Source organism: Phycisphaerae bacterium (assembly GCA_035275405.1).
Taxonomy (GTDB): Bacteria; Planctomycetota; Phycisphaerae; order UBA1845; family UTPLA1; genus DATEMU01.
On the sequence record DATEMU010000003.1, the window covers coordinates 691192 to 748862 of the forward strand.

51 protein-coding genes, 3 tRNA genes, 2 rRNA genes and 1 pseudogene (2 of these 57 only partly in view) are annotated in these 57671 nt (G+C 60.6%); 31 read left to right on the top strand and 26 right to left on the bottom strand.

Going from position 1 to position 57671, the window contains the following annotated elements:
• Positions 1-689, bottom strand: partial view of a pyrroline-5-carboxylate reductase gene (proC, locus tag VJZ71_04815; GenBank protein ID HKQ47373.1) — the 5' portion only. 136 nt of this gene lie to the left of the window's left edge; 689 of the gene's 825 nt are visible here — the first part of the coding sequence; its start codon is at positions 687-689; the stop codon falls past the left edge of the window.
• A 233-nt stretch (positions 690-922) separates the two neighbouring features.
• On the opposite strand from proC, the gene VJZ71_04820 reads away from it, so the two are divergent.
• The 3 genes from VJZ71_04820 (at position 923) to VJZ71_04830 (ending at position 6011) form a co-directional block, all read left to right on the top strand.
• Positions 923-2596: a right-handed parallel beta-helix repeat-containing protein gene (locus VJZ71_04820; GenBank protein HKQ47374.1), complete on the top strand. Its 1674-nt coding sequence runs from the start codon at positions 923-925 to the stop codon at positions 2594-2596.
• 148 nt (positions 2597-2744) lie between these two features.
• Entirely contained in the window at positions 2745-4697 is a 1953-nt protein-coding gene (asnB, locus tag VJZ71_04825; GenBank protein ID HKQ47375.1) for an asparagine synthase (glutamine-hydrolyzing), read from the top strand.
• A gap of 93 nt (positions 4698-4790) precedes the next feature.
• Positions 4791-6011, top strand: a complete 1221-nt coding sequence (locus tag VJZ71_04830; protein ID HKQ47376.1) for a homogentisate 1,2-dioxygenase — start codon at positions 4791-4793, stop codon at positions 6009-6011.
• A gap of 2 nt (positions 6012-6013) precedes the next feature.
• On the opposite strand, the gene VJZ71_04835 is transcribed toward VJZ71_04830, so the two are convergent.
• Positions 6014-6397 carry a clan AA aspartic protease gene (locus VJZ71_04835; GenBank protein ID HKQ47377.1) on the bottom strand — a complete coding sequence of 128 codons (384 nt, stop codon included), beginning with the start codon at positions 6395-6397 and terminating at the stop codon, positions 6014-6016.
• The gene (locus VJZ71_04840; GenBank protein HKQ47378.1) at positions 6394-6663 is read right to left on the bottom strand and encodes a hypothetical protein; all 270 of its coding nucleotides are present in this window, start codon (positions 6661-6663) and stop codon (positions 6394-6396) included. The genes VJZ71_04835 and VJZ71_04840 overlap by 4 nt, the downstream gene beginning before the upstream one ends.
• 83 nt (positions 6664-6746) lie before the next feature.
• Between VJZ71_04840 and VJZ71_04845 the strand changes: the two genes are divergently transcribed.
• Positions 6747-7229, top strand: coding sequence for a DinB family protein (locus VJZ71_04845; GenBank protein HKQ47379.1), 483 nt, complete (start codon positions 6747-6749; stop codon positions 7227-7229).
• A 3-nt stretch (positions 7230-7232) separates the two neighbouring features.
• On the opposite strand, the gene VJZ71_04850 is transcribed toward VJZ71_04845, so the two are convergent.
• The 5 genes and pseudogenes from VJZ71_04850 to VJZ71_04870 all read right to left on the bottom strand — a co-directional run bounded on the left by VJZ71_04850 (position 7233) and on the right by VJZ71_04870 (position 10925).
• Positions 7233-8486, bottom strand: coding sequence for a putative sugar nucleotidyl transferase (locus VJZ71_04850; protein ID HKQ47380.1), 1254 nt, complete (start codon positions 8484-8486; stop codon positions 7233-7235).
• A 28-nt stretch (positions 8487-8514) separates the two neighbouring features.
• A complete protein-coding gene (locus tag VJZ71_04855) occupies positions 8515-8943 on the bottom strand; it encodes an FKBP-type peptidyl-prolyl cis-trans isomerase (protein ID HKQ47381.1) in 429 nt (142 codons plus the stop codon).
• A 120-nt stretch (positions 8944-9063) separates the two neighbouring features.
• Positions 9064-9483: pseudogene (locus VJZ71_04860) on the bottom strand (peptidylprolyl isomerase).
• Positions 9484-9747: 264 nt separating this feature from the next.
• Positions 9748-10668, bottom strand: coding sequence for an orotidine-5'-phosphate decarboxylase (gene pyrF, locus VJZ71_04865; GenBank protein ID HKQ47382.1), 921 nt, complete (start codon positions 10666-10668; stop codon positions 9748-9750).
• A gap of 71 nt (positions 10669-10739) precedes the next feature.
• Positions 10740-10925 carry a hypothetical protein gene (locus VJZ71_04870; protein HKQ47383.1) on the bottom strand — a complete coding sequence of 62 codons (186 nt, stop codon included), beginning with the start codon at positions 10923-10925 and terminating at the stop codon, positions 10740-10742.
• 553 nt (positions 10926-11478) lie between these two features.
• On the opposite strand from VJZ71_04870, the gene VJZ71_04875 reads away from it, so the two are divergent.
• The 5 genes from VJZ71_04875 to VJZ71_04895 all read left to right on the top strand — a co-directional run bounded on the left by VJZ71_04875 (position 11479) and on the right by VJZ71_04895 (position 17744).
• Positions 11479-11552 (top strand) — tRNA-Ile (locus tag VJZ71_04875).
• 199 nt (positions 11553-11751) lie between these two features.
• Positions 11752-11824, top strand: a tRNA-Ala gene (locus tag VJZ71_04880).
• 338 nt (positions 11825-12162) lie between these two features.
• Positions 12163-15073: ribosomal RNA gene (locus tag VJZ71_04885) — 23S ribosomal RNA — on the top strand.
• 191 nt (positions 15074-15264) lie between these two features.
• Positions 15265-15372, top strand: a 5S ribosomal RNA gene (rrf, locus tag VJZ71_04890).
• 698 nt (positions 15373-16070) lie between these two features.
• The gene (locus VJZ71_04895) at positions 16071-17744 is read left to right on the top strand and encodes a PKD domain-containing protein (GenBank protein ID HKQ47384.1); all 1674 of its coding nucleotides are present in this window, start codon (positions 16071-16073) and stop codon (positions 17742-17744) included.
• A gap of 12 nt (positions 17745-17756) precedes the next feature.
• Here VJZ71_04895 and VJZ71_04900 read toward each other — a convergent pair whose 3' ends face one another.
• From VJZ71_04900 to VJZ71_04910, 3 genes are read right to left on the bottom strand one after another with little or no spacing between them, the layout of a single operon-like run.
• The gene (locus VJZ71_04900; GenBank protein HKQ47385.1) at positions 17757-18926 is read right to left on the bottom strand and encodes a DUF1573 domain-containing protein; all 1170 of its coding nucleotides are present in this window, start codon (positions 18924-18926) and stop codon (positions 17757-17759) included.
• A 16-nt stretch (positions 18927-18942) separates the two neighbouring features.
• Positions 18943-19176 carry a hypothetical protein gene (locus tag VJZ71_04905; protein ID HKQ47386.1) on the bottom strand — a complete coding sequence of 78 codons (234 nt, stop codon included), beginning with the start codon at positions 19174-19176 and terminating at the stop codon, positions 18943-18945.
• A gap of 2 nt (positions 19177-19178) precedes the next feature.
• Entirely contained in the window at positions 19179-19637 is a 459-nt protein-coding gene (locus tag VJZ71_04910; protein ID HKQ47387.1) for a DUF6677 family protein, read from the bottom strand.
• Positions 19638-20000: 363 nt separating this feature from the next.
• Here VJZ71_04910 and VJZ71_04915 point away from each other — a divergent pair, with 363 nt between their 5' ends.
• The 3 genes from VJZ71_04915 to VJZ71_04925 all read left to right on the top strand — a co-directional run bounded on the left by VJZ71_04915 (position 20001) and on the right by VJZ71_04925 (position 23879).
• Positions 20001-21302 (top strand): MgtC/SapB family protein, encoded by a 1302-nt coding sequence (locus tag VJZ71_04915; protein ID HKQ47388.1) that lies wholly within the window; start codon positions 20001-20003, stop codon positions 21300-21302.
• 108 nt (positions 21303-21410) lie between these two features.
• A tRNA-Glu gene (locus tag VJZ71_04920) sits at positions 21411-21483 on the top strand.
• 188 nt (positions 21484-21671) lie between these two features.
• Complete coding sequence (locus VJZ71_04925; protein HKQ47389.1) at positions 21672-23879, top strand: Ig-like domain-containing protein; 2208 nt, start codon at positions 21672-21674, stop codon at positions 23877-23879.
• On the opposite strand, the gene VJZ71_04930 is transcribed toward VJZ71_04925, so the two are convergent.
• Positions 23880-25535, bottom strand: coding sequence for an NAD+ synthase (locus tag VJZ71_04930; GenBank protein ID HKQ47390.1), 1656 nt, complete (start codon positions 25533-25535; stop codon positions 23880-23882).
• Between the two features lie 135 nt (positions 25536-25670).
• On the opposite strand from VJZ71_04930, the gene VJZ71_04935 reads away from it, so the two are divergent.
• The 3 genes from VJZ71_04935 to VJZ71_04945 are packed head-to-tail and all read left to right on the top strand — an operon-like array spanning position 25671 to position 27204.
• On the top strand, positions 25671-25979 hold the full coding sequence (locus tag VJZ71_04935; protein ID HKQ47391.1) for an EthD family reductase: 309 nt from the start codon (positions 25671-25673) through the stop codon (positions 25977-25979).
• Positions 25980-26022: 43 nt separating this feature from the next.
• Positions 26023-26343: an HPF/RaiA family ribosome-associated protein gene (locus tag VJZ71_04940; GenBank protein ID HKQ47392.1), complete on the top strand. Its 321-nt coding sequence runs from the start codon at positions 26023-26025 to the stop codon at positions 26341-26343.
• Positions 26344-26367: 24 nt separating this feature from the next.
• Complete coding sequence (locus VJZ71_04945; protein HKQ47393.1) at positions 26368-27204, top strand: enoyl-CoA hydratase/isomerase family protein; 837 nt, start codon at positions 26368-26370, stop codon at positions 27202-27204.
• Positions 27205-27250: 46 nt separating this feature from the next.
• Here VJZ71_04945 and VJZ71_04950 read toward each other — a convergent pair whose 3' ends face one another.
• A complete protein-coding gene (locus tag VJZ71_04950; GenBank protein ID HKQ47394.1) occupies positions 27251-28216 on the bottom strand; it encodes a sensor domain-containing diguanylate cyclase in 966 nt (321 codons plus the stop codon).
• A 256-nt stretch (positions 28217-28472) separates the two neighbouring features.
• Here VJZ71_04950 and VJZ71_04955 point away from each other — a divergent pair, with 256 nt between their 5' ends.
• A complete protein-coding gene (locus VJZ71_04955; protein ID HKQ47395.1) occupies positions 28473-29246 on the top strand; it encodes an enoyl-CoA hydratase-related protein in 774 nt (257 codons plus the stop codon).
• Positions 29247-29257: 11 nt separating this feature from the next.
• On the opposite strand, the gene VJZ71_04960 is transcribed toward VJZ71_04955, so the two are convergent.
• Positions 29258-29500 carry a hypothetical protein gene (locus tag VJZ71_04960; protein ID HKQ47396.1) on the bottom strand — a complete coding sequence of 81 codons (243 nt, stop codon included), beginning with the start codon at positions 29498-29500 and terminating at the stop codon, positions 29258-29260.
• A 163-nt stretch (positions 29501-29663) separates the two neighbouring features.
• Between VJZ71_04960 and VJZ71_04965 the strand changes: the two genes are divergently transcribed.
• From VJZ71_04965 to VJZ71_05015, 11 genes are all read left to right on the top strand, one after another.
• Positions 29664-30464 (top strand): enoyl-CoA hydratase-related protein, encoded by an 801-nt coding sequence (locus VJZ71_04965; GenBank protein ID HKQ47397.1) that lies wholly within the window; start codon positions 29664-29666, stop codon positions 30462-30464.
• Positions 30457-31725 (top strand): 3-hydroxyacyl-CoA dehydrogenase NAD-binding domain-containing protein, encoded by a 1269-nt coding sequence (locus tag VJZ71_04970; protein HKQ47398.1) that lies wholly within the window; start codon positions 30457-30459, stop codon positions 31723-31725. The genes VJZ71_04965 and VJZ71_04970 overlap by 8 nt, the downstream gene beginning before the upstream one ends.
• A 69-nt stretch (positions 31726-31794) precedes the next feature.
• Entirely contained in the window at positions 31795-32997 is a 1203-nt protein-coding gene (locus tag VJZ71_04975) for an acetyl-CoA C-acyltransferase (protein HKQ47399.1), read from the top strand.
• A gap of 53 nt (positions 32998-33050) precedes the next feature.
• A complete protein-coding gene (locus VJZ71_04980; protein HKQ47400.1) occupies positions 33051-33893 on the top strand; it encodes a DUF547 domain-containing protein in 843 nt (280 codons plus the stop codon).
• A gap of 68 nt (positions 33894-33961) precedes the next feature.
• Positions 33962-34882 carry a glycosyltransferase family A protein gene (locus VJZ71_04985; protein HKQ47401.1) on the top strand — a complete coding sequence of 307 codons (921 nt, stop codon included), beginning with the start codon at positions 33962-33964 and terminating at the stop codon, positions 34880-34882.
• Between the two features lie 62 nt (positions 34883-34944).
• A complete protein-coding gene (locus VJZ71_04990) occupies positions 34945-35844 on the top strand; it encodes an alpha/beta hydrolase (GenBank protein ID HKQ47402.1) in 900 nt (299 codons plus the stop codon).
• A gap of 99 nt (positions 35845-35943) precedes the next feature.
• Positions 35944-36165, top strand: a complete 222-nt coding sequence (locus tag VJZ71_04995; GenBank protein ID HKQ47403.1) for a NifU family protein — start codon at positions 35944-35946, stop codon at positions 36163-36165.
• 272 nt (positions 36166-36437) lie between these two features.
• On the top strand, positions 36438-37916 hold the full coding sequence (locus VJZ71_05000) for an MATE family efflux transporter (protein ID HKQ47404.1): 1479 nt from the start codon (positions 36438-36440) through the stop codon (positions 37914-37916).
• The gene (locus VJZ71_05005; protein ID HKQ47405.1) at positions 37913-38479 is read left to right on the top strand and encodes a GNAT family N-acetyltransferase; all 567 of its coding nucleotides are present in this window, start codon (positions 37913-37915) and stop codon (positions 38477-38479) included. Before VJZ71_05000 ends, VJZ71_05005 begins: the two co-directional genes overlap by 4 nt.
• Positions 38480-38483: 4 nt before the next feature.
• Positions 38484-41891: an isoleucine--tRNA ligase gene (gene ileS, locus VJZ71_05010; GenBank protein ID HKQ47406.1), complete on the top strand. Its 3408-nt coding sequence runs from the start codon at positions 38484-38486 to the stop codon at positions 41889-41891.
• Positions 41892-41949: 58 nt separating this feature from the next.
• Entirely contained in the window at positions 41950-42747 is a 798-nt protein-coding gene (locus tag VJZ71_05015) for a class I SAM-dependent methyltransferase (protein ID HKQ47407.1), read from the top strand.
• Here the strand turns inward: VJZ71_05015 and VJZ71_05020 are convergent.
• Positions 42744-43571 (bottom strand): endonuclease/exonuclease/phosphatase family protein, encoded by an 828-nt coding sequence (locus VJZ71_05020; protein HKQ47408.1) that lies wholly within the window; start codon positions 43569-43571, stop codon positions 42744-42746. The two genes, VJZ71_05015 and VJZ71_05020, sit on opposite strands and share 4 nt — an antisense overlap.
• Positions 43572-43690: 119 nt before the next feature.
• Between VJZ71_05020 and VJZ71_05025 the strand changes: the two genes are divergently transcribed.
• Both VJZ71_05025 and purN read left to right on the top strand, forming a co-directional pair.
• On the top strand, positions 43691-45481 hold the full coding sequence (locus VJZ71_05025) for an alpha/beta fold hydrolase (protein ID HKQ47409.1): 1791 nt from the start codon (positions 43691-43693) through the stop codon (positions 45479-45481).
• On the top strand, positions 45478-46110 hold the full coding sequence (gene purN / locus VJZ71_05030) for a phosphoribosylglycinamide formyltransferase (protein ID HKQ47410.1): 633 nt from the start codon (positions 45478-45480) through the stop codon (positions 46108-46110). The genes VJZ71_05025 and purN overlap by 4 nt, the downstream gene beginning before the upstream one ends.
• On the opposite strand, the gene VJZ71_05035 is transcribed toward purN, so the two are convergent.
• The 4 genes from VJZ71_05035 to VJZ71_05050 all read right to left on the bottom strand — a co-directional run bounded on the left by VJZ71_05035 (position 46086) and on the right by VJZ71_05050 (position 49031).
• On the bottom strand, positions 46086-46880 hold the full coding sequence (locus tag VJZ71_05035) for an alpha/beta hydrolase (GenBank protein ID HKQ47411.1): 795 nt from the start codon (positions 46878-46880) through the stop codon (positions 46086-46088). The genes purN and VJZ71_05035 overlap by 25 nt on opposite strands.
• Positions 46881-46938: 58 nt before the next feature.
• Entirely contained in the window at positions 46939-47394 is a 456-nt protein-coding gene (gene rpsI / locus VJZ71_05040) for a 30S ribosomal protein S9 (protein HKQ47412.1), read from the bottom strand.
• Between the two features lie 21 nt (positions 47395-47415).
• The gene (gene rplM / locus VJZ71_05045) at positions 47416-47868 is read right to left on the bottom strand and encodes a 50S ribosomal protein L13 (GenBank protein ID HKQ47413.1); all 453 of its coding nucleotides are present in this window, start codon (positions 47866-47868) and stop codon (positions 47416-47418) included.
• A 155-nt stretch (positions 47869-48023) separates the two neighbouring features.
• Positions 48024-49031 (bottom strand): hypothetical protein, encoded by a 1008-nt coding sequence (locus VJZ71_05050; protein HKQ47414.1) that lies wholly within the window; start codon positions 49029-49031, stop codon positions 48024-48026.
• A gap of 98 nt (positions 49032-49129) precedes the next feature.
• Between VJZ71_05050 and VJZ71_05055 the strand changes: the two genes are divergently transcribed.
• Positions 49130-49585: an ACT domain-containing protein gene (locus VJZ71_05055; GenBank protein HKQ47415.1), complete on the top strand. Its 456-nt coding sequence runs from the start codon at positions 49130-49132 to the stop codon at positions 49583-49585.
• A gap of 1464 nt (positions 49586-51049) precedes the next feature.
• Positions 51050-51400: a ribonuclease P protein component gene (gene rnpA, locus VJZ71_05060; GenBank protein ID HKQ47416.1), complete on the top strand. Its 351-nt coding sequence runs from the start codon at positions 51050-51052 to the stop codon at positions 51398-51400.
• A 267-nt stretch (positions 51401-51667) separates the two neighbouring features.
• Here the strand turns inward: rnpA and dxs are convergent, their stop codons facing one another.
• The 7 genes from dxs to VJZ71_05095 form a co-directional block, all read right to left on the bottom strand.
• On the bottom strand, positions 51668-53623 hold the full coding sequence (gene dxs / locus VJZ71_05065; protein ID HKQ47417.1) for a 1-deoxy-D-xylulose-5-phosphate synthase: 1956 nt from the start codon (positions 53621-53623) through the stop codon (positions 51668-51670).
• 28 nt (positions 53624-53651) lie between these two features.
• Positions 53652-54548, bottom strand: coding sequence for a farnesyl diphosphate synthase (locus tag VJZ71_05070; protein HKQ47418.1), 897 nt, complete (start codon positions 54546-54548; stop codon positions 53652-53654).
• Between the two features lie 170 nt (positions 54549-54718).
• A complete protein-coding gene (gene xseB / locus VJZ71_05075; protein ID HKQ47419.1) occupies positions 54719-54952 on the bottom strand; it encodes an exodeoxyribonuclease VII small subunit in 234 nt (77 codons plus the stop codon).
• 15 nt (positions 54953-54967) lie between these two features.
• A complete protein-coding gene (locus tag VJZ71_05080; protein ID HKQ47420.1) occupies positions 54968-55495 on the bottom strand; it encodes a hypothetical protein in 528 nt (175 codons plus the stop codon).
• Between the two features lie 52 nt (positions 55496-55547).
• On the bottom strand, positions 55548-57008 hold the full coding sequence (gene xseA, locus VJZ71_05085; GenBank protein HKQ47421.1) for an exodeoxyribonuclease VII large subunit: 1461 nt from the start codon (positions 57006-57008) through the stop codon (positions 55548-55550).
• Positions 57009-57109: 101 nt separating this feature from the next.
• On the bottom strand, positions 57110-57577 hold the full coding sequence (locus tag VJZ71_05090; protein ID HKQ47422.1) for a GNAT family N-acetyltransferase: 468 nt from the start codon (positions 57575-57577) through the stop codon (positions 57110-57112).
• Positions 57578-57623: 46 nt separating this feature from the next.
• Positions 57624-57671: the end of a TIGR00282 family metallophosphoesterase gene (locus VJZ71_05095; protein ID HKQ47423.1), read on the bottom strand. It continues 768 nt past the right edge of the window; only the last 48 of its 816 coding nucleotides appear in the window; its start codon lies beyond the right edge, outside the window; its stop codon occupies positions 57624-57626.

A 57671-nucleotide genomic window follows, 5' to 3' on the forward strand; every position in this document is an offset into this window, starting at 1 on the left:
GTGACGGCCTCGCGGAGTTCGGCGGGCGACGCGCCCTTTTCGAGCAGCATCGCCCCCGCGCCGACACAGGCATGGGCGGCGAGGATCTGAGCGTCTTCGCGCTTGAGCCCGGCGGCGATGCCCCCGGCCATCATCATTTCGACGAAGTAATAGAAGTAAGCGGGACCGGAGCCGGCGACGGCGGTGACGGCATCCATCAATACTTCGCGCTCGACCTCGACGGATACGCCACCGGCGTTGAAGAGGTGTTTGACCTCCTCGAGGTCTTCCAAGTCGGCGTGCTCGCCGCGGAACAGGCCGGTCACGCCCCGGCCCAGGCCGAATGGCAGATTGGGCATCGCGCGGATGACGCGCATCGAGCCGCCGAGCGATTGGGCGACGCGCTGCGTCGGAACGCCCGCCATGAGGCTGATGAACAGGTGATCCGTGGAGGCGACGCCGCGAATGCTCTCGGCGGCCTCGGCGAAGCGCTGCGGCGTGACCGAGAGCATGACCATGCCCGCCTCGCGGACGACTTGTGTGTTGTCCTGCGCGACGGCCGTGCCGAGCGGATGGGCGGCGAGCTTCTTGGACGGCGAGACGATTATGCGGTCGGCGGCAAGGTAGCCGCTTTCAATCAGGCGGCCGACGATAACGGCGGCGATGTGGCCGGTGCCGACGATGCCGAGTGCGTAGGGGTGATGGGACATGGGACGAATCCTCTGTAACGAAAGTCTATCGTATAATCGGGGTTTTGCTGAGAGGATCGGATGCCATGCGGGGCTGCTTGAATAGCGAATGGCGAATAGCGAATAGCGAAAGTAGGGCGGGCTCTGCCCGGCGAATGGCGGCGATTGCGGGCCTTGTCTTATTTCTTGCATTTCCTTTTTTCACGGGCTGCAGGCAAAGGCAACAGCATTATTCCTTTTCGTCGCCTACTTGTTTGACCACGGACACAGCGTTTTACGGTGCCCGCACGATCAAGGCCGAGGCGTTCGAGGAAGGTACTCTCATCGTCGAGACGGATGGAATAACGCTCGACTTTGCCGAGACAGCCATGGCGGCGGTGAGCCATCATCTCCGTCCCGATCAACGAATCGGCCGCGCTATTGTGCTCAATAAAGGCTATGTTGCGCCTCCCGATGAGCGCTTCGGTCGTGCCGTTGTGATCCGCAATGCCAAGAACGTTACCGTCAAGAACGGCGCAATAAGCGGCTTCAAGGTCGCCATCTACGCCGAGGATTCACCGGGACTGACGATCGAGAATTGCGACGTATCGAACAACTACCGCCAGCGGCTCAAGAGCACGCCGGAGAAGGAGGACGAGTCCGATTGGCTCTACGGCCACGAGAACGACAAGAACGAGTGGCTGCGGTACGGGGCGGGGATTTACCTGCTTCGCTGCGACGGGGCGACGGTGAAGAACTGCCGGGCGCGGAACGGTCAGAACGGGATCTGCCTCGTCCGTTGCAACGATGCGACGGTCGTCGCCAACGACATGTCCTTCATGTCCGGTTGGGGGCTGGCGATGTGGCGGTCGAATCGCTGCAAGGTGATCGGCAACCGGTTCGACTACTGCGTCCGCGGCTACTCGCACGGCGTCTATGCCCGCGGTCAGGATTCGACGGGCATCCTCGTGTACGAGCAGTGCTCGGACAATGTCTTCGCCTACAACCATGCGACGCACGGTGGAGACGGGTTTTTTCTCTACGCGGGCAACGAGACGGTGAACAAGACGGGGGAGGGGGGCTGCAACCGGAATCTTGTGATCGCGAACGATTTTTCGTACGCGATCGCCAATGGAATCGAGGCTACTTTTTCCGACCAGAACATGTTCATCGAGAACATACTGAATGAGTGTCATTACGGCATCTGGGCCGGTTATTCACGAAATTCGTTTATCTTGCAGAATCAGATTGAACGGTCGAAGACAGGTATTGCGATCGAGCATGGTCAGGGCAATCGAATAATCGCAAATGAGATCAAGAATTGTCCGTCAGGAATTTGCCTATGGTATGACGATGATCAAAACCTTATGAAGAGTCCTTATTGCGAAAAACAGGGTTGTCAATCGCGAAGGGAGAGTGTTGAGTTCAACCGGATTAAGGAGTGCAAAATGGGGATTCTCGGTGACGGATCGCAGGAACTCGTCCTCGCCGGAAACAGGGTCGAAGCGTGCGAGGAACCGGTTGTTTTGAAGAACCAGGCTAGCATAAACGAGTTCGCGGGCCAGGTTGTCGATCAAGGCACCATCAATGGTTCGAACTCGACTGCCTTCGTCGCGCGAAGCAATTTCTTTCAAGAAGGCGTGAAAGTCGTTGGGCCTATCGAAAATACCAGTCCTGCACGATCTGAAGAGGATGCTCTGGCCGCGATAGAAAGGGGTTATTTTGGTTTGGGGCCGTGCACAGGTTTGAAAGATGTGGTTGATTCGAACAAGTTATCCGTGCGGCCGAACGTACTAAATGAACTTCTTGAATGTCGCGAGGTGGTTTGGGCGCCGCTTCGAGGTGCCAAGCCTGCTAAGGAGCACATCCTCATGACCGAGTGGGGGCCGTGGGATTTCAACGGCGAGCGGCCGGGTCAGGCGACGACGCGGCCGGCGCGACCACGATGAATCTCGTTCGGGAAATTCAGGCCCGGCGATGATCTTCCCCCAAGGCGATAGAATGGTGCGGACTCGTTCCGCTGGCGAACTGGCGAGCCCGAAACCGCGTAGAGAAAAAAGGATGGAGAAAAGGAGTCGATCCCAACTCTGATTCAAGATGTGCGGAATTCTTGGAAAAATTACGTTTACCGGCCCCCACGAGCCCCCGCGCGTCTTCGATCAAGCCCTGGCGCAGATCGATCATCGCGGGCCGGACGATCGCGGGGCGTGGCACACCTCCTTTGGCGATGTGCGAATGTCCCTCGGCCAGACGCGGCTGAGTATTTTGGATCTCTCGCCGGCGGGGCACCAACCGATGATCAGCCCGCGCTCCGGGTGCGTCGTTGTGTTCAATGGCGAGATCTACAACTTCCGCGAGATCCGAACGGGGTTGGAGGCCAAGGGGTTTCGCTTTACCACGGAGTGTGATACCGAGGTCATCCTTGCCGCCTACGACGATGATCCCGAGCGGTTCATGGAATCGTTTCGCGGGATGTTCGCGATCGCGCTCTGGGATCCGGCGCGGGGTCGGCTCGTCCTGGTGCGCGACCGGCTGGGGATCAAGCCGCTCTACTATTACTGGGATGGCTCGTTCTTCGCCTTTGCTTCCGAAGTCACGGCCCTGGCGGCGCTGCCGTCGCTTCAGTTGGAGGTCGACCAGGAGGCCGTACGGGAGTTTTTACTCGCCGGCTATATCCCGCACCCTCTGAGCATCTTCAAGAACGTCAAAAAGCTACCCGCCGGGCACATGCTGCAACTCGATTTGAAATCGCCGCAGCCTCGTATCCGCAGTTACTGGGACGCGTTGGATTATTACGCGGCCCCCTCGAGCTTCAGAGATGAGGGCGAGGTTCTCGAGGCGCTTCGCGAACGCCTGTCTCAAGCCGTCCGGCTACGCCTGATCAGCGATGTGCCGCTGGGGGCTTTCCTGAGCGGCGGCATCGATTCGTCGCTCATCGTCGCCCTCATGCGCCAGGTACACGCCGGGGCTGTCCGTACATTTACCATCGGGTTCAGCGTTCCGCAGTGGGACGAAGCCCCGATGGCCAAGCGCATCGCCGAACACCTGGGGACCGAGCACGTCGAGTTCTATTTGACCGAGGACAACGTTCTCCAGACTGCCCGAACGGCGGCGGATCATTACGACGAGCCCTTCGCCGATCCGTCCAACATCCCAACGCTCGAACTGTCGCGACTGACGCGGCGGCACGTAACGGTCGCGCTGTCCGGCGACGGGGGCGACGAACTCTTCTGGGGATACGAGTCCTACGGGTCGAAGTCGCTGCGCTGGTTCGAGCGCGCCCGGCATGTCCCCCGATCTATTCGTGCCGGAGTGGGCGGCGTGCTGCGACTTTTTGGACACGATCAAATCCGGCGGATCGGAAACATCGTGGGCTTTGACGGCCTCGCCGACTTTTTTCAGGGGCCGATTGTCTGGAAGCCCTGGCTATATCCGCGCTTGCATCGTCACCAGGCCGCGGATGGCCACCGGGTGGAAATCGCCCGACGAGTGATCGGGCGCCTGGGCGATCGCGATACCGATCTCGTGACGGGTGCGACCGATGCATTGTGCTACATGGTGGACGATATCCTGACGAAGGTGGATCGTGCCAGCATGTCGGTGGCGTTGGAGGCCCGTGTGCCGATCCTGGATCACAAGGTCGTCGAACTCGCCGCGTCGATTCCGATGTCGTTCAAGAAGGGGGGTGGGCGCAAGAAGCACTTGTTGAAAGCTTTGCTGGGTACGATGGTGCCTCGAGAACTGTGGGATCGGCCCAAGAAGGGCTTTGGCGTTCCGCTGGTTCACTGGTTGCGGGGCCCTCTTCGCGACTGGGCGCATGATGAGTTGGTCTCGTCACGCGGTCGTCTGCACGAGTGGCTGGATGCGGAAGAGCTTCGCCGGATGCTCGACGATCACATCAGCGGGCGGAGGAACTCCGCCGACTTGATCTGGGCTTGCCTGCAATTGGCGGGATGGGATCGCCGCGTGGGGCGAATCCGTAGCGAGGCCGCCGGTCGAGGGCAACCGGCGGTACCAGAGCTTGCCGGGACGACGAAAACCCAGGAGTAGGCGTGATTCGCCAGGATGCGATACCGGCGCGTCCCCCGATTCGGGGCTGCGCCCGTATAATGTTTTTGAACAAGGATTGAGGAGGTCGCGTCCATGATCCAATACCACAGCCTCGGCAAGCTGCCGCCCAAGCCGCACACCGCCTTTTACGAAGAGGGCAAGCTACTCATGGAGCATTGTCACACGCGCGAAGGCTTCGAGGGGCCGTTTTCAATTCTGTACTACCGTACGCCGCCGACGGATGAGAACGCCGTCGAAAGGATCGCGATCTCCGGCTTTTGTCCCTTCGAGCCGCTTAGCGAACAGCCGCTCCACCGTCGGCACATCAAGACGCAGGACCTCAAACTACACGGCGACTTTCTGGATGCCCGGCGGGTGCTACTGTTCAACAGCGATGTGCAGATGAGCATGGTGAAGCCGACGGAGAGGAGCCTGCGGTTTTTTTCCAACGGCGACGGCGATGAGTTATATTTTGTCTACAAGGGCAGCGGGCGGTTTGAGACGCTCTTCGGCGTGCTTCCGTTTAAGGAGCGGGATTACGTCATCATCCCGCGGTCGACGCCGTACCGGATTCACTGGGAAGGGGCCAATCCCGAGTTCTTCGTCTTCGAGGGTCGCGGCTTTATCGACGTCCCCAAGGAGTGGCGCAACCGGCACGGCCAGATCACGATGTATGCTCCCTACACCCATCGGGACTTCCGCGCGCCCACCGAGCTGCTTCAACACAACAAAGAGGCTCACGGGGCCGGGCCGTTCAAGCTCGTCGTCAAGAAGGAGGACACGCTGACCATCCATATCCACCAGCACTTTCCCTTCGAGGTCGTCGGTTGGGACGGCACGGTCTATCCCGTGGCCTTCAACATTCACGACTACCAGCCGAAGACGAGCACGATCCACCTGCCGCCGACGATCCACGTGACGTTCGCTGGCAATGAGTTCGTGGTGTGCAGCTTCGTTCCCCGCAAAGTGGACTATTACGACCGCAATGGCGTCAAGTCGATTCCCTGCCCGTATGGTCACGCCAGCGTTCACATGGATGAAATTCTCTTTTACGTGGACGGGAACTTTACGAGCCGGCGAGGCATCGACAGCGGCTCGATCAGCCTGCACCCGGCGGGAGTTCCGCACGGCCCGCATCCGGGGACGTATGAGAAGAGCATCGGCACCGACCGGACGAGCGAGCTGGCGGTGATGTGCGACACTTACAAGCAACTCCGATTGACGACGGCGGCCCATGAGGTGGAGGACAAGGACTATCACCTGACGTGGGTGAGCAAGGAAGGCGGGGGCGTGGACGTTCCGGGGGCGCGATAGATTTATGGAGGAATAGTATCGAGCGGTTCTATTACGACTTGACCGTCGTCGGCGAAATCGATGATCAACCTTGAGCCGTAAAGAAGTGATACGCCAATTAATGGTCCGCCCTCGGCTTCCAGAATCATGGCCTCACGTCGTTGACCGTGCCAATCTACGCTTCCTTCAAACCGCCGGAGGGAAACGACGCTTCCATCACCGAGAGTGGCGGTTGCTTGACTGTGGTAAGGTAGCTCCAGGGCGTTGATGGCGTTCGGCGGCAGGGTCAGATAACCGTTGAATCCCGTATCGATCGCCGCTGGCAAGGAAACTGATCCTTCGCGCGGGCCGTGAACGAGGATTGAAACGACAATTTCTCGATCCTGAGAAATCACACCACGGATCATCGTTGAGTGACCTGGAATCGTCCCCCTAATCGATAGGCCGCCGGCGCGCCGACGCGAACCACGAAAAGCGGTGATCCTGGAAATCGCGACTTGGCTCGTTTTGACGCCGCGAGGTCGTCCTTGTCGATCTCAAAATCGCCCGTATCGACGTTGATCACAACAAACTTCCCGCCGTCCTTCGGACCCAGCGATGGGTTGATCTTCTCATTGAATAGGCGTTGACCGCGTATCGTAATCTCATCGGGATTAAGGTCGCGAGCAGCCATGACGGGAAAGACTCCTGAACGTATAGTAGTTTGCACCAGCGAATAATTCAATCCGATTGCGCAAGGAAAAAATGGGAGTTGCGATGCCCTCTGTTCCTGATCATGTATCACTACTTGAGGAGGCGTTTTCAAAAAAGTCCTGGCACGGGACGAACCTGCGCGGGTCGATCCGGGGGATGACGGCGAAGGAGGCGGCGTGGCGGCCGGGTCCGCAGCGAAAGTGCGTTTGGGACCATGTGCTGCACACGGCGTATTGGAAATACACCGTGCGTCGACGGCTAACGGGGGAAAAGCGCGGCTCGTTTCCGCTCAAGGGCAGCAATTGGTTCGATGTTCCCAGGCCCTCGTCGAAAATGGCATGGCGCGAACATGTCATCTTGCTGGAGCATCAACACGCGCAGCTTCGCGATGCCGTCGCGGGGCTGTCCGAGCGGCAGCTTAACGAACGTGTGAGCGGCAGCAAATTGACCAAGGGGTATCTCATCCGCGGGATCGCGCTGCACGACATCTATCACACGGGACAGATTCAGCTTCTCAAGCGGATGCGCAGCGAAGCAGGAGTCTGATTGTTACGGAGTCGCGGCTCCGGACGGTGAAGCCGCCTCATGCCGGTGCGCATCTTCCGGGATTGATAGGAAAAACGCCTCTTCCGCTGGCGAGTACGTTCGATTCCGGCGGGCGACGACCTTTCGGGCCACGTCGAGTGCCTTGGCGGGGTCGTTCGCGGCCGCCCCCTTATCGGTCAGCCATGTGAAGCTCGGGACGAATTGCGGGACGTAGCCGCCGACCGCGAGGTTACACGCGTAGCCGATCACGCAGCCGGTGGGCAGGGCGGTGCGGATCGCGGTCTTGGTGTGGTCGCCGATGAACGCGCCGACGAAGGCCTGGCCGCTGTCGATGGGAACTCCGTTGATCGGGACGCGAACCGGGCCGTAGGTGTTCTTCAGGTCGCTGCCGACGGTGTCCGCTCCGAGGTTGACCCACTCGCCGACGTAGCTGTGGCCGATGAATCCGTCGTGCTGTTTGTTCGAGTAGCCGTGGAAGATCGTGCTCTCCACTTCGCCGCCGACTTTGCAGACCATGCCGATGCTGCACCCCGCGCGGATGGAGGCGCCGGGCTGGATCGTGCAACCGTCGCCGATGTAGCAGGGGCCCTGGATGACCGCGGTGGGTTGGATGGTCACTTTTTCGCCGACGTAGATAGGCCCGTGCTCGGCGTCCAGGACAGCTCCAGGCTTAACCACGGATCCGGAGCCTATGTGGATAGGATTGTTGGAGATTAGATGCGCGCCTGGCGAGACGGTGCCCGCAAGAGTGAATTGCCGGTCGCGCGACTGGCGGATGATCTCGGCGGCGTTTTCGTGGACGATCTGCCAGGGGTAGTCGATGAGCATTCCGGTCTCTTCGGAAAGCTCGACAGCTTGGCATTGGGTGAGTAATTCACGCAGCCGTGATCGATCGAGGAGTACTTCCGGAGTGAGCTTACATGCGAGGGTTCGGGAGAGCCTCGCCGCCGCCACGGCATCGCCGCGCCAGATGACGCAGTCCCTGGTCAAGTCAAGCCCTTTGCGAAGCAGCAGGCGACCGTTTACCCAGAGTTGATCGTCGCTGGTGGAGGGCTGATTGACGCGGCGGGTCTGACGCTCGGCGATAACGCGGGCGAGGCCCTTGCGGACGAAAAGGGCGTCGGCGGTCAGCCCCACGGCCGCTTCGATCTTCGCCAGGAGATTGTCAAAGCCACAGCGCAGATTGAACGTCGCGCGGGAGTAGACGAGCGGAAGGAGATTCCTGTAGCCGTCGTCCTCGAAGATCAGTAGCTGCATTCGCGCGATCTCCGGGATCTCCGGCGGTCTATTGGTTGATGCCGAAGAGCTCGACCTCAAAGACGAGGGTTGAATTCGGCGGGATGCCGGGACGGCCGCCAGGGCCGTACGCCAAATCCGGAGGGATGATGAGGAGGCGCTTGCCGCCCACTTTCATGGACCCGACGCCTTCTGTCCAACCCTTGATGACCTGGTTGAGTCCAAAACTGATTTGCTGGCCGCGATCCACGGAGGAATCAAACTTGGTCCCGTCCGTCAACCAGCCGGTGTAATGCACTTTCACTCGATCGGACGGCATAGGAGATGGGCCCTCGCCGGGCGTCACGTCCACATACCACAGGCCCGACGACGTGGTGACGCCTTTTGAAACATCTCCACCTCGGCCGGCAACGATGGCCTTGGCCCCTTCGGTCGCATTCGCTTTTGCACTGTCTTGCCGCTTGCGTTCATCCGCCATTCGTTTCTCCTCTGCCGCCAGATATGGTTTGATCTCGTCCGGGTTAAGCCTTGATACTTTTTGAATGAGAATCGGCGTTACCGGGGAGGCGACTTCTCCCCCGGTCGTCTGGGGGTTCGATTCCACCGGAGTGTTACGGATTTTCTCCACCGTATCCATTCCACCGACGACCTTGCCGAAAACGCAGTATCCCCAGCCGCGCGCGTCCTGGGCCTTGTGATCGAGTTTCATGGTGTTGTCTTCGACGTTGATGAAAAACTGGCTGGTGGCGGAATGAGGATCGGGCCGACGGGCCATGGCAATGCTGCCGGGAACGTTTTTTAAACCGTTGTTGGCCTCGTTGCGAATGGGCGGCTTCGTCTCCTTGAGTTTCGGTTCCGGAGTGAATCCGCCGCCCTGGATCATGAAATTTTTGATGACGCGATGAAACATCGTGCCCTCGTAGAACCCACTGTCGGCATAGGAGAGAAAGTTCTGGACCGTCTCTGGCGCGCGTTGCTGATCGAGTTCCAAAATGATGTCGCCCATCGTCGTCGTCATTTTGACGTAAACTCGATCGGGAATCTTGGGCTTGGCGTCGCCGGGAGCGCCTTTTCCGGGGTCTTGGGCGAACGCGACGTTGGTCAGCAGCGATGTCGCCACGAGTGCGGTAATTGACCAGAGTGGTGCCAGTTGGGTCGTCATGAGGTAATCCTCGAAATTGTTAATGGGGTTTCACGCCTCCGGACTCCATTCTGCCGGTGGTTTCAGGCATCGTAGGGAAGCCCGGGAGTACTGTCAAACAGGAGGGAAGCCAGGCTTCTGTCATCCGGGCACGACACGCCGGAGGTCGGCGACAAAGTCCTTGCAGGCCTGCTCCACGCATGCCCGCCAGTCGTCGCCGAACCGATCGCGATAGCCTGGAGACTGGTGTGCGAAAATCACCGATCGACCGGCAGCAATGAGTGCGCCGCTGCTGTCGGGCTTGAAATAAGGAATGAAGTCCTCGGCGCGGCCGCCCTGCGCGCCATATCCCGGCACGAGCAGCCAGGATTGGGGCAGGAGTGCGCGGAGCCTGGCGGCATCGCCCGCGTTTCGCGTGGCAACGACGGCGCCGACGCTGCTGTAGCCGTTGGGGCGGGTCGTCGCTGAATCTCGCGCCCAGAGCGCGACCTCCGCAGCCATGAGTTCGTGGACTTTGCGGCCGTCATTTAGCTCCGCGTCTTGAATGACCGCGGCAGAGGGGTTCGATGTGCGGACGAGTACGAAAAGGCCCCGGCCCTGCGCGTTCGCCAGGTCGATGAACGGCTTTACGCCGTCCAGGCCGAAATACCCACTGACCGTGACCGCGTCCGGGACGGCGCCCTCTGATGGATGAGGTGCCTTCGACCCGTCGAGATGCGCGGCGGCGTACATCTCCGCTGTGTGGCCGACATCGCCGCGCTTCACGTCGCCGATGACCAGGAGACCTTTTCGCGAAGCATCCGCGACGAGTTGATAATAATCGCCGACGCCCTGGCCACCATACTTTTCGAAGTAGGCCGAATTGATCTTCACTACCGGCACGAGGGGCGCGATGATCGCGAGGATCTCTCGACAAAAGCGGCTGATTGACTCCCGTTCGGCCACCGGAGAACTTGAGAATTCGGCGGGGAGGTTTTGAAAGACCGGATCGAGCGCGATAGCCGCCGGAGCGGCCTTGCGTTGGACAGCATCCCAGAGGCGATCGGCGTAAGCGTCGGACATGTCCGCGGAGACTCGTTGCGGTATGGTGCGGCGCAGAAGGCCCGCCCCACAAGGTACCGCGTGCACGGGAACTAGGCCGGGGCTGTTTCGGTCGCGGGCGCTGCGGGGGCGGCCGCCGCCGGTTGTTTGCGACCACGAAGCCCGTCGAGTTCTTTCTTCGCATCGGCCCACATTTTGTAGGCCTCGGTCTTGTTGCCTTTTTTGAACTCGATCGCAGCGAGTTCTCGTTTGCGTTTGATTTCCTTGGTCTTCCGCATGATTGTCGAACTCCGCGCCGCCGGGCGGCGCTCGTAAAAAATTGTTGGTCTCGCAAATTCGCGCTCGAAGACGCGGGGAGCCATTATAGAGGAGGCTGGTAGATTTGTTGAGGGCGTTGGCTTGGCAGTAGACTTGGGCCTCGGCCAATCCTCGTCGAATCCGGAATGGGTATCACCGATGTGGCGGAGAACTAATAATCTCTATCTTTAGCAGGGACTAGGAGTTATGGAAAATCGGAGAGGGAAGGCAAAAAACGACATGTCTTCGGCCTTGACACCGGATTCTGGACGATTACATTGCTGGGCTGCAAGTTGTTAAGCCTTCCGAGGGTGGCTACACTTTCGGGCGGAAACCGTGAGGCGACTTGTTGGATAGAAACGGCGCAAAAAGCGGATTGGAATCGTCGGCGTGACGGCCGATGTTGGTCATCGGAGTCTTCCGAACGCCACCGCAGTCGCCGGTGGTTTTTTTTCCTCCCGATTTTTCGGGGTGGTTTGGATACGAAAGGAACGCAAGGCCGACTCGGCATGATCGTAACCTGATGGACCCGAGGGGCTCGTAGCTCAGTTGGTTAGAGCGCGTCCCTGATAAGGACGAGGTCACAAGTTCGAATCTTGTCGGGCCCAGTGACGAAGGGTTGGCCAGGGCGAAAGGTGGAATCGTGAACTGGGGCGAGTGGGCGTTGTTTGGAGTCGCCGCCTTGCTCCTGATCATCCTCCGAGTAAAGAGCGGAGGGTGAGGACCGAAAGGCTGCGGCTGAGCGTGACTCGGCCGAGGAGTCCTTGGGAGCCGGACGAGAACGTCGGTTGCCCGGCGCCGCGAAGCGGGGCCGTAGCTCAATTGGGAGAGCACTAGCTTTGCAAGCTAGGGGTTGCCGGTTCGATCCCGGTCGGCTCCAGATCGAAAAAGTGAGACTTGAAACTGGAAAGTAGGGCGGCGAGGCGCTACTCTCCAGTTTCCAGTCTCCAACGAGCCCGAAAGGGTTCGAAAGAGCGTGCTCTTTGACAATTGAATAGAGTGGATATGTGATGTACTGAATCACAAGATCCAATTACCAACTCCGTCTTTTCGAAGTTGCTCAAGTCCGCAAGGCCTGGAGCAACGGTTGGAAGGATGGAGCGCCGACGGCGACTTGGCCAAAACAGTGGATGGATGACGTCCAAAGTACTTGAAGGATGGCTTTGCGAAAGCGAGGGCAGACTTTAGGTTCTCCCAACGGCAGCGATTCATAAATGTGGTCAAGCTCGTAAGGGTGCATGGTGGATGCCTAGGCGTCCAGAGACGATGAAAGACGTGGTAGGCTGCGATAAGCTCCGGGGAGCTGTCAAACAAGCATTGATCCGGAGATCTCTGAATGGGGAAACCCCACATCGCTGAAATAGCGGTGTGACCGGCACGTGAATGAATAGCGTGTCGGAGTCAACCCAGGGAACTGAAACATCTCAGTACCTGGAGGAAAGGAAATCAACCGAGACTCCGTCAGTAGCGGCGAGCGAAGGCGGATATAGCCCAAACCAGTCTTCGGACTGGGGTTGCGGGGCCTCGAGGAGTTACAAAGGCACGATCAGCAGAACGGCTTGGAAAGGCCGACGACACAGGGTGATAGTCCCGTACGCAACGATCGAAGCCCTCCTTTGAGAGGATTCCCAGAGTAGCGCGGATGTCGTGAAACTCCGCGTGAAGCCGGGGGGCCCACCCTCCAAGGCTAAGTACTCCTGGACGACCGATAGTGAACAAGTATGGCGACTGAAAGGTGAAAAGAACCGCAATAAGCGGAGTTCAAAGAACCTGAAACCATGCATTTACAAGCAGTCAAAGACCTATGGCTCTCTTCGGAGGGTCACGGTCGATGGCGTACCTTTTGCATAATGGACCGGCGAGTTACTCCTCTGTGGCAAGGCTAAACCGCTTCGCGGTGGAGCCGTAGCGAAAGCGAGTCTGAAACGGGCGAATGAGTCGCAGGGGGTAGACCCGAAACTGCGTGATCTACCCATGGGCAGAATGAAGCGCTCCTAACCGGGCGCGGAGGTTCGAAGCCGTGAACGTTGAAAAGTTCTGGCATGACCTGTGGGGAGGAGTAAAAGTCTAATCAAACGCAGAGATAGCTGGTTCTCCCCGAAAATGCTTTAGGGCATGTCTTGGGCCACTACGTCGCGGGGGTAGAGCTACTGAATGGATCGCGGGGTCCACCAGACTACCGTCTCCAATCAAACTCCGAATACCGCGACGACTATCCCAGGAGAAAGACTACGGGTGATAATGTCCGTGGTCAAAAGGGAAACAACCCAGACCGTCAGCTAAGGTCCCGAATTACATCTGAGTGCATAAGGAAGTTGGGTTTCGAAGACAGCGGGGATGTTGGCTTAGAAGCAGCCACCATTTAAAAAGTGCGTAATAGCTTACCCGTCGAGAAATCCGGCACCGATAATGAACGGGACTAAGATGTAAACCGAAGCTGCGGCTGTGGTGTCACTTCGGTGACACTACGGGGTAGGGGAGCGTTGATAGGCAGATACGAGGCGTACCGTGAGGAGCGCTGGAGGGCCTATCAAGTGAGTATGCCGGTTTGAGTAACGAGAAAGAGGGTGAAAATCCCTCTCGCCGTAAGCCTAAGGTTTCCTGGGGAAGGTAGATCCGCCCAGGGTTAGGCGGACCCTAAGGCGAGGCCGAAAGGCGTAGCCGATGGACAGCAGGTTAATATTCCTGCCCTTTGTACGACCTATCCACGCGTGCGTTTCTTTGAGGTACAGCCCACGATGAGGTTCGAGGGTGCCCGAGAGGGCGAGGCCGATTTGTTGCTGAAGTGTGCATAGAAGGAACCGAGAAAAGCGCGTGGGATTTATCGTGCGAAACCGTACTAAAACTGACACAGGTAGGCGAGGAGAGTATCCTCAGGCGCTCGAGAGAACGGTTCTTAAGGAACTAGGCAAATTCACCCCGTAACTCCGGGAGAAGGGGTCCCTCCTGCTTTGTAGCAATACAGGCAGAGGGCGCAGAGAAACGGCAGTGGCGACTGTTTATCAAAAACACAGGTCTCTGCTAACTCGCAAGAGGATGTATAGAGACTGACGCCTGCTCGGTGCGGGAATGTTAAGGAAGGCGGTCAAGGGGTTCGCCCCTGAAGCTGGCGACCGAAGCACCCGTAAACGGCGGCCCTAACTATGAGGGTCCTAAGGTAGCGAAGTTCCTTGTCGGGTAAGTTCCGACGCGCATGAATGGCGAAACGACTGCTGCACTGTCTCAAGAACCGACTCGGTGAAATAGGACTTGTGGTGAAGATACCACATACCCGCGGCAAGACGGAAAGACCCCGTGAACCTTCACTGTAGCCTGGTATTGGAGCCGGTTACTGCATGCGTAGGATAGGTGGGAGGCTTTGATCCAGCGGTTTCGGCCGCTGGGGAGCCATCGTTGAAATACCACCCTTGTATTATTCGTCTCCTCACCCTGACCCGTGAATCCGGGCAGGGGACAATGCTAGGTGGGCAGTTTGACTGGGGCGGTCTCCTCCTAAAAAGTACCGGAGGAGTGCAATGGTCGGCTCAGCACGGTTGGCAATCGTGCATAGAGCGCAAGGGTACAAGCCGGCTTAACTGCAAGTTATACAAAACGAGCAGATGCGAAAGCAGGCCCTAGTGATCCGGTAGTCCCGTGTGGAAGGGCTATCGCTCATCGGACAAAAGGTACTCCGGGGATAACAGGCTGATCTCCACCGAGCGTCCATAGCGGCGTGGAGGTTTGGCACCTCGATGTCGGCCCATCGCATCCTGGGGCTGAAGGCGGTCCCAAGGGTTCGGCTGTTCGCCGATTAAAGCGGTACGCGAGCTGGGTTCAGACCGGCGTGAGCCAGGTCGGTCCCTATCTGTCGTGGGCGCACCAAACTTGACGGGAGACAATCTTAGTACGAGAGGATTGGATTGTAGCGACCTCTAGTGCACCAGTTGTCCTGCTAAGGGCAGCGCTGGGTAGCCAAGTCGCGAAAGGATAAACGCTGAAAGCATCTAAGCGTGAAGCCCCCCCGAAGATGAGGTTTGGATGTCTCTTCGGAGACGAGAGACCCCTCGTAGACCACGAGGTCGATAGGCCGGATGTGTAAGGCCAGAGATGGCTTAAGCTGACCGGTACTAATGGTCGATTGCTTGATCACATTTATGATTCGCTGATCCGAATCAACAAGTCTACGTCGGCGGGATCCTGCGATTCAGCCGTCACTGTCCACTCTATTCACAATATACTGGTAGCCCCGTTCGTGCGTACGGATCGCTCAACGATTCGTCACGGCGACGAGGGCTGCTTCAGGACTGTGCCGTGCGGGACCGACAGGCCCCGCCCGGCTGTGCTGGTGCCGTTACCCAAGGGGAAACACCTGATCCCTTTCCGAACTCAGAAGTGAAGTCCTTGGGGCCGATGGTAGTCCAAGCGGGCGAGAGTAGGTCAGTGCCAGTTTTTTGAGGGCCGGTCGTCGCAAGATGACCGGCCCTCGCCTTTTTTACTGAATGCGCATCCCAGCCAGGGAGGGTTCCGCGGTTCCGTCCAGACAGGCCGGGGCTCGCTGCGTAAAAATAAACGGGGCGAGCCCGCCTCGCACTCGGACTCGCCCCTTACACAACCGACCCATTTCTGGGCCTGGCACGTTTGATTCGGCTGCCGATCGTTGGCAACCGTTAGTGGTCCGTTTCGTCCTCCAGCGGCCTCCGGCACTTTTTTCTCTTGGGGGTGCCAGCCGCGAGATTCCTATTAGCAAATGGCGTGCCATGCCTGCCTCAAGCAGATGCCGGGGCTCGAACGAATGCGATAAAATCTGGTAAGAAATAATGTTACGACGATAGGTGTCCACGCAAACCAGCTTCGCGTTAACACTCCGCTCATGGCACTTGGGCACAATCGCCCATTTTGGTCTCTCAGGTTGGGGAAATTGTGCCCAAGAAAAACCAACCACTGACGGGTGAAGAAGCCGCTATTCGCGGACAAGCCCCAGAGCATTCTGAGGCCCCGTTTTTGAGGACGCGGATTGGCCTTCTCGCTAGCGGTGACAAGACAGTTCGCCAAGTCAAGGCATAGAATGGTGATACACACACGCCATCTCTTGCGGGGGGATGCGCCGACTATTCGACTTGTGGGGCTGACGCGAGGGGGCCGTAACAATGAAGCGATTTGCCTTAGCAATCAAGTTGGGGAGTCTGTCCGTATTCACGGGCATGACCATGGGCGGATGTCCGGGCGGGGATGGCCTGGTGGCTTCGCTGCGGCCACCGCCGGTCATCATTCCTTTTGGATCCACGCAAGACACCTTCGTGAGGAGTTTTGAGGTCGACCTCAGCGATTATCCGGAAACACGGAGCATCAACTGGGAATTCGGCGACGGATCGATGCAGGCGGGCCTGCCGGTCTCTCAAGGGCGCATCGTCTCGCACACGTTCTCATCCAATGGGACTTTTCAGGTGATCGTCCACTTGTTCGGCCCGCCCGATCTGGCCGCCGGCACCGGCCCGGAGCAAATCGGCGTGGGCTCTCTTCCAGTCGATGTCACCGGTCCGAACGAGTTGCCGATTGCGGACTTTACCGTGCAGGAGGTCTTCGACGATCTCGGCCAGACCGTTTCGCTGGCGCGGCGGTTCAGCGCGCTGGGCAGTCGCGATCCGGATGGGACGATCGAATTGTTCGAGTGGGACTTTGGCGACGGCACCACCGGCGAGGGAATCGACGTCGAACACACGTACGAGAACAGCGGACGCTTCGTCGTCCGTCTGACGGTGACGGACGATCGGGGCGGCGAAGGGACGACCACACGTACCGTCCTGGCGAATTCATTGCCGGAGGCGCAATTTACGTTTTCAATCGACGCGACGAACGCGCTCCGGGTGAATTTCGACGGGACCGGCAGCAGCGACGCGGACGGCCCGTTAACGGAATTCAGTTGGGATTTCGGCGACGACAGCGACGAGGCATTCGGTGCAGTAATATCGCACACCTACGCCGAGCCGGGCGACTACACGGTCGTCCTGACGGTGACGGATGAATTCGGGGCAATGGACTCCGCCAGTCAGGTGGTGGACGTCGTCGGAAGCGAGCCGTTTGTTCGATCGGTAGCGCCGGACGTAGGCATCGTAGGGTCGAACGTGGTGGACGCGGTGCTGGACGGCGAGAACTTCCAGAGCGGCGCGACGGTGCTGTTGCGCCAGGGTGCGACGCCGATCAATGGGACGAGCGTCGAGTTCGTCAGCCCTACGACGCTCCGGGCGGATTTCGACCTGAGCGCCGCGCCGTTGGGCGACTACGACGTGATCGTGATCAACCCGGACAACTCCTCCGCGACGCGCATCGCGGGCTTCCGCGTGGTGACGCCGGACCGCGTCCGCCTGGTCACGAGCATGGGCGACATCGTGCTCGATCTGGTCGAGGATGCGCCGATCTCGACGGCGAACTTCCTTGAATATGTGACGGACGATTTCTACAACGGAACGATCTTCCATCGCGTCATCCCGGACTTCGTGGTCCAGGGCGGCAGCGAGCTGCCGGACGGCTCCCCGCAGACGCCCGTGCGGCCGCCGATTCAGAACGAATTCAGCCCGACGCGAAGCAACATCCGCGGGACGGTGGCGTATGCCAAGCTGCCCAACAACCCCAACTCCGCGACGAGCGGCTTCTTCTTCAATCTGGACGACAACTCCGAGAACCTGGACAACCAGAACGGGGGCTTCACGGTCTTCGCCAACGTGATCGAGGGCATGGACGTGGTGGATGCGATGGCGGCGGTCCCGCTGGACGGCGAGCAGCCGGTCACGGATATCGTGCTGATCCGGGCGGAGCGGGAATGACAAATCGGCCGGCTACTTCTTTACCGGCATACTGCCGGAGTGGAACGTGAGCGGCTTGTCAGCCGGGCGGGGCGTCGGCGGCTTGTACATATCCGGAAGCACGGGGATGTCGATCTGCGACCTTTCCTTGTCCGTCGTGTTGATCCGAACAAATTCACCGTATTCAGGCGGTCGATAGTCCTGCGGGATGATCACCTGCACGGCGCGCGTGGTCGGCTGCGAGGGACTGACGGGCATCAGGCTCAGATGGAAGGATGGGTCGGACGCCGCGATCGCGGTGATTTCCAGTGGCGTATTGCCGTTGTTGTTGACGCGGACGATGCGGGTCGCGACCGGTGGATAGGCCGGATCGATCACGATTTTCTGGGGGATGACTTCCACCCGGGGCGGCACGTAGGCGGAGATTTTGATCTGATAGGTTTCATAGCTGGGGATATTCGTCTTGAACAGGAGCTGATCGGTGCTGGAGCCCTCGGGAAACGGAGGATCTCCGCGGATCGTCAGTTCCCATTCCTGTTGAGGCTTGGTCTCTTTGAAGTGCGTCCGGAACCGCGATTCCGCCGAGGGGGTTGATATAGGTTGGAGCGTCAGGGGCGAGCCGGACAGGTTGGTGATGCGAAGCAGGCGTTCCAGCTTCTGATCGGCCGTCACGCGGCCGAAATGCCCGCCGGCGGCGCGGATCTTCATCAATTCCGGGCTATTTTCGCGCACGGCGCCGTCGTGAATCACCTCGACGCGGCAAATCATCTTCACCACGCCGACGAGCCGCAGCACCATCTCAGGATTCACGGGATCGTTGGTCTTGATGGCGAGCGTCTCGTCCACGCGCCCGTTTTTTGCCGTGGTGTCGAGCTTGAAGGGGATGACGCCCGCTTGTCCCGGCAGGACTTCTCGGGTGTAGTTCTCGGCGACCGAGCAACTGCAGCGCGGCTTGGCCTCGAGGATTCTGAGCGGTTCGTTTCCGACGTTTTTGAACTCAAACGGCTTGGTGACCGTGACGCCGGCCCAGACCTCGCCGAAATCGTAAAAGGTCTCGGCTTGCCATTTTGGACCGGTCGTTGCGGGTGGGGTGGGGGGCTTCGGCTCCTGTGCGGATGAAGAAGAACCGAGTGCGACCAGGATGGTAAACGCCCCCAGAACAAGAGAACGATGCCGCCGAGATTGAATATGGACTTGAGTCATGGGATTGTGCAATCGATCATGCCAGTAAATTAAACATCGCAAGAAGAAATACGCCGATCAGGCCCATGCAGACCAAAATGGTGAAACACAGAAAGAGGCTGGCCGCAGGGATTTGGCTGACCCGGTCGCAGCGGATTGTCTTGTAAACAATGCTGATGCTCAGGACGAGGGGCAGCAACATGCCCAGTCGGCCCAGGCCGGTGACAGGGATCGGTTTCACAAAGAGGGATTGAAGCAGCTCCATGCCCATGATTACCCGCCCCCCTTTCCCGGCGGCGGTCGGGGCTGCCCCACGGCCTGGCGCGCCTCTGCGCGGGCCAATGTGTCGATGATAATGAGCAGGTTCAACAAACCGGCGACGCCTGCGTACACCACAGAAATATTGGAACCGGGATAGCCGGCCTTGAGTTCGTCCGGATATTGCTTGCCTCGATAGTTGCTCCAATAGAGCGCACCCAAGGCCTGCGGTCCGGCGCAGAGCTGTGCGGCAATCCAGGCGCCGTTTTCCTTTGGCGTGATCGTCGTGCGAACCCCGCCTACGGCGATACCGGCCCAAAATGTGACGGTAATCACAACGAAAAAGATGATCCCTCGCCGGCGTTCGCCGAGCAGCCAGTGGCCGAGGCCGGGCACAACCCAGGCGAGCACGGCGGCGAGAGGCGCGGAAGCCGATCGCTCGGGAATCGTCTCTATGGTCTTGGTTGCTGCCATGTTGGTCTAGTGTGCAGTTCGGTGTTAGTTGTTACAGGGGCCATCGGGATCACCGCAGCGCCTACAGGCGCTGGGGGCCAAGCTCGGCGAGCCCGTTGTCTGTGTCGAGCGGGCTGAGAACACGCTGAATTTCCGGCCGATGCTCCCGGCTCCGCAGGACGGACATTTCATTTGATCTCGTTCGCTCCGGGAGGCCAACAGCTCTTCAAAATCCTCCCCGCAACTCGAACAGTGGAACTCAAATATCGGCATGACGTGAGTATATCGGGCTCGCCCCCGGGCTTCCAGCCGAGAAGGACACCGGGGGCAGGCCGATCCAAGACGATTACTGTGGAGTTAATCCGGATTCGCTAGACTTTCCCAGTGGATACGACCAAGGTCTTCCTCGATCTGGCCCTTTCACTCGGCGTCGGCCTCCTGGTCGGGCTACAGCGCGAGCGGGTCGGCTCCAGTATCGCAGGGATTCGCACCTTCCCGCTCATTGCGCTCGCCGGAACGGTCGCGGCCTCGCTTCCCGCGCCGGTGAATGCCTGGGCCGTCGTCGCCGGGCTTCTCGCGGTCGTCGGTCTGGGAATGATGGGAAACTGGTCCCGCACCCGTGGCCAGGCGCGCCCGGGCGTCACGACCGAAGCCGCGATGGTCCTGATGTTCTTCGTCGGCGCGCTGGTCGTCTTCGGCCCGCGCTCCGCGGCCGTGGCGGTTGGCGCCGCCGCGGCGGTACTACTCCATGCCAAGCGCGTCCTCCATCGCTTCACACAACGCATGGACGACGCTGATCTCCACGCCATCATGCAGTTCGCGGTGATCTCCCTCATTATTCTGCCGGTCGCCCCCAACCGCGCGTACGGTCCGTTTGGCGCGCTGAATCCCCAAAAGATCTGGCTGCTGGTCGTCTTTATCGTCGGCATCAGCCTGGCCGCCTACGTCGCCTACCGCCTGCTGGGTCATCACAAAGGGACCATTCTCGCGGGCGTTTTGGGAGGGCTCATCTCCAGCACCGCCACGACAGTCAGCTTTGCGCGCCGAACGCGCGACGCGCCCGCCTCCGCCCCCTTCGCCACCCTGGCCATCATCATCGCCTCCACTATCCTGTGCGTTCGTTTGCTCATCGTTCTCTGGGTAGCCGCGCGCGCTCATTGGTTTTCGTTTGCCGGACCGATTGGCATCCTTGCAGCCGTGGGTCTGGGGTGCGCTTTGATCGCCCGAATGAAGTCCGGTGGAGACTCGGCGCCCCTGCCGGCCCAGAAGAATCCCACCCAACTCAGCTCGGCATTGATCTTCGCCGTGCTTTTCGCCGCGGTCCTTCTGGCAACCGCCGCTGGGCGCCATTATTTTGGCGATCGCGGCATCTACGTGATCGCCTTCATTTCCGGTCTGCCTGACCTGGACGCCATTGCGCTCTCGACCGGCAAGCTTGTTTCTGACGGCTCGCTGGGTCCTGACATAGGGGTACGGGCCATCCTCATCGCGCTGATTGCGAATACCGTTTTCAAGACCGTACTGGCAGGGGTGCTTGGAGGCCGACGTCTGTTCCTGCGCCTCGCGCCATTCATGGCGATCCACCTTGCGGTGGGGATCGCATTGCTGTGGTGGACTCCGCAGCAGGCTGCGGAAACCCAACGGACGACCAGCGCGCCGGCAACGTCCTTGCCGTTCGACCGATGACTTTTGAGCCTTTTGATGCCGACTTGCCAAGGCCGGGGCAAATTGCTTTAATGTTTTCGTCCTCCTTAAGTCTGGCCCGGGATCAAGAAAGATTGCCGGGCCTGTCCGGCCCCCATCGTCTAGTGGCCTAGGATATCAGGTTCTCATCCTGGAGACCGGGGTTCGAGTCCCCGTGGGGGTGCTTAAGCACAGGCCTCGGCGATGAAGAGTCGTCGAGGCTTTTTTATTGGTCCAAGTCGGTGATTCGGCCTCATGGTTGAAACCAATGTTATGTTTCGTTTGGAAAAAGAAGTTCCGCCCAAGCGCTGCGGGCGAACGATGGGAGGTGACTCAGGCCGCCGTGCAGGCGGCTGATCGCGGGATTGAGGCATGGTCCTCGGGCGACAATGGCGCGGATTCGCATGGGCGCTGATCGTGTCGATTGGTCTGGGGTCCATGCTTGGCCTGGGCTGGGGGTGTCAGCCGGGCGACGGTGTCCTTCCGGACGATCTAATAACGCCCGTAGACGATACTCAAACGAACACGACCGCGAATCCGGATGAAGCCACTGATCCAGCTGATGACGGAAGTGAATGCCCTCCAAACTCCGTTCAAGTTATTGCATTGGAGAGTGGCCACTACAGCGTGCTCGCCAATCGTCAGAAGTTCATTGGTCTGGAGGCGTACAAGTCCGGCGTCGAGTACGACTCGTTGGCCTTTGCCATAACGCAGGGACCTGCCCACGGCCGATTGATCGGGACGGTTCCTAATGTCGCCTATGTTCCCGACGCGGATTACACCGGCCCCGATTCGTTCTCGTATGAAGCCAAGTACGGCTGCACGTCCCTGCGTCGGACGATCCAGCTTACGGTAAACACGAACTACGATCCGCCAATAGGAATTCCCAGCCCCGAGTTCGGGATCGTCGAGTCGCATTGGATGTACGCCAACGCCACGTTTGACTATGGGCTGGGCCCCGAGCCGTACCACGACGCGGGCAACGGGCCTTACACGCATTATTTGAACTACACAACCGGGACCGACGTGAACAACCCCTATGGCACGGCGGACCACCCGCGTAAGACATTTCCGGCGGAGCTGCCGGCGGGCAGCGTGGTCGAGGTGCATGGGACGGGATACGACTATCGACCTGGAATCCCGATTCATGGTTCGGGAACGGCCGCTCAACCGATTTTCATTCGCGGCGCCAACGCATTGACCAAGCCGGTGCTCCGTCGCTCGTTGAAGGTCGAGTCCAATTACGTGATTTGCGAGAACTTGGAGTGGGATTGCCGGGATTTCGGGACACAGACTCTCGAAGGTGTGTGGCTGCAGTTTCAAGAGCGAACCACGCCGTTCGAGACCTACCATCACATGGCCGCCCGGCATATCCTGATCAGGGATTGTCCCGCAAACAGCCAATATGGCGCCGCCGGCATCATGGCGGACATTTCCCATGTCGCCGGGTCGCCCAATAACCCGAGCGATTTGACGCAGCAGGTCGTCATGTACGACATCGAGGTCCGCAATTTCGGCGTTTGGAACGACTACTCAGGTTCGGTCGACTATGGAGGTTGCGGCTTCGCCGGTAACAGTCGTTACGGCTGGCTTTTGGACAGCCATATCCATCACATCCATGGCGACGCGACCGGCTTGACGCGGTCCAATGCGTTGTCTGACCAAGCGCCGTCGAGAGACATCTTCCTGGGCCGCAACTACCTGCACCACTGCAAAGAAAACGCCATTGACGTGAAGCACTGCATCAACGGCGTTATCTCGCAAAACATCGTCCATACGATCAGGCTGTCCGATTCCTCTCAGGGCGATGCGATCACCATTCACAACGACGACGCCACCAACGACTGGCCTTATTCTGACAACATCTGGGTACTGTTTAACAAGATATACGACGCGGAGTATGGAATCACCCATAAGAACATCTTGGGCTCGTTCCCGGTCGGCGTGGATTCCCGGTCGTACGTCATCGGAAACATCCTGTTTGATATCCGCACCATTCGCGGTCAGGGAGATAAAAGCAGCTCGGCAATATTCAACGCTCCGCGCTCGCAGATGCGGATCATCAATAACGCAATTTACAACTGCGATCGCGGAATCTGGGTCGGCCTCAGCATCGTGAACGAGCCCGAGCGATGCGTGACCGTCGTACGCAATAACATCATCGCGAATCTAACCGAGCGTGTGAGATTGCTGACAGGGTTCGACGCCACGCACATTGTGGTGCAGCCCGATACCATCGACCCCTATACGACGATCGACCACAACCTGCATTGGGAAGACGTCGGCACGGTCCGCATCAACATCATGACGCCGGGATTGCAGGATGCAAACTATTCGACCATCGAGTCTTTATTCGCGGCGACGGGGTTCGGCGCCGGTTCGTTGATTGCCGATCCGCTATTCGTTGATGCTCGTGCGGGAAATTTCCATGTGCAGCCGGGCAGCCCGGTCCTGGGCGCCGGATGGCCAGACGACGCTTACACGATCTTTACCACCCAGTTTGGTCAGAGCATCGACTTCCATCTTGATGGAACGCTTTTGCCCAGCCCGCCGGACATCGGCCCGCAGGGATCGGAATGATCAGCTAAACCTCGCCGCGATGGGCATGCGCCGGCCAACGCCGAACGCGCGGCTGGTGACCTTCAGGCCGGTCGCGGCCTGTTTGCGCTTGTACTCGTTCTGATCCACTTTGCGGGCGATATCTCGGACAATCGCAGGGTCAAAGCCGGCGGCGATGATTTCATCCGCGCTTTTCTCCTGCTCGATGTATTGGTGTAGAATCGCGTCGAGGACGTCGTAGGGCGGGAGCGTCTGCTGGTCGTGCTGGTCGGGCCGTAGCTCCGCCGATGGGACTTTCGTCAGGCTCGATTCCGGGATGACTGCCCGTCCCGCGCCGCGGTTGTAGAGGCGGGCCAGTTCATACACCATGGTCTTGGGCACGTCGCTGATGACCGCCAGGCCGCCGCACATGTCGCCGTACAGGGTACAGTAGCCGACGGCCAGCTCGCTCTTGTTGCCGGTCGTGAGGAGCAACCAGCCGAATTTGTTGGACAGGCTCATCAGGATGTTGCCACGAATGCGGGCCTGGACGTTTTCCTCGGTCGTGTCCGGCGGGCGACCGCCGTAGAGCGGCGTCAGGTCCTTCTCGAACGCCCTGTGCATTCCCTCAATGGAAACAACCCGGTAATCGATACCGAAGTTTTTCGCCAAGGCTTCGGCGTCGCGCAGGCTGTGGTCGCTGCTGTAGCGGGAGGGCATAGCGATGCCGTGAACCTGACGGGGGGAAAGGGCCTCGACGGCCAGAACGGCGGTCAGGGCGGAATCCACGCCGCCGGAAAGGCCAATGACGACGTCGGAGAAGCCGCATTTTCGCACGTAATCGCGCGTGCCGAGGATAAGCGCCTGCCAGACGGATTCCAGCGCCTCCGGATACCGCTCGCACCGGGCGTCGCCCGGTTGGACAAGATCGATTAGGAGAAGGTCCTCCTCAAACGCCTTCGCGCGGGCGGCGAGTCGGCCGTCCGCGTCAAAGACGCAGCTTGCCCCGTCGAAGATGAGTTCGTCGTTGCCGCCGACCTGGTTGACGACGATAACCGGCAGGCCGGTGGCGGCGGCCTGGCTGCCGAGCAGGCGTTCGCGAAAGGCCTGTTTGTCGACGACGAAGGGTGAGGCGGAGGCGTTGACGATGATCTCGGCACCGGCGGTCTTGAGTTCGTCGATCGGATTGCGATGGTAAAGCGGCCGCTCAAAGATCCGCTTGTCGTTCCAGAGGTCTTCGCAGATGGTTACACCGAGCCGGATCGGACGACCGGCCACGTCGAGTGTCGCCACTCCTGCGCGCTCGGCGGGTTCGAAGTAACGGTGCTCGTCGAAGACGTCGTAGGTGGGCAGGAGTGATTTGTGAAAGATGTCGGCAACTCTGCCGCCGCTGAGCAGAGCGAGCGCGTTGCGCAGGCTGCGGCCGACCGGAGCGGTATTGCGGCGGACATGACCAACCAAAAGCGCAGGGCCGTTTGCGGCGCTAGCCGCCAATTCCTCGACGGCCTTTTCGTTGGCCTCGACAAACTTGGGCTTGAGGACGAGGTCCTTGGGCGGATAGCCGCAAACGGCCAGTTCCGGGAAGATGACGAGGTTGGCCCGCGCGGCGGCGGCCTGCGCCACGATGGAACGGATTTTCTCGCAGTTTCCGGCAATGTCGCCGACGACGGGGTTGGTCTGGGCCAGCGCGACAATCATGTTGAGAGAGTATAGCGAGCGATGTGGGCGCGCTGTAGCGGCCCCTTGTTGGCACGTCCTTCTCGCATCGGATACAGTAAAGTGGGTGTTGGAATTCAGAATGACGATTGGTCGGAAGCAGAACGGAGCACAATCATGGTGAAATTGGTGGCGGTCTATCGCAAGCCGGAAGACCCGGCGGCGTTCGAGAAACACTATTTCGGAACACATCTCGCACTGGCCAAGAAGATGCCGGGCCTGATTCGCTCGGAGATCGAGCGCGTGACCGGCTCGCCGATGCCGGGGACGGAAACGCCGTACCTGGCGGCGCACATGTACTTCAAGGATATGGACGGATTGAAGGCGGCGATGAAGAGCCCCGAAGGCAAGGCCGCCGCGGCCGATTTGATGGGCTTCGCCGGGCAATACGTGCGGATGTTTTTCACCGAGGTCGTGGAGGCGTAGGCCCGCCTAATCTTGCGATAGTGGCGGGGGAGGTGAGGCCATCATGGATCTGAAGATCGTAGTGCGCGGAGTGGGAAACGGAACGGCGCTTCGAGCTTATGCCGAGCAGCGGGTTGAAACTGCGCTGCGGCGCTACGCGACGGACATTCGCAGCGCCACGGTCCGGCTGGTCGATGAAACGGGCCCGCGAAAGCAGAAGGACGACAAGGTGTGCTCGATCGAGTTGAAGCTCCGCGGCGGCCCGGTGCGGATCAGCGAGGTGAGCGACGATTTCAAGGCCTCGATCGCGCTGGCCCTCGATCGCGTGCGGGCGTCGCTCAGCCGTCAATTAAGCAAGCGGAAGCGCGGCGTGGGAGAAGGGTGATCCCAACACGGTGGAGCGTGATCAATGTCCTATGACGGCAAACCCGCCGAATCCTTCGGCTTCAAGCTCATCAAATATGAGAAGCGCGACCTCACTGCTACGATCACGTTCAATCGCCCCAAAGTGCACAACGCCGTCAACGGCGCGATGCTCCTCGAGTTGAACACGGCGTTTCAAGACGCCGCATGGGATGATGACGTTCGCGTGGTCGTCCTGACCGGGGCGGGAGACAAGGCCTTTTGCACGGGGGCGGATGTCAAGGAGCAGGCTGAGGAGTTCGTCGGCAAGCCGAACCAGTATTGGAAGTGGATGGGCCTCTTCATCGAGTGCCACGAGCGGCTGCGGAACATCGGCAAGCCGACGATCGCGCGGCTCAACGGCATGGTCGTCGGCGGCGGCAACGAGTTCAACCTGTCGTGCGATCTGGCCATCGCGGCGGACGACATCATCATCAAGCAGGTCGGTGCCGCTCGTGGCAGCGTAGCGGCGGCGGGGGCGACGCAGTTCCTGCCGCTTCTCGTCGGCGACCGGCGGGCGCGGGAGATTCTGTTTCTCTGCGAGGACATCCCGGCGGCCAAAGCGCTGGAGTGGGGGCTGGTCAATCAGGTCGTGCCGCGGACGCAGCTCGACGCGGCCGTCGATGCAATGGCCACGAAGCTCATCAACAAGCTCCCGGTCTGCCTGCGGTACGCCAAGGAGCAGCTTAACTTCTGGCGGAACCTGTCGTGGCACCTGACGATCGGCCATGCGAAGGAGTTTCTGGCGCTCAACAACCTGTCGCCGGAAGTTGAGGAGGGGATGCGGGCCTTCGTGGAAAAGCGGCCGGTGGACTACGAAAAAGCGCGACGTAAGATTGAATAAGTCGAAAGCACGACGGGCGCGGGGCGAAGGCGCGTCGGCAAACAGCTTATTTCAGAATGGGGAGTTGGCCCGTGAACTCCAACGGGGTCATCGTGGTCGAAGTCTGGACACAATCAGTGACGACTCGATTACGCCCCGCATTTTTGGCAGCGTAGAGCAGCTTGTCGGTTCGTCCCATGAGGGACTCGAGGTCATCGTCGAGCGCCACTATGGTAGCGCCGATGGAGATGGTGACGCTCAGGGGATTGCCGCGGGTCTTGAGGCCGGAATGGGCGACGAGGATTCGAAGCCGATTGGCAACCAGCTCCAGATGCTCCGGGGCGACCTTGGTAATAATGACGACAAATTCCTCTCCGCCCCATCGGGCGACGAGATCGAACGGTCGCGAGACACCGCTGAGCGTGGCGGCAACCACCTTCAGGATACTGTCCCCGATCTGATGACCAAAGCGATCGTTGATCCGTTTGAAGTGATCGAGGTCGATCATGAGGAAACCGAACCGCAAGTCGCCGCGACGCACCTCGGCCAGGCGCGCCCGCAACGATGCTTCCAGGAATCGGCGGTTGGCCACGCCCGTCAGTTCGTCGATAAACACGAGTTGTTCGAGTTCGCGCAGGCGTTCTAATTCCGCCTGGTGAGTTGAAACATCGCGAAACGTCTCGACGGCGCCAATGATCCGCCCTTGCCCGTCCAACGTCGCGGACGCCGACATTTCCACGGGCACCCTTTGCCCATCTTTGTGATGCAGATACACCTTTGCGGTGCGGCGGTTGCCATCCGCCATGCATTGGGAGAGCGGGCAGCCGTGCAGGCATAGGCACGTGCCCTGGTCGTCAACGTGCATCAGGATGTTGTCGGAACATCGCCGCCCGACCACGTCGGCGGCGCTGTATCCGGTAATCCGCTCGGCCGCCTTGTTCCACATGATGATGCGGCGCTGCGGATCAACGAAATAGACGCCGTCAGCGACCTGGTCGAGGACCTCCCGGTACATATCGTACTCAAACTCCATGGAGAACTCCCATGAGCGCCAGCGGCTCTCGAAGGTCGGACGGCCCGACGGTATTGGCCCACTGCGAGTCTTATCGGGTGTGGCGACTGCCGTGATTAGCATTCTACGGAGACGGACATTGAGGAGGGACCGAGAATGCCATTGCGAGGACCGGCAAATAGATTCGGCGTCCTGACATTTCGTTGCGCAGTGGCCCCCTCGCGAGGTTGATGGCAAATTGCTACCATGATGCGACGTAACCTAACGGAGTTTCCTAATGGCGACAGATCTCATCTTGACCCAGCTTGACGGCCACGTAGCCATCGCCCGGCTCAACCGACCGGACGTGCTCAACGCCCTCAACATCCCGACGATGGACGATCTAATCACCCTCTTTGAAAAGTGGGACAACGACCCCGCCGTGCGGTGCATCGTCCTGACCGGCAGCGACAAGGCCTTTGCGGCGGGGGCGGACATCAAGGAGATGGCCGAGGCGTCCGTCGTGGACATGTACGAACGGAACAACCTTGCCCGATGGGAGAGGATAAAGCGCGTCCGTAAGCCGATCGTCGCGGCGGTCAGCGGCTTTTGCCTTGGCGGGGGGTGCGAGCTGGCCATGCACTGCGACATCATCGTTGCCAGTGAGACAGCCAAGTTCGGGCAGCCGGAGATCAACCTCGGTGTCATGCCGGGGGCCGGCGGGACGCAACGGCTTAGCCGCACCGTCGGCAAGTACCGGGCGATGGAGCTGATTCTGACCGGGCGATTCATGGGCGCGCAGGAGGCGCACCAAGTCGGGCTGGTGACGCGCGTATTGCCGGTGGAAACGTACTTGCAGGAGGCCGTCGCGATGGCCAGGGAAATCGCCGAGCGTTCACCGGTCGCGGTGCGTGTCGCCAAGCAGGCGATCCTCCGGGCGTTTGAGACGTCGCTCTCCGACGGGCTCGATTACGAGCGGAATCTCTTTTACATGCTCTTCGCTACGGAGGATCAGAAGGAGGGCATGAAGGCGTTTGTCGAGAAGCGCAAGGCCCAATACAAGGGGAAGTAACCGGGCGACCTCTACCACCTGCGATCGAATCGATCGCGCCGGCCATGCCGGTGGTGGCTGCGCCGGTCATCCCAGACTCGGCGATGTTCCCGCCGATCGCGATAATTCTCTCGCCAGTGCGACCGGTAATCCCGGTCACTGACATAGACGACGCGACTGCTGCGGGCATGATGATGGTGGCCATCGCCATTGCATCCAAAGGCAAGTCCCGCCAGGAGCACCGGAATCGTCAAGACTATTGGTGAAGAGCGCATCACGTTGTTCTCCGGGCCGTCCACTCTGTTGTTGAAGGAATCCTAGTGATGGGCGAGAGATTCCTTGAGTCGACGCGAAAGGGGGAATTGTTCCAACCGAACCGTTCCCGATGCACATCGGTCGGGTTTGCATATCCGTGGGCTTTGATCCAAAATAGGAGACATGACAGTGCAACCGAAAGAGGCACAGACACTGATCGTCCGTACTGAGGAGGTGGTCCGCACGATCGCGCTCAACCGCCCGGACGATCTCAACGCGCTCGACGCGCGGATGAAGTCCGAGATAGCGGCCGAGTTGAAACAGGTGGCGAGGGATCGAGGCGTCCGATGCTTGGTCATCACCGGAAGCGGCCGGGCGTTTTGTTCCGGTCAGGACCTGAAAGAAGCGACGGAGCGCAAGGATGGCTTTGATTTCACCGGAGCGCTTCGCAAGCAATACAACCCGATCATCATGGCGTTGGCCTCGCTGGAAATCCCCACGATAGCGAGTATTAATGGCGTCGCGGCGGGAGCGGGATGGAGCCTCGCCCTGGCGTGCGACCTGCGGATCGCCTCCACCAAGGCAAAGTTTGTCGGCGCGTTTTCCAAGATTGGCCTGGTGCCGGATAGCGGCATGACGTGGACGCTCCCACGTCTGGTCGGCACGGCCAAGGCTCTGGAAATCGCCTGGCTGGGCGAGCCTATTGCCGCCGACGTGGCCTTGCATTTAGGATTGGTGAATCGTCTGGCAGAGCCCGAACAACTCGAAAAGGCGACGCAGGAATGGGCGAGGGCCCTGGCAAAGGGTGCCACGAAGGGGCTCGGACTGACTAAGCGCGCGATCCTGACCGGCCTGGGTCGCGACTTGGAGGGGCAACTCGAGTACGAAGCACAGCTCCAGGGCGTCGCCGGCCAGACGAAGGACTACGCCGAGGGCGTCAAGGCGTTCCTGGAAAAAAGGACTCCGGAGTTCATCGGTGAGTAGCGAACGGTTGATTGGTGTCATTGGCTCCGGAACGATGGGTGCGGGAATCGCCGAGGCGTCTGCCGCGGCGGGCTTTGTCGTACAAACGCTCGATACGAATCCGGAATTGGTCAAGTCGGCATACGCGAAGGTCGGCCAGCGCCTCGACGAACGGGTGGCCAGGGGCAAGCTCCCCCGCCACGACCGCGATGCCACGATGAGTCGGCTCAAGGTCGCCACGGGCTACGATGACCTCCGGGACGCCGAATGCGTCATCGAGGCCGTGCCGGAAGACCTCGCGCTCAAGAACAAGATCCTGGCCGAGCTGGATAAACTGGCCTCGCCGAGGATGCTCCTGGCGTCCAACACCTCGAGTCTTTCCATCGGCAAGCTGGGGGAAGGACTTTCTCACGCCGGGCGATTCCTGGGGATGCATTTTTTCAATCCTGCCCCCGTCATGAAACTCATCGAACTCGTGCAGGGACCGGCCACGGACGAACAGGCAATGGTCGACGCGCGAGCGATTTGCACGAAACTCGACAAGACGCCGGTCAAGGTCAAGGACTCGCCGGGGTTCATCGGCAACCGCGTGAATCGGCCGTTTTATCTGGAGGCCTTGTCTCTCCTGGAATCGGGCGAGGCAGACGTACGTACGATAGACGCGGCGGTAAGAACTGTCGGGGGCTTTAAGATGGGGCCTTTCGAACTGCTCGACCTGATCGGTCTGGACATCAACCTCAAAGTGACCGAGTCGGTGTGGGCCGACTTTGGCAAACCCAGCCGGTTCACACCCAGCGCGATCCAACGGAAGCTGGTCGCGGAGGGTCATCTGGGGCGCAAGTCCAAGCGCGGGTTCTACGACTATTCCGGCAGCGAACCGGTTCTCGCGTACGAGAGCCGGCCCAAGGATTCTTCGCGCTGGACACCGACGCCGACTCTGGCCGCGTTTGCTCAGGCGCTCGAAAAACCCTCCGACCGGGCCACGTGGCTTTATGCCCGTGTAATGCTCGCCGTCATGAACGAGGCGTCAATTGTCGCGGAGACAATTGCGCTGCCCCGCGACGTCAATCTGACGATGGAGTTGGGATTCAATTATCCCGACGGCCCGCTGGACGTGGCGGACTTCGTCGGACTCGATGTCGTGCTGAACCTGATGAAGGAAATTCATCGGGAGACCGCCGGGAGCGAGCGTTTCAAGCCCGCGCCCTTGCTGGAAAAGCATGTCGCCAATGGCGACTTGGGTGAAAAGACCGCGCAAGGCTTTTTGCACCATTGGCTCTAGCGATCGCCTTTTTCTTCCTTCGCATTCCCCGCTCTGCCGTGTCCGCGTGATTCGGGTATACTCCGAAGCATGAGACAAGCCGTAGTTGTTGAATGTCTTAGGACCCCCATTGGCCGCTATCGTGGGGCGCTGGCGGCCGTGCGACCGGATGACCTGGGAGCATTGGTCATCAAGGAACTCATTGCGAGAACCAAGATCGATCCGGTGCTCATTGACGATTGTTATTGGGGCGCGGCCAATCAAGCCGGCGAGGACAATCGCAACGCCGCAAGAATGGCGGTTCTGCTTGCGGGCCTGCCGGATTCCGTGCCGGGCGCGACCGTCAATCGGCTTTGTGCGTCGGGCCTGGAGGCTGTGGCTATCGCGGCGCGGATGATCGAGGCGGATCATGGCGATGTCTTCATTGCCGGGGGCGCCGAGTCGATGAGCCGCGCGCCGTTGGTTCTGCCCAAGCCGGACGAGCCGTGGGTCCGCGGCAATCAGACGATGTACGATTCGACGCTCGGCTGGCGGATGACGAACCCCAGGCTGGCGGCGAAGTATCATCCCTTCAGCATGGGCGAGACCGCCGAAAATGTCGCCGAGCGGTTCAAGATTCCGCGCGACGTGCAGGATCGATTCGCCTTGCAGAGTCAGCAGCGGTGCGTGGAGGCGATGCAGTCCGGCCGGCTGGCCGACGAGATTGTGCCCGTCGAAATCGAACTCGGTAAGGGCAAGAGGGTCACCGTCTCAGTGGACGAGCATCCCCGCCCGGATACCACATTGGAGGAGCTGGCTAAGCTCAAGCCGGTTTTTCGCGAGGGCGGAACGGTAACGGCGGGCAATAGCTCGGGTCTCAACGATGGTGCGGCGGCGCTGCTGGTCGTGGAGGCGGCGACCGCCAAGCGGCTGGGGTTGAGACCGATCGCGGCGGTTCGGCAATCGGCCTCGGCGGGAGTCGATCCGGCATGCATGGGGTTGGGACCGATACCAGCGACGAAAAAGGCCATCGGGCGCGCCGGTTGGAAGATCACCGATCTCGACCTCGTCGAACTCAACGAGGCCTTCGCATCGCAGTCGCTGGCTTGCATCGATCAACTGGGTTTGGACCCGCAGCGCGTGAATGTGAACGGTGGGGCGATCGCGCTGGGCCACCCGCTCGGGTGTAGTGGGGCGCGGCTGGCGACCACCCTGGTCCGGGAGATGGGGCGTCGCAAGGCACGGCGCGGTCTGGCGACGTTGTGCGTCGGCGTCGGTCAGGGTTTGTCCGTCCTATTCGAGCGCGTGGAATGACCCGGCGAAATACTAAATCAGCCGCTGGGCGTCTTACTTGGGCGATCTCCCTGATGGCCATCGGTTGTGGTCCGCGAACGATCGAACCGGTCGTACAACCGACCGCCTCGGCCCCACCCGCGCGATTGGATTGGTCCGACTGGGGACTCGCGCTAAGCCGAATCGTCCATGAAGATCGGGTCGATTACCGTCGGTTGCAGGAAGACCCCGCGCCGCTGGATCGTTTCCTCGCCATGTCGGCTTGCGTCGGGCCGGACTCGACGCCGGATCAGTTTGCAGATCGGGAGGCCCGACTGGCCTATGCGATCAACTGCTACAACGCAATGATGGTTCGCAGTGTTCTCGCCCTTGATCGGCAGGGAAAGCTCCCCACACACGCGCCGTTCGATTTGGAGTCGCGCTACGAGTTTCGGATCGACGGTCAATCCCGTAGCCCTGGCGATCTTCGGCGGCTGGCGGAAGTCCTCGCGGAGGGCGATTGGCGCGTGCGCCTGACGCTCTGCGACGGCACGGTGGAAGGGCCGCCGCTCTGGCGAAGGGTCTATCTGCCCGAAATGCTCGATGCCCAGCTCACCTACGTTGCGCGGTCGGCTCTGACATCGCCCGAGGTGGTGCGCATTGATCACGGCCTGGATAAACGACTCTTGCTCTGGCGCGGCATCTACGAGATCCGCGACGGATTAGTCCAGGATTACGAACGCCGCCATCAGACTAACCAGGCGACGATGCTGAACGTCCTTGGAGAGTGGTCGAATCGCACCCGGCGGGAGGAGCTGAACTCCGCCATTGGATACGCCGTCGCGCCGATTCCGAGAGATGATCGGATCAACCACTTCGAACCGCCTTCGGAAGCGAGCGGCATTCTCTCGATCTTTAGCGGCCTTCCCGGCTCGTGATTCGAGGATCTCGCGGCGCCTCGTCCTTGGCATTCAGGCGCGGGCGATGACCTGCCGATTCATGTGGAATGCCGCGCATTGATGCCGATTCCATCTCCGTCATCATCCCCACCTACAACTCGGCGTCGATCGTCGAGGAGGCGATTGACTCGGTCCTCCGTCAGACGCGCCCGCCCGGACAGGTGATTGTCGTCGACGACGGGAGCACGGACGGTACGGAGACGGTGTGTCAGCGATTCGGCGACCGAATTGAATACATTCGTCAGGCAAACGGCGGCGCGTCGGTCGCCCGGAATACGGGTGTTGCCCAATCGCGGGGGGAGTGGCTGGCGTTTCTCGACGCGGATGACCTGTGGGAGCCTGAGAAACTCGACGTTCAGATTGCGGCACTAAGTCAGCATCCGGAGGCGGATTTCAGTGTCACGGCGGTGCTGGCCTGGTCGCCGCAGCGACAAGCGTACGAGCAAATATCGTGGCAGGGTTCGCTCGATCCCCGTGCCATGCAAGGGGAACTCCTGGTCCGAAATATCCTCACGGGGCTTTGTTCGTCCCTCCTCGTTCACCGCGATGTGTTTGAAGAGGTCGGCGGCTTTCCGGCCGGCAAAGGCAGCGAGGATCGGCGAATCGCATTGGAGCTGCTCAAGCGGCATCGCGGCGTGCTCGTTGATTTACCCGTCGTCCGGCAGCGACCTGGTCCCGCGCATTGGACCGATCCCGAGCGTCAGCGCGCCGAGATGATCCGGCTGATCAACGACTACGCCGACTTGTACTCGCGCCTCGGTCCTCGCGGTCGCCTCCGCCGGAGAGCATGGGCGAGAGTCCACGAACGGACGGGGATGCACTACCTTGAGAACGGGGACCTTCGGGCCGCGACGCGCGATCTGCTTCGCGCGGCAACGATGTGGCCGTTCATGGCCAATCCCTGGCGCGTATTGCTCAACGCCTGCCTGGGCCGGCTGCGCTCCCGCCCGCGGCAGATCGACGCCTGACGAATTGTAAAATTTCGAAGGAACCGTTAGAACCGCCGGGCTTCGTCAGGAAAGGAGCACCCGTGTCCCTCATCAAACACCTTACGTTCATTTCATGTTGGGGCCTGATTTTTTGCGCGTGCAATCGTCCGCCGGCGGGCTTCTATGAAACCAAAGCCGTCGAAAATGTTCCGTACGTTACGCGGGATGGACAGAAGCTGCTCGTGGATCTTTACCTGCCCACCAACGCCCAGGGTCCACGGCCCGCTGTGGTCCTCTTTCACGGCGGCGGATGGACCATTGGCAATCGGACCATGGAACGCGATTTGGCGAGATTCCTGGCGTCGATGGGCTATGTTGGCGCGACTGCGCAGTATCGACTATGCGGCAAGAACATACATCATCCCGTGCCCGTGCAGGATGCCCTCGCGGCCGTGAAGTTCCTTCGTTCGAATGCGGCAGAGTATGGGATCGACCCTGAGCGGATCGCCGCCGGGGGCGAATCCGCGGGCGGTCACCTCGCGCTCCTGCTCGCACTGGCCCGTGATCATTCCATCTTCAAGGACGATTCCTTTCCCGGAGTCTCTTCGGAAGTGTCCGCCGCCATCGACATCTATGGTCCGACGGATCTCGCGCCGGCCTACAAGGGCGGTTCATGGATGGTGAAGTGGTTCTTGGATTCTTATCTTGGCGGCCCGCCGGAGAAGTTCGCGGAAGTCTATAAAGAAGCCGCCCCACTGACCTACGCCCGCGGCGACGCGCCGCCGGTGTTAATCGTCCACGGCGATCGAGACAACATGGTCGGATATCAACAACATGCCGAGAAGCTGCACAAGGCGATTCGCGATGCCGGCGGCCGTTGCCAACTGGTTCGTGTCACCGGCGCCGGTCACGGTTGGGGTTTTGACTTTACGTCAAACACCTCCATGCGCACCTTGCCGGCGATTACGCAGTTTCTGGCCAGGGTGTTCCCGGACAATTAGGGCGGGTACCCATGTCGTTGCGGGGTCCGGGCAACTGCGGCTACAATGGAAGTGCCCGACGGAGCCCTATCGATGCCAACGGCCCGAGCCGATTCCGCGTTGTTTAAACAGGTCGCCGAGATTATCCAGCAGCTTCGGCCCGCCGTGCAGGGCGACGGCGGCGATCTGGAACTGGTAGACGTGGACGATCGCGGAGTGGTCAGCGTCCGCCTTCACGGCGCCTGCATCGGCTGCCCATCGGCGGCGATGACGCTGAAGATGGGCGTGGAACAGACGCTCAAGGAACGCCTGCCGAAAATCAAGGAAGTAGTGTGTGTGTAGGCGGCGGCCGCGACCGGGGTTGACAATTCACCCGATGCCGTTTTAATAGTTCCAAGTATTCAACGCCCGAGCCGCTTCGGGAAGCCTCAAATGACGATTCGTAGAGAAAAGTTAATACCAGAAGTCCCGACCATTGTCGCGGACATGACGAATCCCATTGCCAGGGAGGCTTCCTAGGCCGCCACTCGGTTGCGAGAAAAGAGTGCAAACTGACGGCCCTGGAAGCGACGCTTTCCAGGGTTTTTTGTTTATTGAGCGAACGCTGAGAGTCCATGCAAACGGCATCGATCATTACCGCAGACAGCCTCGACGCGCCCTCCTTCCGCGCCGAATTGCGCAAGTTGCTCGCACTGGCCGGGCCGACCGTGGGGGCCAAGCTCTCGCACATGGCGCTGGGCTTTACGGACTTCGTGCTTGTGTCGTGGATGGGCACGGAGGCGACGGCGGCGATCAGTCCCTGCACGCTCATGTTGTTCATCGTGCTATGTCTGGGGATGGGATGCATGAGCAGCGTACAGACCTTTGTCTCGCAGTCGTGCGGCCGACAGGAACCTCATCGTGCCGCGCCCTATGTCTGGCAGGCCTTTTATGTCGGATTCGCATTCCTCGTTCTGACCTACCCGCTCATCCTGTTTCAGCGGTCGTTCTGGGCCTGGGTCGGTCATCCGCCCGCAGTCCAGGCGATGGAGATCGCCTATTGCGACGTCGCCTTTTGGTCGATGGGACTGGCGATCATGTGCGTCGGGTTGGAAGGCTTCTTCAACGGAATCCAGCGGCCCCTGATAGAGGTGATTTCGATTCTCGTCGCCATCGTCTTCAACGCCCTCGCCGGCTATGGACTGATCTATGGCAAGTTCGGCTGCCCGAAAATGGGTATCGCCGGCGCGGGAGTCGCCTTGGTCATGGCCTGGTCCATCCGCGTCATTATGATGTTGGTGGTTTTTCTATCGAAGCCCTTCCACGAGAAGTTCAAAACTCGGATCGCCTGGCGCTTCAACAAGGCCCGCCTCAAGGAGATTCTGGTGATGGGCGGACCCATCGGAATCCAGTGGTTTCTCGATGTGGCGTCTTGGTTCGTTTTCATTGCGCTGATGATGGCCCCCTTTGGTACGGCGACCCTCGCCGCGGCCAATATTGCGTTGCAACTGATGCACCTGTCGTTCATGCCCGCCGTCGGCATCGGCGTCGCGGTCAATTCGCTCGTCGGTCACGCCATCGGCGCGCGGCGGCCGGATCTGGCGGAGCGCCACGCCCGCGCCGGTCTGGCCGTGATGATGACCTATATGATGGCGACGGCCATCGTGTACTGGCAGGGCGGCCAATGGCTCATGGGGCTCTTGTCCAAAGATCTTGAGGTGATCGCGGCTGGAACAGGGATTCTGATCTGGGCGGCCGTGTTTCAGGCCTTCGACGCCTTGAGCATCAATTACATCTTCGCCCTGCGCGGCGCGGGCGACACCAAGTGGCCGGCGATCATGGTGATCGTAAACTGCTGGGTGACGTTCATCCTCGGGGGAAAGGTCATGATATGGCTGTTCCCGTCGATGGGCATTCACGGTCCCTGGATGATGTGCAGCCTTTACATTATCTTCCTGGGAATCCTGCTGGCCCGGCGCTGGCGGCGCGGCGAGTGGAGGAAGATCGAGTTGTTCAAGGAGCCCGTCCCAGGCCCCAGTCATACGATCCTGGAAGCGGATTGCGCGATGGATGCCGCCACGGCGGCGGTGGCCGCGCCGGAGGCGCGGATATGAGCGACATGCGTTTGACGACGGCCCGTTTGGAGTTGGTTCGCGTCTCGCCGGAGACGGCGCGCGCGGCGGCGAACGACGACCGGCCGAGATTCGGTGGGTTGCTGAATGCGGTGGTTGCCGCTGATTGGCCGCACGATCTTATCGACGACGCCCTTGGGCCGATGGCCGATGCGCTGGAGCGTCAACCGCCGACGAATGGATACACGATGTGGTGGGTCGTTCTGCGCGATCCGCGGACGTTGATCGGGTCGGTCGGCCTAAAGTCGCCGCCCAGGGACGGTCGCGTGGACATTGGATACGGGATCGTAGCCTCGCATCAACGGCGCGGTTACGCCGTCGAGGCGACGAATCGACTGATCGCCCTTGCTTTTGACGATCCGGCGACCGAGAAAGTGGTCGGTGAGACGTACGCCCAACTTGTTCCGTCGATCGGAGTCATGATCAAGTGTGGTTTTACTCAGTGCGCGGCGGGCGTTGTGGGATTCTCCGGCGAGGAGAACGTCGTGCAATTCGAACTGACTCGCCAAAAATGGGAGCGTCAAACCTGTAAGGCGACGGTATAACGGCATGTTCAAGGAAGTCCCCAGCCAATTCGATTTTCCCAAGGCCGAGAAGGAAATCCTCGCCTTTTGGGAGGTGAACAACGTTTACGAAAAGTCCCTTGCCCAGCGCAAAGGGGCCAAGCCCTTTGTGTTCTTCGAGGGGCCGCCGACCGCCAACGGCCTGCCGCACCCAGGTCACTGTCTGACACGGGCTATCAAGGATTTGTTCCCGCGCTACAAGACGATGACCGGGCACTACTGCCTGCGCAAGGGCGGCTGGGACACTCACGGCCTGCCGGTCGAGGTCGAGGTCTGCAAGGAACTGGGCATCCACACGAAGGAGGAGATTGAGAACTACGGTGTCGAGGCGTTCAACAAGAAGTGCCTGGAGAGCGTCTTTCGCTACACGAAGGAGTGGGAGGAACTGACGCGTCGCCTCGGGTTCTGGGTAAACCTCGAGGAGGCGTACGTCACCTATCACCAAAGCTACGTCGAGAGCGTGTGGTGGAGCCTGAAGCAGCTCTTCGACGCCGGGCTCCTGTATCAGGGGCACAAGATCGTGTGGTGGTGGGCGCAGGGTGGAACGGCGTTGTCATCGGGCGAGGTGGGGCAAGGGTATCGGGAGGTCGATGATCCGTCGGTGTTTGTGCGGTTCCCCGTCGTGATCGACGAGCGGGCGAAAAGAGCGGGCATCCCTGAAAAAACGAATCTGCTCGTTTGGACGACGACGCCTTGGACGCTTCCTTCAAACACCTTTGCGGCGGTGCACAAGGATTTCGATTACGCCGTGGTCCATGATGACGAAACGGGCGAGCGGCTGATCTTCGCGGCGCAACTCGTGGAGCCGATCGCAAAAAAAGTGAAAAAGACCGAAAAGTGGAAGATCGAACGGACAGTGAAGGGCTCTGTGCTAGTGGGCCTGAGCTACCGCCCGCCTTTCGATTATTATCGAAAGCGCCCTGCTCATGAGATCGTTCCGCACGCTGCGCGCGGCATCACCTTGGGCGATTACAAACCTGCATTGGCGGCTGGCGGGGACGATTTTGCCTGTTGGCGCGTACTGCACGCCGATTTCGTGACGCTCGATTCCGGCTCAGGCCTTGTTCACGAAGCCCCGGCCTTCGGCGAAGTCGACTTCAACTTGCTCATGGAAGAGCGAAAGCGATTCAAGAATCCGGACAGTATCCCGCTCCTGTGCGCGGTGGCTCCCAATGGCGCCTTCACCGACGATGCGCCTCCGTACAAGGGCCGCTGGGTCAAAGAGTGCGACAAAGACATCGTCCGCGACATGAAGGAGCGCGGGCTGCTCCTCCATCAGGAGCAATATCGCCACGACTATCCATTCTGCTGGCGGGCGGAGGAGGACCCGCTCATCCAATATCCCCGCAAGAGCTGGTTCATCCGCACGACTCAGTTCAAGGACGCCATGCTGGAAAACAATCAGCACATCAACTGGCTTCCGGAACACATCAAGGAAGGCCGCTTCGGGAACTTTCTCAAGGACAACGTCGATTGGTCGCTGTCCCGAGAGCGCTATTGGGGTACGCCGTTGCCGATCTGGGTCTGCGAGGCGTGCGGTCAAATGGACGCCATTGATTCATACGAGTCCCTGGTCAGCAAGTCCGGCGTCGGCGGGCTCGAAGTCTGGGAGAATGCGAAGAAGAAAGACCCGTCGCTCAGCGATCATCTGAAGGTCCACAAGCCCTACATCGACGAGATCACGTTCACGTGCTCCAAGTGCAGCGGGGGCAAAATGAAGCGCGTGTCCGAGGTCATCGACTGCTGGTACGACGCGGGGGCGATGCCTTTTGCGCAGTGGGGGTATCCCCACAAGGACGCGAAGATGTTCGCCGACCAGTATCCGGCGGATTTCATCAGCGAAGCCCTGGACCAGACCCGCGGCTGGTTCTATTCGCTGGTGGCGATCAGCACGCTGCTCTTCGGCAAGAACGGGATTGCGAAGAAGAACGGTCAGTGGCCGCTGCCCTTTCGCAACTGCATCGTCCTCGGCCTCCTAATGGGCGAAGACGGGCTCAAGATGTCCAAGAGCAAGAAAAATTACAAGGAGCCGACCTACATCTTCGAGCACGAAGGCGCCGACGCGATGCGCTGGCTCTTCTTCAGCGGCCAAACGCCGTGGACGAGCATCCGCTTCCAGGAAGCCGCGATCGCCGAAGCCCAGCGCGAATTCCTGATTCGCCTCTACAACTGCTATAGCTTCTTCGTGATCTACGCCAACATCGACAAGTGGACGCCGGATCAGAGCCGCGACCGTAAGGGAGCGCCGAGTGGCGCCCCATCGGAGCTGGATCGCTGGATCAGAAGCGAATTGGCCGCCTGCTCCATCAAGGTCTTCGACGCCATGGAATCCTACGACAACTACACCGCCGCCCGGTCGCTCATCGGCTTCGTCGATGCCCTCTCCAACTGGTACGTCCGCCGCAGTCGCGACCGCTTCTGGCGAAGCGGCATGGATGCGGACAAGGACAGTGCATATCAGACGCTCTACGATTGCCTGGTCACAACGGCGAAATTGATCGCCCCGTTCACGCCGTTCCTCGCGGAGAGCCTCTATCAGAACCTCGTCCGCACGCACGATGCGGCGGCCCCGGAAAGCATCCATCTTTGTGATTACCCGATTCTGGAGGCGACGAAGGCCGACGTCGCGCGAGCCGTCGATCCCGCGCTCAACGACGAAATCGAACAAGTCCGCCAGATCGTCTCCTGCGGTCGCGCCGCCCGTGCCGCCACCAAGCTCCGCGTTCGCCAGCCGCTCGCGAAGCTGGAAATCTACCATCGCCAGGCCGCCGCCCTGCAGAAATACGAGTCGGTCATCCGCGACGAACTGAACGTCAAGCAGATCGATTGGGTCAAGCGCGAGCAGGTGGACCAGTACGTGAATTACGAACTCAAGCCCGACTTCAAAAAGCTCGGCCCGAAGTTCGGCCCGCAGGCCCCCAGAATCAAGGCCGCGCTCGCCAAGCATCCGAACCCCAACGAGATCATCCGCCAACTCGGCGAGACCGGCAGCTACAGCCTCGCACTGGACGGTCAACAGGTCGAGCTTTCGACGGATGAGTTACTCGTCGAGCTGCATGCCAAGGAAGGCTGGGCCGCCGAGCGGATCCCTGGCCAGGGCATCCTCGTGCTCGATACGCATCTGACGCCGGAGTTGCAGGATGAAGGGCTGGCCCGCGACCTCGTCAACCAGATTCAGCAGGTCCGCAAGGGGCTGAACCTCCGCTACGAGCAGCGGATCGATTTGGCCATCGTCGGGGATGCGGACATCTCGCGCGTCGTCAACAAGCATGCGTCATACATCCAGCACGAGACGTTGGCGCAGAACCTTCTGAACCGACCGCTGGCCGGCACGCAACCAACGCCCGCGGAAGTCGAGGGCCGTTCCGTGGAGATTCACGTTCATCCGCTATGATCCGCCCGCCGGTGTTCTCCTTGTTTTGACTTTTCACTTTTTCGCATTTCGACTTTTTATGAGTTACACCGCTAAGACCGCCGACAAGTTCGAGTTGTATCAACACGCCGTACAGTCCCCGGAGGCCGAGGTCTATTTCTTCGATAAGCTCTACCGCCAGCGCTACGGCAAGCCCGCGACGCTCTTTCGCGAGGATTTCTGCGGCACGGCCCTGATCTCCTGCGAGTGGGCGAAGTGGCGGCGGTCGAATCACGCGTACGGCGTCGACCTCTGCCGCGAGACGCTGGCCTGGGGCCGCGAGCACAACATCGCCAAGCTGACGTCGCACGCCGCCCACCGCGTGCACCTCGTCCACCAAAACGTCCTGCACGTCATCAAGCCGCGGGTCCATGTCATCGGCGCCTTCAACTACAGCTATTTCATCTTCCGCGAACGCCGCGACCTCGTGCAGTATTTTGCATGCGTTCGGCGCTCGCTCCTGCCCGAGGGGATGTTCATCTGCGACGCCTACGGCGGCTGGGAATCGCAGGAGCCCATGCGGGAACGTACGCGCCGCAGGGGGTTTACCTACGTCTGGGACCAGGCGGCCTACAATCCGGTGGACGACGAGACGCTCTGCCACATTCACTTCGAGTTCCCCGACGGGACGCGGATGCGCAAGGCCTTTACCTACCACTGGCGGCTGTGGACGCTGGGCGGAATCCAGGACGCGATGCGCGACGCCGGCTTCAGCGCCACGCAGGTCTATTGGGAGGGCACGGAGGCCAAAACCGGCCGCGGCAACGGGGCCTTCCGGGCGGTGAAGAAGGCGGAGAACTGCTCGGCGTGGAACGCGTATGTGGTGGCGATGCCTTAATTCAGGTGGAGGTCGACTTCCGCGAAGACGGGTCGGTGATCCGACAGTGTGCAATTCAATACGCGGTACGACTTTGAGACAAACTCGCCCTTGCCCATGATGTAGTCGATCCGCAGCAATGGTAGTGTGGCCGGAATGGTCGGAGCGTTCCGATGGTCCCCTATTGCCAAGTCCGAGAGCACTGAGGTGAGCAGCGCGTAATCTTGGGAATCCGGTGTTGCATTGAAATCGCCGGCGATGATTACGTCGTCGCGGGACTCGCGGACCAATGCTAACAGGGCCTCAACCTGTTTTCTCCGAGTCTCACTGCTCTCCTTCACGTGCTTTGGGTCGAAGATTTTCCAAGTTGCGTGCAAATGGACGCTGAAGACGCGAACCGTTCTCCCATCTATGTCGAGCACAGCCTCCACGGCGAACACCCAACCCCCCTTGTCCAGCGTGTGGGCCTTGGCACCTAAAATCGGCCAGCGACACAATATTGCCTCATCACACGCTTGATCTTCCGGGATTCCCAAAGTTGCCCGTGAAACCTGCGAAAGCCCTTTTAAGCGTTGGGCCAATAGTCCTACGGGGTCTTCCTTGGCTTGCGCGAAATCCACGTAATGAGCCTCTTGGAGGCAAATAATATCAGCGTCCTGCTGTCGAGTCAGGTTGCTAATGGACTCGAGCCCGGATTCAAATCGATGGACATTGAAAGCCATGATCTTTAAGGGAATCGGTTGCGGAGCATCGGAAACGGGCGCTGGGGACGTCGTTGGCCGGCACGCGGAAACCCAGGTGAGTAAAAAGAAAGTTGCAATCAATAGGGCCCGGTTTTCTTGCATGAATGTCGCCCGCGTCGGCCAACACCGGCATGGTACCGTCGACCGACACAAGTCCCCAGCGTAGACTAAAATGGCAGCGAAGGCGTCGTGAAAGAACTCGCGGAATCTTATCCGTCTTTATGGCAGACTCCTCGGACCACGAAATATCGCACCCCGCGAGGCCCCAGCGTCGCCATTGGCCGCTCTGGCAGCGAATCCTCGCTCGCGTCCTCTTTTTTTACGCCGTCTGGTGCGCGGTCCTCTATTTCTATCAGGATCGGATGCTGTTCCCACGCGACCTGACCGGTCCGCCGCTCAAGCGGCTCTTTCACTCGCAGACGATCACACTCGAGCGCGACGTGGCAGGCGTGGGCAAGGTCGTCGCGTGGTACATCCGCCCGCCTGACGTCCCGCCGACAGCCAAAACGCCGCTGGCGGTCTTCTTTCATGGCAACGCCGAACTGATCGACGATCAGGACGCGATCATCGCGGGCTACCACAAGCACGGCGTCTCCGTCCTCCTCCCCGAATATCGTGGCTATGGCCGATCGGCGGGCACACCGAGTGAAGAGGGGATTGTCTCGGACGCGGTATATTTCTACGACAAAGCCATCAAGCGACCGGATATCGATCCTACGCGCGTCGTCATCCACGGCCGCTCTGTCGGTGGCGGCCCCGCGGCGCTTTTGGCCGAGCAGCGGCCGCCTCGCGCGTTGATCCTGGAATCGACCTTCACGAGCGCCGCTTCCTTCGCCCACAAGTACTTCGCTCCTGCCTTCCTCGCGAAGAGCCCCTTCTACGTGGACCGAGTTGTCGAAGCGCTCGACGTGCCGATCCTGATCTTTCACGGCTGTAACGACGTCATCGTCCCGGTCTGGCACGGCCGCGCGCTCCGCGATCTAGCCAAAAAGGGCACCTACATAGAGTTTTCCTGCGATCACAACGACTTTCCCGGCCTGGATAACGACGAAAAATATTGGGGCCAGATCGACCAATTCCTGCGTGAGACGGGCGTGACTACAATAGCGCCCGAGTGGAAGATGGCCCCGGAATCATCAAAGACATCGGAAGGTTCATCCGCGAACGCCGCATCGTCGGGTTTGCGATGGCGCTGGATACGGAAGGCACTCGCGACCACGGCCATACTCTATCTCGGCTATGCCTCAATCATGTATTTCTTTCAGGACGCGGTCCTGTTTCCGCCATTGCCGGCCTCGACTTCGGGAATTTTTCCGAAAAACATGGAGCGCCTGGACTTCGACGTTCCCGCCGGCGGACAGGTGGAGGCTTGGTTCGCACCCGCCCCGGATGCGACCGCTGATAAGCCCGCGCCCATGGTTGTTTTCTTTCACGGCCAGCTCGAATTGATCGACTACCACGCGGTCACCGTCGAACGGTTGGGCCTGATGGGCTGTTCCGTGCTCCTGCCGGAATATCGCGGTTCGGGCCGATCGACGGCGACGTTGGATGAGGCCGGTCTGCTCGAAGACGCCGTGAGGGGATACGACGCGATCGTCGCGCGTCCGGACGTCGATCGGTCGCGGATCGCGTTCATGGGCCGTTCGCTCGGAGGCGCGTCGGCGGTGGCGCTCGCAACGAAGCGGCTCCCCAAGGCGATGATCCTCGAGGCCGCGTTCGCGAATTTCCCTGACTTAGCGCCTCATTATTTCATCCCGTCGTTCATGGCGCGGTTCGCCTTCCCGACGGACAGGCGCCTGGCCGGCCTGGACGTGCCCGTGCTCATCGCCCACGGTACCGACGATTGGGCGGTGCCGATCTCGCACGCCCGTCGCCTGCGAGACGCGGCGCGCAAGCCGACGTACGTCGAATACCCCACGGGCCACGTCGGCTTCATTAACGACGAGGGCTATTGGCTGGACGTGGCAAAGTTCTTGAACTCCGTCGGCGTAATCGACAAACTGCCGACATGAGTCGAACGTCGGCACCGTTGCGAATCGCCGTCCTGATTTCCGGCACCGGTACGGGCCTCCAGAATCTCATTAATCGCATCGCCGACGGCCGGCTGCGGGGAGTCGAGATCGCCATCGTTATCTCCTCGCGTTCGACGGTCGAGGGCGTCGCGCGGGCGGAGGCGGCGGGGCTGCCCGTCGAGATCATCCGTTCAAAGGACTTCCCCGAAATCGAACGCTTCAGCGACCAGATCGCTCTGACGCTGGATATCTATGACGTCAATCTCGTCGTGCAGGCCGGTTGGCTGTGTTATTGGCGTTTACCATCGCGCTGGCTGGGCAAGGTCATCAACATCCACCCGGCCCTGCTGCCCAAGTTCGGCGGCAAGGGTTTTTACGGGCGTCACGTCCACGAGGCCGTGCTGGCGGCGGGCGAGACCGAGAGCGGCGCGACCGTGCACTGGGTCGACAATGAGTACGATCACGGCCAGATCATCTTGCAACGAAAATGCCCCGTCGTCCCCGGCGATACGCCCGACACGCTGGCCGTACGCGTCCAGGCTGTCGAGCGCGAGCTGTTGCCGGAGGCCATCGGGCGAATCCGCGACGGTCTGCGGATGAAAGGCTACGACTTCAGGGATCGGGTGTAGAAATCCAGCAACCTGCGCCGCGACTCCTCGGGCTGCTCGAACCACACCTGCATGTGATCCATGTCGTCGATCAGCCACAATTCCCTGGGCTGACCGGAGGCGTCGTAAAGGCGTTGTGCCATGGGCCACGGGGCGATGCGATCGCGGCGGCCATGCATGATCAGGATCGGCGTCGGCGCGAGCTGCCCGACCCGATCGATCGGATCGTGCCCCAGCGGGATCGTCCAGGGAAACCACCACGCCAGGAAGAGGAGGGCCGGGTTATGGCGAATGTGGTGCGAGACGATCTCCCGATAGCCGGTGAATGTTGAGTCGAGGGCGACGGCCCTCAACTGTCCCGGGCGCTCGGCGGCCATCGCGATGGAGATCGCGCCGCCGATCGATTGTCCGAACAGAACGATTCGCTCGGGATCCACTTCGGGTCGGGCGCGAAGAAAATCCAGAGCGGCCGCCGCATCTTTCAGACTTCCCTCGCGCGAAATTCGTCCCCCGCTTCGCCCATAACCCCGGTAGTCGAAGGTCAACACGCTGTACCCGGCGTCAGGGAGCCAATAGACGAAGTCAAGGTGCCCCGTGACATTGGCCGCGTTTCCATGAATGTGCAGCACGGTGCCTTTGGCTTTTCCACCACGGGACGGCAGGAACCAGCCGTGCAAGCGGACTCCGTCATCCGTCTCGAAATAGACGTCCTCAAATCGGAGTTCGTGATCGGCCGGTGAGCAGCGGACGCGCTGGTCGGGGTAGTAAAAGACGCGGTCGCATCCGAGCATGGGCAGAATCGTAGCCGCAGCGGCAATCGCCGTCCTGAAAAGCGAATTCACGCGAGTATTATCGCTTGGAAAACTGGAAGCGCTTGCGGGCGCCGGGCTGGCCGGGCTTCTTCCGCTCGACCTTGCGGCTGTCGCGAGTGAGGAACTTGCCATCCCGAAGTATCGGCTCCAGCGTCGGGTCGGCCGTCATCAACGCGCGGGAAACGCCCATGACGATCGCGCCGGACTGGCCGGTCTGACCTCCGCCGCGGACGTTGACGTAGACATCGTACTTGCCGACCGATTTGGTCGCCTGCAGCGGGGACATCACGTCCATGCGATGGCGAACGTCGAAGAAGAACTTGTCAATTTCGCGGTTATGAATCAGGAACTTCCCGCTGCCGGGGCAAATCCGCACACGGGCGACGGCGGTCTTGCGCCGGCCGGTACCCCAGAAATACGTCGCGCCCTTCTTTGGCGCGGCAGGGGTGGCGGGTGTCGTCGGTGCGGCGGGGGTCGTCGGTTGATCGGACACTCTTTCAGTACTCCGGCTTGATTAGATCTTGTTCAGGTCCAGCGGTTGGCAGTTCTGCGCCTGATGCGGATGCTCGCCGCCGCGATAGATTTTCAACTTCGTGAGCTGCCGCCGGCCCAGCGCGCTCTTCGGCAACATCCGGCGAACCGCCTTGCGGATGATCTCATCGGGGTGCTTCTTCTGAAAATCGACAAAGCTGGTGACCTTGCGGCCGCCGGGAAAATAGCTGTACGAATCGTAGATCATCTGCTCGGTCTTTCGGCCGGTCAGTTTGATCTTCTCCGCGTTCGTGACCACGACGAAGTCGCCGGTGTCCACATGCGGGGTATAGGTGGGCTTGTTCTTGCCCATGAGAACCGTCGCCAGCTTGGAAGCGAGCCGGCCAAGGATCTTTCCGTCGGCATCGATGCAATACCAATTGCGATCGACCTCGGCGGGTTTGGCTTGAAAGCACTTTTGAGTCACTGCGGCCATGTTGCCAACCAACTTCCTGGGGTGTCGATACCAAAAACGAGAACCCAACAATGTATGCTTTTTGCAAAGTTTGTCAACCGCAAGAGGCGGGACTTGCGATCAGAAAACCCAATGGGCCGGTCCTAACTGCCCATAAGTGGCTATGCGATAAGCGCTTATAGAACGGCCGCGCTGAATTCTTCATTCTTGGTCGTCGGACGCGGCACGACCGTCTTTACCGTCACTGGCCGCTTTTTTGCCGCGCTTTCCAACAGGGCTTCCGTCGCCGCCATCACCGTCCCAACGGGCCCGATGAGTCCCGCCCCGGTTCGTCCCGCCGTTGCCAGTCTGCGAAACTCCGCCGCCAAACCCTCGTAACCCAGTTCCACCGCGGGATCGGCGGACGCCAGCGTCGAACGATGCGCGGCGTCGACGCGCGATCCATTCGCGCAGAGCAGCCGGGCATCCCGATCTACTCGAAGAAAGGTCCCATCCGCGCCTCGGATTTCCAAATCGAGCCCGACGGCCTCGGCGGATCCGCTGGCATGATAGACGAGCGAAACCACCGCCGAGGACAGGGACGTCCCGACCGCCGCCAATACGCCGTCGCCATGAGCGACCGCACTGACCTGGGCCAGCGGCCCGAGAAGAAAGTGCACGAGATCGACGACTTCGAAGACCTGGTCGGCGGGGATGGGGCCGTCATCATCGGAACCCTGCCGCGGCGCACCGCGATAGGTGCAGTGGACGGTCATGCTGATCGGCACGCCGACTTTGCCCGAGTCGAGCAGGCGTTTGGCCAACAGAATGGCCGGGGCGAACCGAATCGCCGTCGCGGCGAGAATCGAACGGCCCGACAATTTGGCGAACAAGCTCAACCGATTACACGCCGACGCCCGACTCGGCGGCCCCGAGACCAGCACCGCCGCCCCCGCGGTAAGGCATTCTTTTATCATGCGCGGTCGAACGGATAGCGGCTGGGACAGTACCACGCCCGCGGGCTCCGACTCCTTGAGCAGCGTCGTGAGATCGGGAAACGTCCAGCGGGCGTGATAGCGGGCTGCGTCCCGCTCGGCCGTCTCGCCGCACAGCGCTTCGAGCGTGCCGGCCTTGGACAGGGACGAAAGCAGCCACGGCGATACGCCTTGCATCGGCCCGACAAAGGCAAATCGCGGTGCGGTCATGTACCCTTCCCATTCCTTCGCATCCCGCCCGCAACTTTCCGGGCGGTGGACGATCGGTATAATAGCCGCGCGGCCCCGTGCCGCCATGAGGATGTGAAATGTATTGTGCGACCACTCAGTTTTCTATTTTCCTCGTCAATAAGCCCGGCATTCTGTCGCAGGTCTGCGACGAGCTGGCGCGAAAAAAGATCAACGTCGTCGCGCTGACGCTGATGGACTCCGTGGAACACGGCGTTTTTCGCCTCGTGGCCGAGAACGTCGAAAAAACCCGCGCCGCACTCAAGGGGCTGAACCTCCCCACGACGGAAACCGAAGTGCTGACCGTCGAGATGCCCAATCGGCCGGGGGCGATGGCGGAACTCTGTTCGCGGTTGAACTCGAACCATATCAGCATCAAATACGCCTACGTGACCAGCGGCGCGGCGGGCGGTCGGACGCTCGGGATCTTCAAGGTGGACAACATTAAGAAGGCCCTGAAAGTCGCCGGACCTCGCCAGCCGGGGCGGCGCGACAAGTTTCTCGTCCGCAAGGCCCCGGCCGTTCGCAATCATTAATGCCATTTCCCTTGTGCGCGCAAAAAAGCGGCCCGCCTTCGAAATTTCCTTTTTCGAATCAGCAGACCGCCACGGAAAGCCGTTAGCCTCCGGTGCCCTGGCTCCCGAAGACCGTTGTCTCCAAAAATGCCGCTGAACGGCGGGCTCAACCGCCTTGCCATCCGAAGTTTTCGCCTTCGTCCGCTGACCCGGCGGTGTTTCCATCCGCCGAATCTCCCCTCTGGGGCTTGCCACTCGTTCAGAGTTCGGTGCGGCCGGCCGGTATCGCGCTTATGGGTTCCGCGATCCCACGTTGCCGTTTGCCTTTCGGCCCGGCTGGTGGTGTTCCCAACCGACCGTCGCCGGCGAAGGGTTTAGTTTCCGCCAACGCACCTCTCATCGAGTTTCGCTGCCCTCCAGGGTCTTACCCGGACGACGCTAGCCGACGCCTCTCGGCACCGGCTCCTTCCTTGGGCTCTTGTTCCCTTGGGCACATGCACCGCACGAGGTCCGGTTCACGCGGGCTTTGCCTGCCCGCCACCTTCCGTCCGCAGGGTTTGGCTACCCTCTCGACGGCTTGCGCCCTCGCGCGGCTTGCCGGCCTTGTTTCGTGCCGGCAGCACCTATGGGATTTACCCTTCGAAGCGTTCTCCTCGTCAAAGGTCGCGTCGGCATTACGGCCGTCGCCTGACCCGCTTGCCGTTACCGTCAAGGCTCCGCCTTCATGGACTTTTGGTCCACGGAGGCTGCGAGCCCTGAAGCTCGGCTACCGGGTGCTTCCTTCGGCGAGTCCCTCGCGACGCAGCCGGGTGTTTAGCCCGACGCACCGCCGGAGGCTCCCTTGGGTTTTGCCCCTTTCAGGGTCTTCACTAGCTTGTCTGGGCAGATCCTTCGACCCGCCTCCTCTCACGTACTTGTCCTTCGCCTCAGTTGCCCTTGGCGACGGCGCTTGCACCGCAGAGTCTCGATCGACAAGCGAGTTAGCCCGACCATTGCTGGCCGAACATCCCTCTTAGGGTTTTTACGCCTCAACGTCCCTGGCACGAGGCCGTCTGTCGCGAACCCGGGCTATGTGTTCACCTCGCGAGCCGCCGCACGTTACCGTGCGATCAAGCCCGCTCTTGGGGTCCGCCCCGGCTTACCGGAGCTGTCAGGGCCGCTGATTGGCGTCGATCAAGCGCCACCATTCAGTAGCAAAAGGAATGTACCTCGCGAATGAGTCGTCGCAACAAAAAACCGCGCGGCTAGTGGAACTCACAATGGCGCGCTAGTGACTTGCGCGCGGCGACGTCAATGTAACTGATGGTCGAATGGAAATTAGCCGGTGGCCCGCCGCGCCTACAATTTCTTAACGAATTCTTCCGATTTCCGGTATACACAAGGCTGCGAAGGCGCCGCCCACCAACAACTCGCCGGTTGTCCCCCGAAAATCACAGCATCTGACAGGTCCTGCACATTCGCGGGCTTGGCGGGTACATTGACCGCATGGCTAAGCTGACCTTTCCGAGGGTGCGCCGGCTATCGGGCGAGAAGCAATTCGCCAGCGTCTTCGCCCGACGGATCTCCGCCGCCAATCGTCTGATCGTGGTCTACGCCGCGCCGAACGGCTTGGGGTTTTCACGGTTGGGCCTCTCCGTAGGCAAGAAGCTCGGCACGGCCGTTAGGCGAAACCGGATCAAACGACTCCTTAGGGAGGCCTTTCGTCGGGAATTCTCGCAGCTCCCTCAAGGCTACGACTTGGTCTGCATACCCCGGGGTGGAATCGCCGGTGCCCCTTCGGATTATCGAGAAGCCCTCGTGGATGCGGCAATCCGGGCAGCAACCCGCTACCGATAATGGCTGCTTTTCCTTGGCATGCACGCGGTGAACTGGTCTCCATGGCGTATGCCGACAATTTTCGTCCGAGGTTTTTGGTTAAGGTCTCGGTGCGATGGTCCGAATGGAGGGGGGAATCGGACTTTGAAGGGAGAGATTAGCCAAAACCCACAACCCGCTTGAGGCGGCCGCAAGGTCGCCGAAAGCGGTCTTCCCACCAGGCCGGGGCCCCAAAAAGGCCTCGGCTTTTTTTTGATTTGCGAATGGCGAATGAGGTCGCGGACCCGACTACGTCTCGTCCGCTGTGGGGACGTAATCGAGATCACGGTGGCGCTTGGCGGTAAGCGATGCCATTGACGCGGCCGGTGCGCGGAGCGCGTCGCGAATCGCCGCGGCCATGCCCGCGGCGTCGATGCCGCATTCGGCGAGTTGACCGGCTCGCGATCCATGGGCGATGAATCGGTCAGCGGGGATGCCGAGGACGATGACGTTCGCGGCGCTCAGGCCGAGGTCCCGCGCCGTTTCTAAAACCGCCGAGCCGAATCCGCCGCTGACGGAATGATCTTCCACGCTGACAACCGGTCGGCCGCGTTCGAGCGCGTCGGCGACCATTTGACGGTCCACGGGCTTGGCGAAGCGGGCGTTGACTACTCGGACCTCGATTCCATCGGCGTACAACAACTCCGCCGCATCCAATGCCGCGCGACAAATCGCACCGTACGCCAGGATCGTCGCGTCGCCGCCTTCGCGGAGCGTGATCGAGCGGCCCAGTTCAAAAGGCGGAGGAGTATTGTCTGGGTAGAGGGGTTCGGGAATCGTGTCGCGCGGATATCGAATCACGGAAGGCACTTTGAGGTCGAGAGCGAGTCGCAGCGCACTGCCGATTTCCGCCCCGTCGCCCGGGGCCATGACCACGATGTTCTGAAAGCCTCGCAGATAGGCGATGTCGAGGAAGCCGTGATGCACCGGCCCATCCCCGCCGACGAGACCCGCGCGATCCAGGCAAAAGATTACGGGCAACCCCTGTAGCACGACCTCCTGAAAGACCTGGTCAAAGGCCCGCTGCAAAAAAGTGGAATAGATCGCCACCACCGGCCGCAATCCGGCCTTGCACATTCCTGCGGCGATATCGACCGTTGCGCTCTCGGCGATCCCGCCGTCGAGGAAGCGTTCGGGGAGGACCTCCTGATACTTGTTGAGCCCGGTGCCGTCCGGCATCGCGGCGGTCATGGCATAAATCCGCTTGTCCTGACGGGCCAGATCGATGAGCGCATCGGCAAACGCCGCCGTGTAGCTGACGCCGCCTTTCTGAATCTCCACGCGGCAGCCCTCGACCTTGAACGGCTTGGGACTGTGGAACTTCGTCGGCTCGGCGCACGCCCACTCCGCGCCTTTGCCCTTTTGGGTGTGGACGTGTACCAGCACCGGATGGTGGACGTTCTTCAGCACGCTGAACAGCTCGATCAAGTGCTCGACGTCGTGGCCGTCCATTGGGCCGACGTAGACAAAGCCGAGTTGCTCAAAGATCTGATGCGGCGAGACGGTCGCTTTGAGCCCTTCCTTGAGATGGTCCAGAGCGTCGAAGGCCGCCTTGCCGATGACCGGCACGCTCGGAAGGTATTTCTTGACCTTACGCTTCAATTCTTCATAGACCGGGCTGACGCGGAACTTGGCGAGATACTCGGCCATGCCCCCTTGCGTCGGGGCGATGCCCATCGAGTTGTCGTTGAGGACGACGAGCAATTGACGGCGAAGCGTCCCGGCCTGATTGAGCCCCTCAAACGCGACGCCGTTGAAGATGCTGGCATCGCCGACCACCGCGACAACGCGGCGATCTTCGCCCAGCGCCGACGCGCCTCGCGCCAATCCGACCGCCGTGGGAATGGCCGTACCTGCGTGGCCGACGTTGAAGAGGTCGTACGGGCTCTCGTCGATGTTGGGAAACCCGCTGATGCCGCCGGCCTTGCGCAGCGTGTCGAACCGCTCGTTGCGGCCGGTCAGCAGCTTGTGCGGATAGGCCTGATGCCCGACGTCCCAAAGCAATCGATCGTGGGCAAAGTCGAAGGCGTAGTGCAGGGCGATCGCCAACTCGACGACGCCGAGATTGCTGGCCAGATGCCCGCCGTTTTTGCCGACCACGGCGATGATCCGTTCTCGGATCTCCTGGGCAAGCTGGAGAAGTTGTTCGCGGGACATCCCGCGCAACTGGGCGGGTGATTCTAAAGTGGGCAGGATGCTCTTCATGGTGGTTCGAATCCGCTCGCTCCAAAGGTTAACGTTCACGCTCCACGACGTAGCCGGCCAGCGCGATCAGCCGCGCCGCGTGATCGCCAAACGGCGCCAGGGCTTCCGCCGCACTTTGACTGTGCGACATCGCGATTCGCCGCGCCTCCTCCATACCTACGGCTCGGACGTACGTTTGTTTGCAGGCTCTTTCGTCCTTCCGGACTGGCTTACCTATGTTTTCAAAGCTCCCGGTCACATCCAGCAGATCATCCGCAGCCTGAAAGGCCATGCCGAGTTCGTGACCATAGTTGCTTAGGGCCGATATTTGCGACCGGTCGGCCCCCGCAGACAGGGCTCCCAGCCGGCATGCCGCCTGAAAAAGGCGGGCCGTCTTGGCCGCATGAATGCGGGCGACGGCGTCAACACCCGGGGGGTGCGATTCGCTCTCCAGATCGTCAATTTCACCGCCGATCAGGCCGCGGCTGCCCGTCGCCTCCGCCAATTCGCGAATCATCGCGACAGTCGTCCGCGCGTCTTTTGCATCCCGGGAGAGTATCTCGAAAGCAAGCGTCAAGATGGCGTCGCCGGCCAAGATCGCGGCGGCCTCGCCAAATTGCTTGTGGTTCGACGGTCGCCCCCGACGAAAGTCGTCATTATCAATCGCCGGCAGGTCGTCGTGGATCAGGCTGAAGGTGTGGACGCATTCGACGGCGAGGGCCGCGGGCATCGCCGCGTCGCTTTCGCCGCCGCACAGTTCGCAGGACCAAAGCACCAGGGCCGGGCGAAGTCGCTTGCCCCCCGAGTCCAGACTATAGCGCATCGCTTCGACCAGGCGGGGCGGCGCGCCCGTGGATTCACTCAAGCAGGCACGAATCGCGGCGTCGATCGAGGCGGAGGTATCGCGGAGGTGCGTCTGGAATTCGTCGGCAACAGCGACCGGCATGAGGAATGACTCGAACGCGCTCCAGGCTCGGCCCGCCGCTCCGGCGAAAACCGCTTCGAACCCGGAATTGGCTTGTTATTGTAGCACAAAGCGGCCCCATGTGCGCGGCCGCCCGGAGCTGTCCGAACTTTCAAAAAAACCGGCGCGCCGGAAAACGGGCTGTTATTCGCTTAGCCCGGCGGCGGTCCCGCAACGGCGCCCCCGTCGCCCGTCGCCTGAAGGTGCTGGATCTTCATCTCCGCATCGGACAGGACAGTGCGGCAGTGCTTGATCAGGGCCATGCCTTCCTCGAATTGCTTGAGAGAATCCTCCAGACCGATCTTACCCTGCTCGATCGCCTCGACGATGGCCTCCAGCCGCAGCATCGATTGTTCAAACGTCGGCGGACCACTGGACACAGACATCAATCTCCCACGGAATTAGACCTTCGAATCCGAAAGGAAACTGTAGCCTTGTAGCCGGAATTGCTCAAGCGTCGGACCCAGGATTTCTCGAATCGCTAGTTGTGTGGCCTCTGCGCGCTTGGCGTGGGGTTTTTTCGATAGCAGCGTCTTGTGCAGTGAAACGACTCGCCAGCGTCTTGGGCGATCACCTTCGTAGGCCATCAGGAAGGGCCGTTGCGGATGGCTTCTCATGCGCCGAAGGACTCGTTCTATCAATACATATACCTCACGAATCGTCGCGTTCCCTTCTTTCGTTTCGACGCAGATCGACAGAAAGGGGGGCTCAGGAAGTAACGGGAGGACGTTGTTGGCTATGAAATCCCCCCAATGCCGCCTGCGTGAGTAGACGAACACGATTCGCCCTCGAATATTCTGCATCGCACGTTGTTCAGCGACCCAACGCTGCGGACCCGTGAGCACGTACCAGGTAATGCCCAAGAGAATAACTAAAACGAAGATCGGTGTGAGCAGGACGACAGGGACAATCGCTGCTGCATTCTTCAACCATCTCGCCAATGGCGATTGTTGCTCTCTACCGCTTCTCATTCGACGTACATTATTCCGTTCGACTTCTAACCTCGCCATCAGAAGTTCGAGTGCTCAGCAAATCGTCCTTTCGTGCGTCGCCGGCGCTGCGAATCACTAATCCGTCTGCAACGCGCCGCGTGATCGTAAACCCGCGCTTTAGCACGGCCTCGTGGCTGTTGGCCCGCAACCGATCCTCCATGACCGCGAGGGTTCGCAGCCGCGATTCTATGGCGCGCGACATGCTCCCTCCCAACCGCCCCGAGAGTTGATCGACGTGCAAGGCCGACTTCTCGATCCTCCGTCGCGGCGAGGCGTCGACCAGTTCCAGCATTCGGCGGTTAATTCGACGCTCCACGCCGCGGGCGTATTGCGCGAACGCCCGCCGCAATCGCTCCTGAGCGGTCGCGAGCACTTCCCTGCGTTTTGTAATGACCGCCTCCGGCCGGACGCGCAGGAGCCGCACCTCCAGTTCATGGAGCGCCTTGGTGCCGGTCGCCATTCGTCGGGAAGCAGCCAATCGCAACCGCCCCTGCGCCTCATCCACGCGCTGCTGCGTGAGCCGTACCTGGGAAACCGGGTCGCAGAACCACTGATAGCGCCGAACCAGGCTCAGCCGGTTCCTGGCGGCATCAAGTCGGCCGAGCGACGCCCGGACCAGCCGATTCCGGCGCACGTCAAGTTCCATCAGGACGTCCCCCAGTTGCGGCACGACTAACTCGGCCGCCGCAGTCGGTGTGGCGGCGCGGACGTCGGCCACCAGGTCGGCAATCGTGATATCCACCTCGTGGCCGACGGCGGAGACGACGGGAATCGCGCTGGCATGGATGGCCCGCGCAACGACCTCCTCGTTAAACGCCCACAGGTCTTCGATGGACCCGCCCCCGCGACCCACGATCATCACGTCGATTCCCCCTAGTCGGAGGCTTGCCGCATTGATCCGCCGAATGGCGTCGGCAATCTCCGTTGCCGCGCCGTCCCCCTGTACCCTGACGGGATAAACAAAGATCTCCACGCACGGAAACCGCCGTTCCAGCGTCTGGAGAATGTCGTGTATCGCCGCGCCCGTCGGGCTGGTCACGACCGCGATTCGAGCGGGATATCGGGGCAGTTTGCGTTTGCGCTGTGGATCAAACAGCCCCTCCTTCTGCAACCGCTCGCGAAGCTGCCGAAACGCCAGTTCCAGCGCCCCGACGCCGCGCGGCTCCAGCTTACGCACGAGTAGCTGGTACTGCCCGCGCGGCTCGTAAACATCGATCGTGCCGGTCGCGATCACTGCGAGGCCGTCGAGCGGCTGAAACTTGAGCGAAGCGGCCGCCGACTGCCACATGACGCCGCGCACCTCGGACGCATCGTCCTTGAGCGTGAAATAAAGGTGGCCGCCGCTGGGCCGCGAGAGGTTGGAAAGCTCTCCGACGACGTGCAGCGTGCCGGGCAGGTCCCTGCGAATCGCCGCGCGAACCATACGATTTAGCGCGGTCACGGTGATCATGCCCGCGTCAGCGCCGCTCTCGGCGGCAAAGAGCGTCGGTTCGGGCGTGCGTACTTTTTGGGGGTCAAACGGTTTCCGACTGTCGGGCCTTTGCCGTGCCATCACAGCGGCTCCTTCCAGAACCCGAATTCGGTGCTCTTGTCCGGATCGCTGCACAGTCGCTGACCCTCCTGCACGAATCCGTTTTTCAAATAGAGGGCGTGTGCCTCTTTAAGCACGACATCGCTCCATGCAATCATCCGGCGGCTACCTTTGTCGCGGGCGTACGCCATCGTCGTATCGAGCAGGCGACGGCCCAGGCCGCGGCCACGAACCTCTGGAAGCAGATAGAGCCGATGCAGTTCGCTCTCCGGCAAATGCACGGTTACGCCGGCGCACCCTACCACGCGCTCGCCGTCGAGGGCGACCCAGAACATCCCACCGCTGCCGATGTAGTAGTCCTCAATTGTGTACAAGTCGCGATGATAGCCATGAGCCTCCCACTGCCATCCGTATTCGCGATAGACCGTCTGAACGGTGTCAATCACTCCGGCATGGTGAATTGGCTGATAGGCGACAACGGTGCACATGACATCACGAGTACCGGGAGTTTGGGCACGAAGCAAGCCGCGGCATTTAATCGTTGTCGTCCATTGCCTGCGTAATCCCATCCACGCGAACCCG

Coding starts and splice junctions, on each gene's coding strand:
- VJZ71_04845 (HKQ47379.1), top strand. CDS start 6,747: ATGCCCTCTGTTCCTGATCATGTATCACTACTTGAGGAGGCGTTTTCA.
- VJZ71_04870 (HKQ47383.1), bottom strand. CDS start 10,925: ATGCGGAAGACCAAGGAAATCAAACGCAAACGAGAACTCGCTGCGATC.
- xseA (HKQ47421.1), bottom strand. CDS start 57,008: ATGATCACCGTGACCGCGCTAAATCGTATGGTTCGCGCGGCGATTCGC.
- VJZ71_04935 (HKQ47391.1), top strand. CDS start 25,671: ATGGTGAAATTGGTGGCGGTCTATCGCAAGCCGGAAGACCCGGCGGCG.
- VJZ71_04950 (HKQ47394.1), bottom strand. CDS start 28,216: ATGGAGTTTGAGTACGATATGTACCGGGAGGTCCTCGACCAGGTCGCT.
- VJZ71_04855 (HKQ47381.1), bottom strand. CDS start 8,943: ATGGCGGATGAACGCAAGCGGCAAGACAGTGCAAAAGCGAATGCGACC.
- VJZ71_04960 (HKQ47396.1), bottom strand. CDS start 29,500: ATGCGCTCTTCACCAATAGTCTTGACGATTCCGGTGCTCCTGGCGGGA.
- VJZ71_04930 (HKQ47390.1), bottom strand. CDS start 25,535: ATGATTGTCGCGCTGGCCCAGACCAACCCCGTCGTCGGCGACATTGCC.
- VJZ71_04905 (HKQ47386.1), bottom strand. CDS start 19,176: ATGGGCATGGAGCTGCTTCAATCCCTCTTTGTGAAACCGATCCCTGTC.
- VJZ71_05035 (HKQ47411.1), bottom strand. CDS start 46,880: ATGCTCGGATGCGACCGCGTCTTTTACTACCCCGACCAGCGCGTCCGC.
- VJZ71_05000 (HKQ47404.1), top strand. CDS start 36,438: ATGCAAACGGCATCGATCATTACCGCAGACAGCCTCGACGCGCCCTCC.
- VJZ71_04985 (HKQ47401.1), top strand. CDS start 33,962: ATGCCGCGCATTGATGCCGATTCCATCTCCGTCATCATCCCCACCTAC.
- dxs (HKQ47417.1), bottom strand. CDS start 53,623: ATGAAGAGCATCCTGCCCACTTTAGAATCACCCGCCCAGTTGCGCGGG.
- xseB (HKQ47419.1), bottom strand. CDS start 54,952: ATGTCTGTGTCCAGTGGTCCGCCGACGTTTGAACAATCGATGCTGCGG.
- purN (HKQ47410.1), top strand. CDS start 45,478: ATGAGTCGAACGTCGGCACCGTTGCGAATCGCCGTCCTGATTTCCGGC.
- VJZ71_04945 (HKQ47393.1), top strand. CDS start 26,368: ATGTCCTATGACGGCAAACCCGCCGAATCCTTCGGCTTCAAGCTCATC.
- VJZ71_04900 (HKQ47385.1), bottom strand. CDS start 18,926: ATGACTCAAGTCCATATTCAATCTCGGCGGCATCGTTCTCTTGTTCTG.
- VJZ71_05050 (HKQ47414.1), bottom strand. CDS start 49,031: ATGACCGCACCGCGATTTGCCTTTGTCGGGCCGATGCAAGGCGTATCG.
- VJZ71_04895 (HKQ47384.1), top strand. CDS start 16,071: ATGAAGCGATTTGCCTTAGCAATCAAGTTGGGGAGTCTGTCCGTATTC.
- VJZ71_05070 (HKQ47418.1), bottom strand. CDS start 54,548: ATGCCGGTCGCTGTTGCCGACGAATTCCAGACGCACCTCCGCGATACC.
- VJZ71_04850 (HKQ47380.1), bottom strand. CDS start 8,486: ATGCAGCTACTGATCTTCGAGGACGACGGCTACAGGAATCTCCTTCCG.
- VJZ71_05015 (HKQ47407.1), top strand. CDS start 41,950: ATGAGTTACACCGCTAAGACCGCCGACAAGTTCGAGTTGTATCAACAC.
- VJZ71_04980 (HKQ47400.1), top strand. CDS start 33,051: ATGGCCATCGGTTGTGGTCCGCGAACGATCGAACCGGTCGTACAACCG.
- asnB (HKQ47375.1), top strand. CDS start 2,745: ATGTGCGGAATTCTTGGAAAAATTACGTTTACCGGCCCCCACGAGCCC.
- ileS (HKQ47406.1), top strand. CDS start 38,484: ATGTTCAAGGAAGTCCCCAGCCAATTCGATTTTCCCAAGGCCGAGAAG.
- VJZ71_04910 (HKQ47387.1), bottom strand. CDS start 19,637: ATGGCAGCAACCAAGACCATAGAGACGATTCCCGAGCGATCGGCTTCC.
- VJZ71_05020 (HKQ47408.1), bottom strand. CDS start 43,571: ATGCAAGAAAACCGGGCCCTATTGATTGCAACTTTCTTTTTACTCACC.
- VJZ71_04835 (HKQ47377.1), bottom strand. CDS start 6,397: ATGATCCGTGGTGTGATTTCTCAGGATCGAGAAATTGTCGTTTCAATC.
- VJZ71_04925 (HKQ47389.1), top strand. CDS start 21,672: ATGGTCCTCGGGCGACAATGGCGCGGATTCGCATGGGCGCTGATCGTG.
- VJZ71_05090 (HKQ47422.1), bottom strand. CDS start 57,577: ATGTGCACCGTTGTCGCCTATCAGCCAATTCACCATGCCGGAGTGATT.
- VJZ71_04840 (HKQ47378.1), bottom strand. CDS start 6,663: ATGGCTGCTCGCGACCTTAATCCCGATGAGATTACGATACGCGGTCAA.
- VJZ71_05005 (HKQ47405.1), top strand. CDS start 37,913: ATGAGCGACATGCGTTTGACGACGGCCCGTTTGGAGTTGGTTCGCGTC.
- pyrF (HKQ47382.1), bottom strand. CDS start 10,668: ATGTCCGACGCTTACGCCGATCGCCTCTGGGATGCTGTCCAACGCAAG.
- VJZ71_04830 (HKQ47376.1), top strand. CDS start 4,791: ATGATCCAATACCACAGCCTCGGCAAGCTGCCGCCCAAGCCGCACACC.
- rplM (HKQ47413.1), bottom strand. CDS start 47,868: ATGGCCGCAGTGACTCAAAAGTGCTTTCAAGCCAAACCCGCCGAGGTC.
- VJZ71_04965 (HKQ47397.1), top strand. CDS start 29,664: ATGACAGTGCAACCGAAAGAGGCACAGACACTGATCGTCCGTACTGAG.
- VJZ71_04940 (HKQ47392.1), top strand. CDS start 26,023: ATGGATCTGAAGATCGTAGTGCGCGGAGTGGGAAACGGAACGGCGCTT.
- VJZ71_05025 (HKQ47409.1), top strand. CDS start 43,691: ATGGCAGACTCCTCGGACCACGAAATATCGCACCCCGCGAGGCCCCAG.
- VJZ71_04975 (HKQ47399.1), top strand. CDS start 31,795: ATGAGACAAGCCGTAGTTGTTGAATGTCTTAGGACCCCCATTGGCCGC.
- VJZ71_04955 (HKQ47395.1), top strand. CDS start 28,473: ATGGCGACAGATCTCATCTTGACCCAGCTTGACGGCCACGTAGCCATC.
- VJZ71_05055 (HKQ47415.1), top strand. CDS start 49,130: ATGTATTGTGCGACCACTCAGTTTTCTATTTTCCTCGTCAATAAGCCC.
- rnpA (HKQ47416.1), top strand. CDS start 51,050: ATGGCTAAGCTGACCTTTCCGAGGGTGCGCCGGCTATCGGGCGAGAAG.